The 57671-nt window shown below is 62.4% G+C and carries 52 protein-coding genes (1 of these 52 only partly in view); 42 read left to right on the top strand and 10 right to left on the bottom strand.

Annotated features, from left to right (window positions below):
* Positions 1-349 precede the first annotated feature (349 nt).
* Together CWS72_RS13245 and CWS72_RS13250 are read right to left on the bottom strand one after the other, a co-directional pair.
* Entirely contained in the window at positions 350-937 is a 588-nt protein-coding gene (locus tag CWS72_RS13245) for a cysteine hydrolase family protein (protein WP_101251092.1), read from the bottom strand.
* Between the two features lie 11 nt (positions 938-948).
* Complete coding sequence (locus CWS72_RS13250; RefSeq protein WP_101251093.1) at positions 949-1917, bottom strand: quinone oxidoreductase family protein; 969 nt, start codon at positions 1915-1917, stop codon at positions 949-951.
* 89 nt (positions 1918-2006) lie between these two features.
* Here CWS72_RS13250 and CWS72_RS13255 point away from each other — a divergent pair, with 89 nt between their 5' ends.
* Positions 2007-2864 carry a LysR family transcriptional regulator gene (locus CWS72_RS13255; RefSeq protein ID WP_101251094.1) on the top strand — a complete coding sequence of 286 codons (858 nt, stop codon included), beginning with the start codon at positions 2007-2009 and terminating at the stop codon, positions 2862-2864.
* 58 nt (positions 2865-2922) lie between these two features.
* On the opposite strand, the gene CWS72_RS13260 is transcribed toward CWS72_RS13255, so the two are convergent.
* Together CWS72_RS13260 and CWS72_RS13265 are read right to left on the bottom strand one after the other, a co-directional pair.
* The gene (locus tag CWS72_RS13260; protein WP_101251095.1) at positions 2923-3537 is read right to left on the bottom strand and encodes a hypothetical protein; all 615 of its coding nucleotides are present in this window, start codon (positions 3535-3537) and stop codon (positions 2923-2925) included.
* Positions 3538-3782: 245 nt separating this feature from the next.
* Positions 3783-4676: a LysR family transcriptional regulator gene (locus CWS72_RS13265; RefSeq protein WP_101251096.1), complete on the bottom strand. Its 894-nt coding sequence runs from the start codon at positions 4674-4676 to the stop codon at positions 3783-3785.
* Positions 4677-4772: 96 nt separating this feature from the next.
* On the opposite strand from CWS72_RS13265, the gene CWS72_RS13270 reads away from it, so the two are divergent.
* The 4 genes from CWS72_RS13270 (at position 4773) to CWS72_RS13285 (ending at position 8283) form a co-directional block, all read left to right on the top strand.
* Positions 4773-5789, top strand: a complete 1017-nt coding sequence (locus CWS72_RS13270; RefSeq protein WP_101251157.1) for an NAD-dependent epimerase/dehydratase family protein — start codon at positions 4773-4775, stop codon at positions 5787-5789.
* 231 nt (positions 5790-6020) lie between these two features.
* The gene (locus tag CWS72_RS13275) at positions 6021-6227 is read left to right on the top strand and encodes a cold-shock protein (RefSeq protein WP_101251097.1); all 207 of its coding nucleotides are present in this window, start codon (positions 6021-6023) and stop codon (positions 6225-6227) included.
* 313 nt (positions 6228-6540) lie between these two features.
* The gene (locus CWS72_RS13280) at positions 6541-7863 is read left to right on the top strand and encodes a DEAD/DEAH box helicase (protein ID WP_101251098.1); all 1323 of its coding nucleotides are present in this window, start codon (positions 6541-6543) and stop codon (positions 7861-7863) included.
* A 171-nt stretch (positions 7864-8034) separates the two neighbouring features.
* On the top strand, positions 8035-8283 hold the full coding sequence (locus CWS72_RS13285; RefSeq protein ID WP_101251099.1) for a hypothetical protein: 249 nt from the start codon (positions 8035-8037) through the stop codon (positions 8281-8283).
* A gap of 75 nt (positions 8284-8358) precedes the next feature.
* On the opposite strand, the gene CWS72_RS13290 is transcribed toward CWS72_RS13285, so the two are convergent.
* Positions 8359-10059: a methyl-accepting chemotaxis protein gene (locus CWS72_RS13290; protein WP_101251158.1), complete on the bottom strand. Its 1701-nt coding sequence runs from the start codon at positions 10057-10059 to the stop codon at positions 8359-8361.
* A gap of 260 nt (positions 10060-10319) precedes the next feature.
* Here CWS72_RS13290 and CWS72_RS13295 point away from each other — a divergent pair, with 260 nt between their 5' ends.
* From CWS72_RS13295 to CWS72_RS13435, 29 genes are all read left to right on the top strand, one after another.
* Positions 10320-11126, top strand: coding sequence for a hypothetical protein (locus tag CWS72_RS13295; RefSeq protein WP_101251100.1), 807 nt, complete (start codon positions 10320-10322; stop codon positions 11124-11126).
* Between the two features lie 878 nt (positions 11127-12004).
* A complete protein-coding gene (locus CWS72_RS13300; RefSeq protein WP_158240644.1) occupies positions 12005-14101 on the top strand; it encodes a sigma 54-interacting transcriptional regulator in 2097 nt (698 codons plus the stop codon).
* A gap of 423 nt (positions 14102-14524) precedes the next feature.
* Positions 14525-14803 (top strand): ethanolamine utilization microcompartment protein EutM, encoded by a 279-nt coding sequence (eutM, locus tag CWS72_RS13305; protein WP_101251102.1) that lies wholly within the window; start codon positions 14525-14527, stop codon positions 14801-14803.
* Positions 14804-14866: 63 nt separating this feature from the next.
* Entirely contained in the window at positions 14867-15670 is an 804-nt protein-coding gene (pduB, locus tag CWS72_RS13310) for a propanediol utilization microcompartment protein PduB (protein WP_101251103.1), read from the top strand.
* Between the two features lie 12 nt (positions 15671-15682).
* A complete protein-coding gene (locus CWS72_RS13315) occupies positions 15683-17350 on the top strand; it encodes a propanediol/glycerol family dehydratase large subunit (protein ID WP_101251104.1) in 1668 nt (555 codons plus the stop codon).
* 13 nt (positions 17351-17363) lie between these two features.
* Positions 17364-18011 carry a propanediol/glycerol family dehydratase medium subunit gene (locus tag CWS72_RS13320; protein WP_274540599.1) on the top strand — a complete coding sequence of 216 codons (648 nt, stop codon included), beginning with the start codon at positions 17364-17366 and terminating at the stop codon, positions 18009-18011.
* Positions 18012-18038: 27 nt separating this feature from the next.
* Positions 18039-18584, top strand: a complete 546-nt coding sequence (locus CWS72_RS13325) for a diol dehydratase small subunit (RefSeq protein WP_101251105.1) — start codon at positions 18039-18041, stop codon at positions 18582-18584.
* A gap of 108 nt (positions 18585-18692) precedes the next feature.
* Positions 18693-20522 carry a diol dehydratase reactivase subunit alpha gene (locus CWS72_RS13330; RefSeq protein ID WP_101251106.1) on the top strand — a complete coding sequence of 610 codons (1830 nt, stop codon included), beginning with the start codon at positions 18693-18695 and terminating at the stop codon, positions 20520-20522.
* Positions 20519-20986, top strand: coding sequence for a glycerol dehydratase reactivase beta/small subunit family protein (locus CWS72_RS13335; RefSeq protein WP_101251107.1), 468 nt, complete (start codon positions 20519-20521; stop codon positions 20984-20986). Before CWS72_RS13330 ends, CWS72_RS13335 begins: the two co-directional genes overlap by 4 nt.
* A 10-nt stretch (positions 20987-20996) precedes the next feature.
* Complete coding sequence (locus CWS72_RS28725; protein WP_101251108.1) at positions 20997-21611, top strand: BMC domain-containing protein; 615 nt, start codon at positions 20997-20999, stop codon at positions 21609-21611.
* A 115-nt stretch (positions 21612-21726) separates the two neighbouring features.
* A complete protein-coding gene (locus CWS72_RS13345) occupies positions 21727-22344 on the top strand; it encodes a BMC domain-containing protein (protein ID WP_101251109.1) in 618 nt (205 codons plus the stop codon).
* Between the two features lie 58 nt (positions 22345-22402).
* The gene (eutJ, locus tag CWS72_RS13350) at positions 22403-23356 is read left to right on the top strand and encodes an ethanolamine utilization protein EutJ (protein WP_101251110.1); all 954 of its coding nucleotides are present in this window, start codon (positions 22403-22405) and stop codon (positions 23354-23356) included.
* Positions 23353-24192, top strand: a complete 840-nt coding sequence (locus CWS72_RS13355; RefSeq protein WP_101251111.1) for an HFCD family protein — start codon at positions 23353-23355, stop codon at positions 24190-24192. Before eutJ ends, CWS72_RS13355 begins: the two co-directional genes overlap by 4 nt.
* Complete coding sequence (locus CWS72_RS13360; protein WP_101251112.1) at positions 24186-24458, top strand: EutN/CcmL family microcompartment protein; 273 nt, start codon at positions 24186-24188, stop codon at positions 24456-24458. Before CWS72_RS13355 ends, CWS72_RS13360 begins: the two co-directional genes overlap by 7 nt.
* The gene (locus CWS72_RS13365; RefSeq protein WP_101251113.1) at positions 24455-25063 is read left to right on the top strand and encodes a cob(I)yrinic acid a,c-diamide adenosyltransferase; all 609 of its coding nucleotides are present in this window, start codon (positions 24455-24457) and stop codon (positions 25061-25063) included. The genes CWS72_RS13360 and CWS72_RS13365 overlap by 4 nt, the downstream gene beginning before the upstream one ends.
* Positions 25060-25641: a GlcG/HbpS family heme-binding protein gene (locus CWS72_RS13370; protein ID WP_101251114.1), complete on the top strand. Its 582-nt coding sequence runs from the start codon at positions 25060-25062 to the stop codon at positions 25639-25641. Before CWS72_RS13365 ends, CWS72_RS13370 begins: the two co-directional genes overlap by 4 nt.
* Positions 25638-27068, top strand: a complete 1431-nt coding sequence (locus tag CWS72_RS13375) for an aldehyde dehydrogenase family protein (protein WP_199175679.1) — start codon at positions 25638-25640, stop codon at positions 27066-27068. Before CWS72_RS13370 ends, CWS72_RS13375 begins: the two co-directional genes overlap by 4 nt.
* A 31-nt stretch (positions 27069-27099) precedes the next feature.
* Complete coding sequence (locus tag CWS72_RS13380; RefSeq protein WP_146002740.1) at positions 27100-27750, top strand: manganese efflux pump; 651 nt, start codon at positions 27100-27102, stop codon at positions 27748-27750.
* Between the two features lie 113 nt (positions 27751-27863).
* Positions 27864-29201 carry a carbohydrate porin gene (locus tag CWS72_RS13385; protein WP_158240645.1) on the top strand — a complete coding sequence of 446 codons (1338 nt, stop codon included), beginning with the start codon at positions 27864-27866 and terminating at the stop codon, positions 29199-29201.
* Between the two features lie 108 nt (positions 29202-29309).
* Entirely contained in the window at positions 29310-30038 is a 729-nt protein-coding gene (locus tag CWS72_RS13390) for an MIP/aquaporin family protein (RefSeq protein ID WP_101251117.1), read from the top strand.
* Positions 30039-30138: 100 nt separating this feature from the next.
* Positions 30139-31287 carry an iron-containing alcohol dehydrogenase gene (locus tag CWS72_RS13395; protein ID WP_101251118.1) on the top strand — a complete coding sequence of 383 codons (1149 nt, stop codon included), beginning with the start codon at positions 30139-30141 and terminating at the stop codon, positions 31285-31287.
* Positions 31288-31312: 25 nt separating this feature from the next.
* The gene (locus tag CWS72_RS13400) at positions 31313-31627 is read left to right on the top strand and encodes a BMC domain-containing protein (RefSeq protein WP_101251119.1); all 315 of its coding nucleotides are present in this window, start codon (positions 31313-31315) and stop codon (positions 31625-31627) included.
* Positions 31628-31713: 86 nt separating this feature from the next.
* The gene (locus CWS72_RS13405; RefSeq protein WP_101251120.1) at positions 31714-31992 is read left to right on the top strand and encodes a BMC domain-containing protein; all 279 of its coding nucleotides are present in this window, start codon (positions 31714-31716) and stop codon (positions 31990-31992) included.
* A gap of 86 nt (positions 31993-32078) precedes the next feature.
* Entirely contained in the window at positions 32079-32771 is a 693-nt protein-coding gene (gene pduL / locus CWS72_RS13410) for a phosphate propanoyltransferase (RefSeq protein WP_101251121.1), read from the top strand.
* A gap of 98 nt (positions 32772-32869) precedes the next feature.
* Positions 32870-34291, top strand: coding sequence for an aldehyde dehydrogenase family protein (locus CWS72_RS13415; protein WP_274540600.1), 1422 nt, complete (start codon positions 32870-32872; stop codon positions 34289-34291).
* A 258-nt stretch (positions 34292-34549) separates the two neighbouring features.
* Positions 34550-35887, top strand: coding sequence for a 4Fe-4S dicluster domain-containing protein (locus tag CWS72_RS13420; RefSeq protein ID WP_101251123.1), 1338 nt, complete (start codon positions 34550-34552; stop codon positions 35885-35887).
* An 82-nt stretch (positions 35888-35969) separates the two neighbouring features.
* Positions 35970-36527 carry a BMC domain-containing protein gene (locus tag CWS72_RS13425; protein WP_101251161.1) on the top strand — a complete coding sequence of 186 codons (558 nt, stop codon included), beginning with the start codon at positions 35970-35972 and terminating at the stop codon, positions 36525-36527.
* Positions 36528-36831: 304 nt separating this feature from the next.
* Positions 36832-37734 carry a 2Fe-2S iron-sulfur cluster-binding protein gene (locus tag CWS72_RS28615; RefSeq protein ID WP_101251124.1) on the top strand — a complete coding sequence of 301 codons (903 nt, stop codon included), beginning with the start codon at positions 36832-36834 and terminating at the stop codon, positions 37732-37734.
* A 154-nt stretch (positions 37735-37888) separates the two neighbouring features.
* A complete protein-coding gene (locus tag CWS72_RS13435) occupies positions 37889-39082 on the top strand; it encodes a winged helix-turn-helix domain-containing protein (RefSeq protein WP_101251125.1) in 1194 nt (397 codons plus the stop codon).
* A 66-nt stretch (positions 39083-39148) separates the two neighbouring features.
* Here CWS72_RS13435 and CWS72_RS13440 read toward each other — a convergent pair whose 3' ends face one another.
* The 4 genes from CWS72_RS13440 to msrB all read right to left on the bottom strand — a co-directional run bounded on the left by CWS72_RS13440 (position 39149) and on the right by msrB (position 42149).
* Positions 39149-40090 (bottom strand): alpha/beta fold hydrolase, encoded by a 942-nt coding sequence (locus CWS72_RS13440; RefSeq protein WP_101251126.1) that lies wholly within the window; start codon positions 40088-40090, stop codon positions 39149-39151.
* 66 nt (positions 40091-40156) lie between these two features.
* The gene (locus CWS72_RS13445) at positions 40157-40714 is read right to left on the bottom strand and encodes a TetR/AcrR family transcriptional regulator (RefSeq protein WP_101251127.1); all 558 of its coding nucleotides are present in this window, start codon (positions 40712-40714) and stop codon (positions 40157-40159) included.
* 167 nt (positions 40715-40881) lie between these two features.
* Positions 40882-41649 carry a peptide-methionine (S)-S-oxide reductase MsrA gene (msrA, locus tag CWS72_RS13450; RefSeq protein ID WP_101251128.1) on the bottom strand — a complete coding sequence of 256 codons (768 nt, stop codon included), beginning with the start codon at positions 41647-41649 and terminating at the stop codon, positions 40882-40884.
* Positions 41646-42149: a peptide-methionine (R)-S-oxide reductase MsrB gene (msrB, locus tag CWS72_RS13455; protein ID WP_101251129.1), complete on the bottom strand. Its 504-nt coding sequence runs from the start codon at positions 42147-42149 to the stop codon at positions 41646-41648. Before msrB ends, msrA begins: the two co-directional genes overlap by 4 nt.
* Before the next feature lie 189 nt (positions 42150-42338).
* Between msrB and CWS72_RS13460 the strand changes: the two genes are divergently transcribed.
* Positions 42339-42650, top strand: a complete 312-nt coding sequence (locus tag CWS72_RS13460; RefSeq protein ID WP_101251130.1) for a hypothetical protein — start codon at positions 42339-42341, stop codon at positions 42648-42650.
* Here CWS72_RS13460 and CWS72_RS13465 read toward each other — a convergent pair.
* The gene (locus CWS72_RS13465) at positions 42622-44907 is read right to left on the bottom strand and encodes a penicillin acylase family protein (RefSeq protein WP_158240646.1); all 2286 of its coding nucleotides are present in this window, start codon (positions 44905-44907) and stop codon (positions 42622-42624) included. The two genes, CWS72_RS13460 and CWS72_RS13465, sit on opposite strands and share 29 nt — an antisense overlap.
* A 558-nt stretch (positions 44908-45465) precedes the next feature.
* On the opposite strand from CWS72_RS13465, the gene CWS72_RS13470 reads away from it, so the two are divergent.
* From CWS72_RS13470 to CWS72_RS13500, 7 genes are all read left to right on the top strand, one after another.
* A complete protein-coding gene (locus CWS72_RS13470) occupies positions 45466-49455 on the top strand; it encodes a non-ribosomal peptide synthetase (RefSeq protein ID WP_158240647.1) in 3990 nt (1329 codons plus the stop codon).
* A gap of 5 nt (positions 49456-49460) precedes the next feature.
* Positions 49461-50807: a glycosyltransferase gene (locus tag CWS72_RS13475; RefSeq protein ID WP_101251133.1), complete on the top strand. Its 1347-nt coding sequence runs from the start codon at positions 49461-49463 to the stop codon at positions 50805-50807.
* 4 nt (positions 50808-50811) lie between these two features.
* On the top strand, positions 50812-52095 hold the full coding sequence (locus CWS72_RS13480) for a glycosyltransferase (protein ID WP_101251134.1): 1284 nt from the start codon (positions 50812-50814) through the stop codon (positions 52093-52095).
* Between the two features lie 41 nt (positions 52096-52136).
* Positions 52137-53393 (top strand): MFS transporter, encoded by a 1257-nt coding sequence (locus tag CWS72_RS13485; protein ID WP_206747700.1) that lies wholly within the window; start codon positions 52137-52139, stop codon positions 53391-53393.
* Position 53394: 1 nt separating this feature from the next.
* The gene (locus CWS72_RS13490) at positions 53395-53613 is read left to right on the top strand and encodes an MbtH family protein (RefSeq protein ID WP_101251135.1); all 219 of its coding nucleotides are present in this window, start codon (positions 53395-53397) and stop codon (positions 53611-53613) included.
* 82 nt (positions 53614-53695) lie between these two features.
* Positions 53696-54922 (top strand): efflux RND transporter periplasmic adaptor subunit, encoded by a 1227-nt coding sequence (locus tag CWS72_RS13495; protein ID WP_101251136.1) that lies wholly within the window; start codon positions 53696-53698, stop codon positions 54920-54922.
* Between the two features lie 19 nt (positions 54923-54941).
* Positions 54942-57671, top strand: the 5' portion of a protein-coding gene (locus CWS72_RS13500) for an MdtB/MuxB family multidrug efflux RND transporter permease subunit (RefSeq protein ID WP_101251137.1). It continues 381 nt past the right edge of the window; the window shows 2730 of its 3111 coding nt (coding positions 1-2730); the start codon lies at positions 54942-54944; its stop codon lies off the right edge, out of view.

Below are 57671 nucleotides of genomic sequence, written 5' to 3' on the forward strand. Positions count from 1 at the left end.
GCGGGAGCGTGGAAAAAGTGTGCAGAAACAAACAGGTCTTTATGTCGCGCGGACGCGCGTACCCCTCACCCGGCCGCTAAAGCGGCCACCCTCTCCCGCAAGGGGCGGGGGTAAGTTAGCGCCTATGGGCGTCCCTGCCGGTGTTCCGGCGAGAGCCGGAAAGGGTCCGTCTGTCGGCGGATCACCGGCGCGGAGGCCGGTGCCACTGTTTTATCCAAGGCTGGCAACGCACTGATAAAAATACGAAATTTGAGATGTGTGAATGCGGTAGCCCGCCAGAGGCGGGAGAGGATAGTGTTCTATATGACGCTTCCGCTCCGCTGCGGCGGGCCGGAGGCGAAACGAACGGTCATCCGATCACCTCATCGACATCGACCACGCAGGCATGCCGGTCGGCCAGCGCCGCGAGTTCGGCCGCCTGAATATCGGCCGCCCGGATGACACCGTGGCGTGACGGCAGATCGCGCGTGGCGCAGGCGTCGGCGGCGATGGTGATGTCGTAGCCGAGATCGAGCGCCGCCCGGGTGGTCGAGGAGACGCAGTTATGCGTCATGAAACCGGCAATCACCAGTTTCGCGCCCGCCGTGCCGACCCGAAGGGCGAGTCCGGTGTCCGAAAAGCCGTTGGGCCGTGTCTTTTCAACGACGGCTTCGCTCTCCAGGGGGGCCAGCCGCTCGATGAAGGCTCCGCGCGCATGGTCTCGGTCGAACAGGCCTCCCGGCTGGCCGCGATGGGCGACATGAATAATCCTCGATCCCGCCCGCCGCGCGGCGGTGAGAAGTCGCTCCGCCCGTGCAACGGCCTCTTCCCAGCCGGATAATTTTAACGGCCCGTCGAGATATTCGTTCTGATAGTCGATGAGAATGAGGACGGCATCCGCCAGACGGGGCGGAGAGACCTCTTTTCCGGCGAGTTGGAACAGGGTTTTGGGCGTCATGGGAACTCCTCTCAGGGAATAAGGATCGCGGCGCCGAAAATGCGGCCAGCTTCCAGGTCGGCGTGGGCCTGGGCCGCCTGGTCCAGCCGGTATTCCCGTCCGATCCCGGTGAAAACGCCCCGTTCGCTCATGGCGAGCACGTCTCGCACGGCGGCCGGATAGGTTTCCCGTTCCGTCGTATAGGCCATGACGCTCGGACGAACGAGGGACAGGGACCTCGACGGCCCCAGGTCTTCGACCCTTATCGGGGGGATCGGGCCTGCCGCCTGTCCGATGCTGGCCACCGTGCCGAAGCGGCGGACGCAGGCCAGCGTTTTCGCCAGCATCGTTCCCCCGATGCCGTCGATGGCGAAATCGACGCCGCGGCCGCTCGTCAGCCGCCCGACTTCGGCGACGATGTCGGCATCACGGCCGACAATCACGTGGTCGGCGCCGTTTTCTCCCGCCGCTTCGGCTTTCTCGGGCGAGCCGGCGGTGCCGATCACGGTGGCGCCCAGATGTTTGGACCAGCGCGTCAGCATGGCGCCGAGTCCGCCCGCCGCCGCATGAACGAGGACGAGGCTGCCCATCGAGACGGGATGGACACGGGTAAGGAGCATGTGGGTGGTGAGGCCGCGCAGCAGTGAGGCCGCCGCCAGATTCGCGGAAATCGTTCCGGGGAGGGGGACGGCGCGCCAGGACGGCAGAAGCCGTGTCGTGGCATAGGCGCCGGGCAGCCCGGCATAGACGACCCGCTGTCCCACGGCGAGCTCGCCTGCTTCGGCACCGACCGCCTCGACGGTTCCGGCACCTTCCACGCCGAGAATGAAGGGGGCCGGCAGCGGATAGAGACCCGTGCGGTGATAGGTATCGAGAAAATTGACGCCGATCGCCTCGTGGCGGATGCGGATTTCCCCCGGTCCCGGCTCTTGCGGCGGCCAGGCCTCCACCTTCATGCGGTCAACCCCGCCCGGGCTCAGTAATTTTACGGCTCTGTCCATGGTGCACCTCGCTTTCGCACCCTTGTACAAGCTTGCCGGATGGCTGAAAATTATCTATGAACGACCATTATATGGGAAATTTTTAACATATGGATTGGGAAGATCTTCGTCATTTCGCCGCCTTCGTCGTCGGGGGAAGCCTTTCCGGCGCTGCCCGGCGGCTTTCCGTCGAGCATGCGACGGTGGCCCGGCGCATCGCGACGCTGGAGGAGGGGCTTGGGATAAAACTCGTCGACCGGCGGGGGCGGCGTCTCATGCTTACCCCCGACGGCGAGCGGGTGGCGGCGATCGCCGAACGGATGGCGCGGGAGACGGAGGGGCTATCCCGCCTGGCCCAGGGCGCGCGCTCGGAACTGAAGGGGGAGGTGGTCATCAGCGCGCCGTCGGCATATGCGGCGGCCCTTTTGGCCCGGCCGCTGGTGGCGTTGCAGCGCCGCCATCCCGATCTCCGTATCCGCCTGCTCGGCGAGGCGCGCCTGGTGTCGCTGGAGCATCGCGAGGCCGACATCGCAATCCGTCTCAGCCGGCCGGAGGCGGGGGACCTTACGGCGGTGAAGCTCGGCGAAATGCCGTTCCATCTTTATGCGGATGCGGCCTATTTGAAAGAAACGGCCGCGGCGGACTGGCGCTTCGTCGGCGCCGACGGCGCCATGGCGGGATCGCCTCAGCAGGTTCTGGCCGAAAAAATCGCGGCGGGCCGCAATTTCGGGCTGGCCTCGGATCATGCCGAGATCCAGCTCGCCTTCGTGCGGGCGGGAGGCGGCGTCGCCATGCTGCCGGACTTTATGGCGCTCTCCGAGCCGGGGCTTGTCCGGGCGTCTCCCGGCGAACCGGCGCTCCGGCGCGAGGTGTGGCTCGTGGTGCATTCCGACGTGAAGGCGGCGGCACCGATCCGTGCCACCGTCGATTGCCTGAAATCCCACATCGGGAAGCATCTGGAACCATGAGCGGGATCAATGTTCCGACGTGATGGGGGCCTTTCCCGTTCATCCGGAAACGAAATTCTCAACCGAACAGCGCGTCGATGTCGGCCTGGCCTATCTCCTTGGCGGGAGGCGAGTCCGTCTTCTCGGAGAAAACCTGGTCGACATGCGCCTGGTTAACCTTGTCGTCCGGTGGAGCGTCGGCGATTTTTCGGCCCAGCACCGATTCTTCGATGGATCGCAGCGTCTTGAGCGCGCGCTGGATGCGCTGGCCCGTCAGATCCTGAAATCCGCAGGCCTCGAAGATGGCCGTGACGTGATTGAGGACGGCGAATCTGATCTCGCTGGGAACGCCGTCGGTATCGATGAGTTCGGAGACATGTTCGGCGGCGTCCATGATCCGGTTGGCCGCCTCGGCGTTGAGGCGGATGACAGCCTCGATCTCCTGGCCGGGACCGCCGACGTCTTCAATGTTCGGACGGGCCGTCACCTGGCTCAACAGATCGCCGATCTTGTCCAGCACCTCGCTGGAACTCATGTCGTTCAGCTCGACGCTGCCGGCGACATCGGCACGCACCTCCTTGATGCGTTCGATGGTGAAGGTGTGCATCGCCTCCAGCCGCGCGGCCAGGGCCGCCAATTGAGCGGCGGTGACGGGCTGCCGGTTGTCCTCGGGGTGAATGTCTGTGTCCTGCATCTTAGGGCGCGGTCCTACCGAAAGAGATAACATATGATACCATCCTCCTCCTCCCTGAGGAAATGCGACGCAGCCGAGGGCTGATTCGATGAGGAGGCGGGGCCGAAATCCATCCTGCAAGTCAGGGTGGAGTTTAGCCGGCTGGAAGGCATTGGAATGTCCCCGAATTGGGACGTTTGAGTATTAAATGTCCGAGACATTTTGTCCCAGGCATGCAATGCCGGTCTTCCGCCCATGGCCGCCAATCATGGTGGGTCGGTATGGAACCGCAGCCCCTCCGCCAGCGCATCGAAAGTGATCCGGCAACAGGGGCTGTTTCGCAGATCTTCATGCATGCTTACCCAGATTTCCATCTTCAGGGAAAATTGATCCGGAAACAGGCGGACGAGCGCGGCGTCGCGTTTGGCCAATCCGACTTGACAAATCCCGATGCCGGCGCCGGCCCTTATCAACGCCAATTGCGCAAGATCGCTATCGGTGCTGATGGCGAAAGCGTCGCGTTGAAAATCCGGAAAGGATTTGGCCGCCTCGCGAACGAAGGCCGTGCCTTCGTCGAAGCCGATCAAGGCGTGACGGGCCAGATCCCCGGTCTGCCGCGGCGTACCCTGGCGTTCCAGATATCGTCTCGTGGCGTGTAATCCCAATTCGATTGTCCCGACCCGCCGCGCGACGAGCGACACCTGCCGGGGGCGGGTCATGCGGACCGCGATGTCGGCTTCCCGGCGCAGAAGGTCCTGTATCTTATTGGTGAGGGCCAGTTCCACCCGCAGATCGGGATGCTGTTCGCGGAGGCCGGCGATGATGGCCGGCAGTACTTCGACGCCGATCACGTCGCTCGCCGTTACGCGAACGGTGCCTCGCATGCCGGGGCCTTGGCTCGACGCCACCCGTTCCAATGCGGCGGCGGCGGCCTCCATCGATTCGGCATAATGCACGAGCCTTGACGCCGCGTCGGTCGGCAGGAGACCGCTTTGCGATCGCGTGAACAAGGCGACGCCCAGCGCCTCCTCAAGCGCCGCGATATGCCGGCCGATGGTCGGCTGCGCGACGCCCAGCCGGCGGGCCGCTCCTGAAAGAGAGCCCTCCCTGAGGACGCCCAGGAAGGAACGGTAAAGATCCCAGCCGATATCGTAGGTCATGCAAAAATGTATGAATACTGCACATATTTTGTCAATTACGTATAGTCAGGCATTGGCCGAGATTGATCTCTTCATCCCCTCCTTGTGGAGATCGTCATGGAAGACAACGACACTGTACTGGTCCTCGGTGCCTCGGGCGGCATCGGCGGAGAGCTTTCGCGTCAGCTTCGCGATATCGGGTGGGCGGTCCGCGCCTTGCGCAGAACTCCGCGAGCCGCGTCCGTCTCCGAAAACGGGATGACCTGGTTGACCGGTGACGCCCTCAACAGGCGGGATGTCGCGGCGGCGGCCGATGGCTGCTCGGTCATCGTGCATGCCGTGAACCCGCCGGGTTATCGGCATTGGTCGGAACTGGTGCTGCCGATGTTGGACAATACGATCGCCGCCGCGACACGGTCGGGGGCGACCATCCTGTTGCCCGGCACGATTTATAACTATGGTCCGGACGCGTTCCCGATGGTGACCGAGGAGTCTCCTCAGCACCCGGTTACGCGCAAGGGCGCCATTCGGGTCGAAATGGAAAGGCGGCTGCGGGAATACGCGCGGAACGGTGGTCGCGTGTTGATCGTTCGCACCGGGGATTTCTTTGGGCCGAAGGCGAGAAGCAACTGGTTTTCGCAAGGCTTGGTCAGGCCTGGGCGCGTGGTCCGAAAGGTCCTTTCGCCCGGGGTTCCCGGCGTCGGTCATCAATGGGCCTATCTGCCGGATGTGGCGCGCACGATGGCGCGGCTCCTGGTTCGGCGCGAGGAGCTCGCGTCCTTTTCCACCTTTCAGATGGCCGGCCACTGGGATCCCGACGGATCCCTGATGACCGGGGCGATCCGTCGGGTCGTGGCCCGCCGGACGGGTGTCGAGCCCCGCGTCTCGGATTTTCCATGGTGGCTTCTGACCCTGGCATCGCCTTTCGTCGCGACATTTCGCGAGATGCAGGAGATGCGTTATCTGTGGCGGGTGCCGATTCGCATGGATAATGCGCGTCTGGAAGCCGTCCTCGGCGACGAACCGCATACTCCGCTGGACGAGGCGGTGGAGGCTACGCTTCGGGAACTGGGCTGCCTCGATGCGCGGGCTTCGGCCGGGTGGCGGCCTTCCGGTCCCGTATCGCTCGAGTAATGGTTGAGGCCGTCCTGCGCCATCCCTATCGCATCGGTGCGATTGCCCTGGGATTTCTGCAATTTTTCGGTTGCAAAATACTTTGCCAAACGTCATTTCACGAGAGTCGAAGAGTTTGGGTTTCTTCCCCTCGCGGCATCACGTCCGGTGCCATATGTGGATCTTCCCTATAACTGATTTGATGTCCCCCGCGATGGCGCGCGGGGATAACGCCGGCTTTGGAGGATACGCATGCCCACAGGCACCGTGAAATGGTTCAACAACACAAAGGGCTTCGGCTTCATTCAGCCCGATGACGGTTCGGCCGACGTCTTCGTTCACATCTCGTCGGTCGAGCGTGCCGGGCTCATCAATCTGGGTGAAGGCAAGAAGCTCAGTTTCGATGTCGAACGCGGACGGACCGGGAAGCTGGCGGCGGTCAATCTCGTCGCGCTCTGAACCCTGCCCGGCGACTGAGGGGCAAGAATTTAAACCAGGGCAAGCGGGGTTACCCGATTGCCCTGTTGCCCCGGGCGGAATTTCTTGACTTCTCCGGCCTGAGCCTCGATAGTCCATTGCCCGTGACACAGTTGCGGATGTTGGCGAACCGGCCGCGTGATCGGACAGATGTTGTCCGCTCCTCCGTTAAAAGCCTTCCATAGAGTTTTCGGTCCGGCTTCCGTCACGCGGAGCCCCCGATCAGCGCCCGTATCAGACCCCGGCCGTAGCGGTCGCGGGGAATGGGCGTTATCCACTGAAAGATAATATAGTTTTGAATAGTTTTACCGATTTTGGCCTTGCCGCGCCGATTCTTCGCGCGCTGGCGGCAACCGGTTATTCGTCTCCCACCCCCATCCAGGCCCAAGCCATTCCCCCCATCCTCGCCGGCCGTGACGTGCTTGGCATCGCCCAGACGGGCACGGGCAAAACCGCCGCTTTTGCGCTGCCCATTCTTCATCATTTGGCGCAGCGGCCCCTGCGGGCCCCCCGGGGCGGTTGTCGGGCGCTAATTCTCAGCCCCACCCGTGAATTGGCCAGTCAGATCGCCGAGAACTTCCGGACCTATGGGGCCGGCCTCGGTCTTACCGTGGGGGTCGTTTTCGGCGGCGTGGCGCATGGGCCGCAGCTCAAGGCCCTTGCCCAGGGTCTCGATGTCCTGATCGCCACGCCGGGCCGTCTGCTTGACCACATTCAGGCTCGCGCCGCCATCCTGGGAACGGTTGAATTTCTGGTGCTGGATGAAGTGGACCGGATGCTCGATCTGGGCTTCATCAGACCGATCCGCCGTATCGTCGCCGAACTGCCCAGGCGTCGGCAGAATTTATTCTTTTCGGCCACCATGCCGGACGACATTCGCAAACTGGTGGGCGAATTGCTCTCCGATCCGGTCGAGGTCGCGGTTACTCCGGTGGCGGCGACGGCCGAGCGGGTTCACCAGCAGGTGTTTCTCGTCGAGAGTCCCCGCAAACGGGATTTCCTGGTTGAATTGCTGGCCGATAAGGCGATGGCCAGGACCATCGTTTTCACCCGGACCAAACGCGGCGCCGACAAGGTCGCCCAGCATCTCGAGCAGGCCGGCGTCTCGGCCTGCGCCATCCATGGCAACAAGAGCCAGAGCCAGCGGGAGCGATCGATCTCGACATTTCGCTCGGGCGCGGTGCGGGCCTTGGTGGCCACCGATATCGCGGCACGCGGTATCGATGTCGACGGCGTCACCCATGTGGTGAATTTCGAACTTCCGGACGTCGCCGAGAGCTATGTGCACCGCATCGGGCGGACCGCCCGCGCGGGAGCGGAGGGGACGGCCATCTCGCTGTGCGGCAACGAAGAGAGCGATCTGCTGCGCGCCATCGAAAAACTGACGCGGCTGCACTTGCCCGTCGTCGATCGGCGTTCGGGGCATGTCCGGGTTCAGCCGTCGGTCGTCCAGACCGTCGCGAGGGGGGCGGCCGTAGTACCGTCCGCCAAGCCGAAGACCCGGCGCATGCCGGCGCCCTCGCGCAATCCGATCGATCGCGTCGAGGCGGCGCGGCACGATCGTTCCGACCTGTCCGAATTGTCCAAACTGTCGTTCCTGCGGCCCAGGATGACGTGATCGATCGATGGACGGGGACGTTCATTCAGGAAATGAGCCCGGCTTTTTGTCGGTGGGAGGCAGAGAGCCGGGTGTGTTTCGACGCATTCGGCTCTAAAGTGCTTCAATGTGACGCTGGAGCCGTCCAGCGTAGCGAGCCGAAGGCTGGCTGATCATTCGGGAGAAAGAACCATGCCGGAGATGTCTCAATTCGAGCTGAGCCGCGTCTATGCCAAGGGGTGGTCGGCCGGCCGGGCCAGCCCTCTCGATCCGGGCGGAGACGCCCTGGACGCCGAGATCGACGCTCTCAATCCCTACAAAATCACCGAGGAGCGGAATCGGTGGATGGCGGGATATAAGGATGGCCTGCGTCGTGCCGAAGAACTCGACGGGCGTGCTCAACGGCCGAGCCGGAGCGCGGGGACGAACGGTACGCCCTGAAGACGGGGGCTTCCGTCGGGTCGGTGGGGCGGGTCCCAAAGCCTGAGGCCTGGGACCCGCCGAGCGGACATCATGTCATGCCCGCACGGTGGCCAGAAAGTGGTCCACCTGACCGCGCAGTAGATCTGCCTGCCCGGTCAGTTCCGACGAGGCCGCCAGAACCTGGGTCGAGGCTGCTCCGGTCTGCGTGGCGGCCTGCCGGACGGTGGCGATGGAGGCGGAAACCTGCGCGGTGCCTTGCGCTGCCTCATGAACATTGCGGCTGATTTCCTGGGTGGCGGCGTTCTGTTGCTCGACGGCGGCGGCGATGGCGCCGGCGATATCGTTGACCTCCCTGATGGTGTTGGCGATGCCCTGGATGGCGGCCACCGCTTCGCCGGTTGCCGTCTGGATGTCGCCGATCTGCTGGGCGATGGCGCCCGTTGCCCGGGCCGTCTGATTGGCCAGGGATTTGACCTCGCCGGCGACCACGGCAAATCCCTTGCCGGCGTCGCCGGCCCTGGCCGCTTCGATGGTGGCGTTCAAGGCCAGGAGATTGGTCTGGCTGGCGATGTCGGTGATCAGGGCGATCACGTCGCCGATCTGGTTGGCCTTGGCCGACAGTCCATCGACGATGGCGTTGGTTTCATCGGCCTGGGACGCCGCATGGCGAGCCTTGTCGGCGCTTTCACCGATGCGCCGACCGATTTCGCCGATCGAGGCGCTCAATTCCTCGGCCGCCGCGGCAACGGTCTCGACATTGTTCGAAGCCCGTTCCGAAGCGCCGGCGACCAGACTGACCTTCTGTTCGGTCTCGTCGGCGCTGAGGTTGAGCGCCTTGGCCGAAGCGCTGAGTTGGGAGGCCGAGGAGGAAACGGTGCTGACGACGCCCCGCACCCGGTCTTCGAAAGACTGTGCCAAGGCGGTCATTTCCCGCTTCTTGTCGATCTCGGCCTGCCGGGCGATTTCCGCCTGCCGGGCGCGGAAGGCGTCGGCTTCGATGGCGTTGGCCTTGAACACGCCGACCGCGCTGGTGATCTGGCCGATTTCATCCCGGCTGACCGAGGGCGGCACTAAGACGGTCAAATCGCCGCCGGCCAGCGCCAGCATGGCGTCGGTCAGGCGCCGCAACGGGCGCAGCGACATGACCGTCCATGCGGCGAACCCCAAGCCCAGCAGCAAGGCGCCGGCGCACAGGTTGATCATCAGATGCTGGAAACCTTGCGCCGTCTGGCGGGCGGCCGCGGCCTCGCCCTGGCTGCGCCGTTCCTCCAGATCGATGAACTGGTTGATGCGCGCCAGCCATTCGACGAAGGCCGGGCGAGCCTGTTCCAGAAGGATCTCCTGGGCCTTTTCCACCTCGCCGTTCCGGCGGTTGGCGATCACCGTTTCGATGGCCGGGACCGTGCGTGCCTCGGCGGCCTTGATGGCGGCCAGAATGGTCCGCTCCTCATCGGTGACGTCGCGCCCCTCGGCGAACATGCCGTCGAGGGCCGTCGCCGACGTCTGATACAGACCCGCCAGCCGGCGGATGTCGGCTTGGATCGTCTCCTGGATGTCGGGTCGCGATACCAGAACCACGTCGCGGAGCGCGATGGAGCGGTCATGCACGCTGCCCCGGAAATTGATGGCGTAGCGCTGTTTGACGGCGTTGACGTCGTTGATACGGGTCAGCGCCTTGTCGATGGCGTTGACCTCGTGGATACCGACGGCGGTCAGGATGGCGAGCAGCAGCAAGACCGCGCCGAAGCCCAGGAACAGGCGCAGTCTTATGGTGGCGTTGACGATTCGGTTCATGACGACCCTCAAGAAATAAGCGATCCGGTTGGAGGTCACCTTAATCAACCCTTCTACATTTATAAAAACGATATTTTCATTGCGATAAATGGTGTTTATCGATTAGTAATCTGTGGTTGGGTCCTGTTCCGCCTCCTTCGGGCAGGGCAATCGAGGGAACCCGATTACCATGCCCCGTCGGTTCGTTGGTTCGTCGGCGTTTTCAGTCGGCGCCGGTCATGGTAGACTACCTCCCAAACAGGCTGTTTCCGGAGACGACCATGACCTCCACCAATCAGGTATCGGCATCGATGGGTGTGAATGCCCTGCTCAATAAGCAGCAGGCGAAGCACACAGCCTTGTTGAAGGAAATGGCCAGCGGATCCCTTCAGTCGTCCATGGCCACCGCCCTGGCGACGCCCTTGCAGACCGAGATCAGCACCATCGGCGTGGTGCAGCAAAACGTGAATATCGCCAGTAGCGCTCTGTCGACGTCGCAACAGGCGCTCAGCAGCGTCAGCAACAATCTGACCAAGATGCTGAGCACCGCGTCCGAAGCCTTGAGCGCCAACTCCTCGGTCAGGGAAACATTGTCGCAGCAGTTCGACACGCTGCTGCAGCAGACCAGCAACTATGTGAGCAATGCCTCGGTCAACGGGATCAATCTGGTCTCGTCCAATTCCAATTCGATGACGGTCGACACCACCACCCACGGCGGGCAGATCACCGTTGACAGCCAGGCCTCCGACGCCGCGTCCCTGGGCGTGAGCAGCACCGCTTCATCGGGGTGGGCCACGTCCTCGTCGATCCAGACCTCGATCAGCCAGGTGCAGTCCGCCCTGAACGAAGTGTCCAACACCCAGGCCCGCCTGGCTGCGGCGCAAAGCGCGCTGAGCTTCGCCAGCCAGGTCAATCAGTCGAGCCTGCTTGCCGTCACGCAATCGGCATCCGCCGTTTCCGATGCCGATATAGCCTCGGTGGCGGCCGATTCGAAAAGCAGCCAGGCCCAGACCGTACTGGCCACCGCCGCCGCGCAGCAGGAAAACATGCTTGCCGAAACGGTGCTTCAGTTGTTCAAGAACCGCTGATCCGCCGAGACGGATAGTTTCCTCAACCGAGGATGGGCTCTCGTCCAGAGGGCCTTCACGTCGCCGGCTCCTCGGTTCGTCGGGTTTCCGCTTCTCCCCCCGCAATTATCCCCGCGATTTTCCCATCTCTGCCATTTTGTCGATTCTCCATGCGCCGGAGATGGGGCTAAGGCTGTGTCGAAACCGTCGAAAGGTCGACGGCGGCGTGTCGATGGGTGTCGAACCTTCGACGCGCGGAAGATGCTTCCCGGTTTGCAGTTGAATGCGATGAATGGCGAAAACATGCGGATCTGACGCCTGTGGGCGCTATCGCCATGGATTATAAAATGGCGTGGCATGAAGCCGGCGCGAGTCTTGCTACGCGAGGGGGAAAACTCGGAATGCCTATAAATCCGAAACGGGGGGTGTCATGGAGTCACATATCGGATCGATTGGCCTGCGGACGGACTGTCCGTGGTTCGTCCTGGTGGGCCGGCCGGCCGGATCGGCAATGTCGCTTGGCGGGGGCATGATCCCCGACCGGTGCGACGAAAGCTCGACCGCATCCTGATCTCCGTTCAGCCGTCGCTGGTGTTGCTGGCGACAGGTCGCATCCGATCTGTTTCCCGTCATGGTTTATCGATATGTCTTTTTCTCTCAGCTTGGCGGTAGAATTCCGGATCTGTTTCCTATGATCTTTGGGGGGTGGTTTCCTGTGGAGGGGGCGTCGTAAGAGTAGGGTGGGGATAACAAGAAGATCTTAATAAGATTAAGTCCAAGAAAGCAGTGATCATGGAGGCGAAATGACCCAGTGTTCACAACTTAAAACTTCCAATGAGAAACTTCGGGATTCACTTAGCGAGATCGAGAATACGCATTTTGTGGCACCGGATAGACTGTTGGATACCACCAATGTCACGTTGACGGACCTGTTCGAGGTCGAGCAGCTTCAGAAAATCCAGGATGCTTTCGCCAAGGCGACAAAGGTTGCCTCCATCATTACCCACCCCAACGGCGTGCCGGTGACGAAGCCCAGCAATTTCTGCCGTTTATGTAACGATATTATTCGCAAGACCGATAAGGGGTTGGCCAACTGCATCTGTTCCGATGCCGAAATCGGTAAGCGCAATCCCGATGGTCCGACCATTCGTGTCTGTTTGAGCGCCGGGATCTGGGATGCCGGTGCCTGCATCAGCGTTGGCGGCAAGCATATCGGCAACTGGCTGATGGGGCAGGTGAAGAACGAATTGGTTCCGGACGAGCAATTGCTCCACTACGCCGGTGGGATCGGTGCCGACGAGGGTGATTTCCGCAGAGCCCTGCAGGAAGTGCAGATCATGTCGATGGAGCAGTTTCGCGACATCGCCGATCTTTGCTATATCCTTGCCAACGAACTTTCGCTGAAGGCGTTTCAGAATCTTCAGCAGGCCCGCCACATCGCCGAACGGAAGATGACCGAGGTGGCGTTGAGGGAAAGTTCCGAGCGGTTGAAGCTGTTGCTCGACGTCAACAACGCGGTGGTCTCGAAGCTGGGGCTTCCCCAACTGGAACGACTGATTCCGACACGGATACGCCAAGCGATGCAATGCGATTCCGTCTATTTGTCGATGCCTGGCGCCGAAGGGCAGTATTTTTCCGTTAAAGGTTTGGATTTTCCGACCAGCCGGGGCTACCTGCGCGAAGGGATGATCCTCGATATGCATCCCGTCGGCGATCCGTCGGCGAAACCGCCGCCGCGTGGAACCATCACCCGTCTCAAGGGGCAAGTGACCAGCGTTCGGCGGATCAACGAAATGGAAGGGTTCAAGTCCGAGTGTCTTATCCCGGTGGTCGCGGCGGGTGAGAAACTGGCGGTTTTGCACCTGAACGATCGTTCCGTGGACCATTTCTCCTCCCAGGATGCGGCATTTCTCACTCAGGTCGCCAACCAGATCGCCATCGCGGTCAAGAACGCCTTGCAATATCAGCGTTTGAGCAGGTCATGCGAGCGTCTGGTCGAGGAAAATCTCTATCTCGCCAAGGAAATTCAGGCCGAGCATCCATTCGACGAGATCGTCGGCGGCAGTCTGGCCCTGCGCAAGGTATTGGGGCATGTGATGACCGTCGCCGGAACCGATTCGACTGTTTTGATCAGCAGTGAGACCGGAACCGGCAAGGAACTGGTGGCGCGCGCCATTCATAACCGCAGTGATCGCCGTGACCGAATGTTTGTCCGGCTGAACTGTGCCGCCATTCCCGCCGGTTTGTTGGAAAGCGAGTTGTTCGGGCACGAAAAAGGTGCGTTCACCGGCGCCGTCGAGCGGAAGATCGGCCGCTTCGAGGTCGCCAACGGCGGGACTTTGTTCCTCGATGAGATTGGCGACATTCCGCTGGAACTGCAGCCGAAACTGCTGCGCGTCCTCCAGGAGCAGGAATTCGAAAGATTGGGGTGCACGCGGTCGATCCGCGTCAATGTCCGGGTGGTCGCGGCGACGAACCATGATCTTCGACAGATGATGCGGGAGGGACGGTTCCGCGCCGACTTGTATTACCGCCTGAATGTCTTTCCGATCTATCTGCCGCCGTTGCGTGAACGCAAGGGAGACATCCCTGATCTGGTCAAATACTTCGTGACCAAATACGGGCGAAAGATGGGGCGGCAGATCGACGAGGTTCCGGGAAGCGTGATGGACGCCTTGATGACTTACGACTGGCCCGGCAATGTGCGGGAACTCCAGAATCTCATTCAGCGCGCCGTCATCCTGTCTCCGGACAATGTGCTGATTTCGCCGTTCGCCGAACTCAACGAAACCAATTCGGGCAGGCAGGAAATCCAGGTGAAATCGTCGCAGACGACGCTTGTCGAACGGGAGCGCGACTACATCCAGCGAATTCTTGAAGAGACCGGCTGGGTGTTGGGGGGGAGCGATGGCGCCGCGGCCAGACTGGGCGTTCCCCGGACGACGCTGATCTACAAAATGCGGCGGCTCGGGATTCCCCGTCAGCCGTACAACTGAGCGGCCGTCGAGTCCCGATGGCGCGTTTCTGATCCTTCTCGTCCCTCGTGGACTGGCGGATTGAACGCATTTCGGCGGCCAATTCCTTCCAATGAAAGACCTCCTCTTCCCTGGCGGGAGAGGAGGCGACCAGTCCCCCCAGAGTGCGGATTCCGGACAGGCCGTCGGCATGTCAACGGCGTGCCGGCATTCCTTCCCCCGATCTTTCTTGAAGTCGCGTCGAAGTGTCGAACGATCGTCGATCGATCGACACTTAAGAGTCGAATTCCGTCCGTCCATCGACGGGAAACGGGGTGGGCATATGCGGCAAATTCCCCCGTAATTCATTGTAAAATAAGTAATTTATCTCCCTGTCGAGGGGCTTACCCCAAGTGGCATACGCCTTGCGATGCCTATGGCACGAGCTGTCATGGAGGATGTCATATGACCAAAGAGGCGCTGGGAATGATCGAGACGCGAGGCTTGATCGCAAATATCGAGGCGGCCGACGCGATGGTGAAAGCCGCGAATGTGGTTTTGGTCGGTCAGGAAAAAATCGGGTCCGGCCTGGTTACCGCAATGGTTCGTGGGGATGTCGGCGCGGTCAAGGCCGCTACCGACGCGGGAGCCGCCGCGGCCGGCAAAGTCGGCGAAGTGGTTTCCGTCCACGTCATTCCGCGGCCACACGCGGACGTCGAAAAAATCATCCCTTCCGGTCTGTAGAGGCGGGCGGACGTTCGCAACCAATAAACCGAGCCATTCGGATAGCACGTGGAGGAATAGTCGATGTCGGAAGAGATGGTTGACAAGGTCTTGCAGGAAGTCATGAAGAGAGTGGGGGCGTCACCCGCCGTTGCGGCAACTGCCCCCGCGCTCGAAATCCCTTCCGTGCCGGCCGATCTGACGCACCTGACCGAGTATGTCGGTTGCGGTATGGGTGATACGCAGGGAATTGTGATCGCCAACCTGGATCCGCAGATCCATTCGATCCTTGGTTTCGATCCGAAATATCGTTCGATCGGGGTGATCGGCGGACGCACCGGAGCCGGCCCCCAACTGATGGCGGCGGATGAGGCGATCAAGGCGACCAATACGGAAGTCATCCTCATCGAAATGCCGAGGGACACCAAGGGCGGTGCCGGTCACGGCAATTTGATCGTTTTCGGGGCCGAGGACGTCTCGGACGCCAGGCGAGCGGTGGAAGTGACGTTGCAGGTTCTGCCGAAATATTTCGGCGACGTCTACGGCAACGATCAGGGTTATACGGAAAACCAATATACCGCGCGTGCCAGCAAGGTCCTCAACGTCGCCTTCGGCGTGCCGGAAGGCAAGGCGTTCGGCTTGATTCTCGGCGCTCCGGCGGTAATCGGCATGCTGATGATCGACGCCGCGGTGAAAGCCGCCGACGTGCAGGTCCTGGGCGTCGGAACGCCGAAGAGAAACACCAGCTTCTCCAACGAAGCCTTCATCTGGGTTACCGGTGACTCGGGTGCCGTCCGGCAGGCCGTCATTGCCGGCCGCGAGGTTGGCAACAAACTGCTTTGCGCTTGGGGACAGACGCCGAAATCCTCCGGCACTCCATACATTTAAGGGGGCCCCGAGATGGCAAAAAGACAGAAGCGATTCCTGGTTCTCGCCGATCGCCCGGTCAACAAGGACGGTTTCATCAAGGAATGGGTCGATGTGGGGCTTGTCGCAATGGACAGCCCCAACGATCCGAAGCCTTCGATCCGCATCGAAAACGGCGTCGTCACCGAACTGGATGGAAAGCGCCGCAATGAGTTCGACATGCTCGACTACTTCATTGCGGATCATTGCGTCGACAAGAGTGTGGCCGAAGAGGCGATGGCCATCGAGTCGTTGAAATTCGCCCGCATGCTGGTCGACATCAACGTCCCCCGCGCCGAGCTGGTTCGCCTGTCGGTCGGTTTCACGCCGGCCAAGGTCGTCAGCATTCTCAGGGAGCTGAACGTCGTCGAGCTGATGATGGCGATGCAGAAGATGCGCTCGCGCAAGCCGCCGATGAATCAGGCCCACATCACCAACCTGAAGGATGCGGCTCCCTTGCTGGCCGCGGATGCCGCCGAAGCCGCCTATCGCGGTTTCGCCGAGATCGAAACCACGGTCGGTGTCGGCCGCTACGCGCCGATGAACGCGCTTGCCCTGCTGGTCGGCGGGCAGACCGGTCGTCCGGGCGTGCTGTCGCAATGCGCGGTGGAAGAGGCGCTCGAGCTCAGCATGGGAATGCGCGGCCTGACCTCCTACGCGGAAACCGTGTCGGTCTACGGAACCGAGCAGGTGTTCATCGACGGCGACGATACGCCCTGGTCGAAGTCGTTCCTGGCCTCGGCCTATGCCTCGCGCGGACTCAAGATGCGCTACACCTCGGGTACCGGATCCGAAGTCCAGATGGGCTATGCCGAGGGCAAATCGATGCTCTATCTGGAAGTCCGCTGCATCATGGTGACCAAGGGGGCGGGCGTCCAGGGACTGCAAAACGGCTCGATCAGCTGTATCGGCGTGCCGGGTGCGGTTCCGGCCGGGATCAAGACGGTTCTCGCCGAGAACGTCGCCACCGTGCTGATGGACCTCGAAGTGGCGTCGGGCAACGACCAGACCTTCACCCACTCGATCGAACGCAACACGGCGCGGATGTTGATGCAGTTCCTGCCCGGGACCGACTTCATCTTCTCCGGTTACGCGGGCGAGCCGAACTACGACAACATGTTCGCCGGCTCCACCCACGATGTCGACGACTACGACGACTATCTGGTGCTGCAACGCGATCTGCAGGTCGACGGCGGCCTCAATCCGGTGACGGAGGAAGGTGTGATCGCCGTGCGAAATCGGGCCGTTCGCGCCTTGCAGGCGGTGTTCGAGGAGGTCGGTCTTCCCGCGATCACCGACGACGAGGTCGAACGCGCGACCTACGCTCATGGCTCCAGAGACATGGGTGATCGCGATGTTCCAGAGGATCTGCGCGCCATCGACGACTTCATGAAACGCGGATCGACCGGCCTGGACATTGTTCGCGCCCTGGCCAAACGGGGATTCCCCGATATCGCCGCCGCCGTGCTCGAGATGCAGAAGGGCAAGGTCGCCGGCGACTATCTTCAGACCTCCGCCGTCTATACGGACAAGTTTGAAGTGGTGAGCTCGGTCAACCACCCGAACGATTACCAGGGACCAGGCACCGGCTATCGCCTAGAGGGCGAACGCTGGGAATTCCTGAAGAACATCCCTCAGGCAATCGATCCTGAGAGCATTTAGGGCGGGAGATCGAATGATGCAGATATCCGAAGAGATGGTGCGGCAGATCATCCTGGAAGTTTTACAGCAAACTCCCACGACGACGACCGCCACCAAGAATCCGGGAGTCACCGTCCCACCCCTTTCCTTCAGGGAAATTGGGACGGCCAAGGCGGGAACCGACCGTAACGAAGTGGTCATCGGCGTGCCGCCGGCTTTCGGCACGGCGATGACCAAGACGATCATCGATATTCCCCACAGCGACGTGTTGAAGGAACTGTTCGCGGGTATCGAGGAGGAGGGGCTGAAAGCCCGTCTGGTCCGCGTGGGGCGTACCGCCGACGTCGGGGCGATCGCCCATGACGCCGCCATGCTCAGCGGCTCGGGCATCGGTATCGGCATTCTGTGCCGAGGAACCGCGGTCATCCATCAGCGGGATCTCGAGATTCTCCAGAACCTCGAGCTGTTTCCCCAGTGCCCGCTGGTCGACAGGGACGTGCTTCGCGCGATCGGCCGTAATGCGGCCAAATACGCGAAGGGCGAACATCCGACCCCGGTTCCGACGCGCAGCGACCCGATGGCCCGGCCGAAATATCAGGGCCTCGCCGCTCTGCTCCATAACAAGGAAACGCAGCATGTGAAGCTCGGCGCGCCCAGCGTCGAACTCGCCGTGCAGCGCTGAGGCGGACCCCCAGGGAGAAACACACTCATGGCTCAACAGAAAGACGAAATCAGTCCCGACATGATCGTCGCCGCCGTTCAGCGCGTTCTGGCGACGCTGAACCAGACGGCGACCAATCCCGGCGGGACATGCGGCGCGGCAAGTGCCGGCGGTGCCGGCAAGCTTGACGCGAAGAAGGATTATCCTCTCAGCGGCAAACGGCCAGATCTGGTGAAATCGGTCACCGGCCTGGGATTGTCGGACATCACCTTGGACAAGGTGGTGGAGGGCAAGCTCAGTTTCGACGACATCAAGATCCATCCGGACACGTTGGAATATCAGGCGCAGATCGCCGAGAGCGCCGGACGGCCCCATTTGGCCGGAAATCTTCGTCGCGCCGCCGAACTGACGCGCATTCCGGATGCCCGTGTGCTGGAGATCTACAGCGCGCTTCGCCCCTATCGGTCGACCAAGGCGGAGCTGCTGGCGATCGCCGACGAACTCGACAGCAAATACCAGGCGAAAGTTTGCGCGTCTTTCGTTCGCGAGGCGGCGGAAGTCTACGAAAAGCGAGGAAGAAACAAGGTCGTCTAATGCCAAGACCCGATGAGGATGACTCATCGGGTCTTGGGCTGGCCCATTGAGGGTCAGGTGATCGGTTCTGATCACCTGGAGCAGGTATAAACGATCGGTGTTCGATAAATGATCTATATAGCTGGTGTCGATATCGGAAATAACACGACGGAAGTTGCCGTAGCGCAAGTATTCGGCAAGGAAGACGTGCGGTTTCTATCCAGCTCCATGGTCAGAACCGTTGGCATCAAGGGTACTCTACGCAATGTCATGGGGGTGATCGATGCCTTGGACCAGGCTCTTGAACCCCTTGGCATTGCGCGTAAGCAATTGGACGTCGTCCTGCTTAACGAGGCCACCCCGGTCATCGGCGATATCGCGATGGAGACCATCACCGAAACGGTGATCACCGAATCGGCGATGATCGGCCACAACCCCGCGACGCCGGGCGGCTGGGGCCTGGCGCAAGGGCGGACCATTCGGCTGGAGGATCTGAAGACGGCATCCGCCGGCGGTGACTCCTGGGTGGTCGTCGTCCCCGGCACGGTGGAATTCGAAGCCGTCGCAAGGCAGCTCAACGAGGCGACGGCGAGAGGGTGCAAAATCACCGCCGCCATCGTTCAGAAGGACGATGGGGTCCTCATCAACAACCGGCTGTCATCGCCTATTCCCATCGTGGACGAGGTCAAGTTCATCGATCGCGTTCCGGTGGGGATGCCGGCCGCCGTCGAGGTCGCGCAAGTCGGCAGAACCATCGAAAAGCTGTCGAATCCTTATGACATCGCCACTCTTTTCCAACTGGACCCCGACGAGACGAGACAGGTGGTTCCGATCGCCCGGGCCTTGATGGGAACGCGCAGCGCCGTGGTGATCAAGACTCCGAAAGGCGATATCGAGGAACGCCGGATTCCCGCCGGAAAAATCATTCTGATCGGACACCGCCAGCGGGTCGAAGTTCCGGTGGACGAGGGGGCCGACGCGATCATGGCGAAGGCCGCCACCGTCTATCCCCTGGAAGAGGTTCAGGCGGAAACGGGCACCAATGTCGGCGGCATGTTCGAACAGGTCCGCCAGGTAATGGCCGATCTCACCGATATGCCGGTCAGTGCGGTGCGGGTGCAGGACATCCTTGCCGTCGACACCTTCAAGCCGCAACAAATTCTGGGCAGTCTGGCCGGCGAATATGCCATGGGCAACGCGGTCGGCCTTGCCGCCATGGTGAGCACGCAGAAGCTGCCGATGCAGCGTCTGGCCAGGAAGCTGGAGGAGGAGATCGGCGTTCGGGTCGTCGTCGGCGGGGTCGAGGCCGACATGGCCATCAGGGGTGCCCTGACCACGCCCGGGACGCGCGCGCCTTTGGCGATCGTCGACGTCGGCGGCGGCTCCACCGATGCCTCGCTGATCACCGAGGGCCGCGAGATCCACAGCACCCACCACGCGGGGGCCGGCGACATGGTGACGCTGCTCATCAACACCGAGCTTGGCCTGGAAAACTTCGATCTGGCGGAGAACATCAAGCGGTATCCCTTGGCCAGGGTCGAATCCCTGTTCCATATGCGTCACGAGAACGGATCTGTGGAGTTTTTCCGTGAACCGCTGGATCCACGCCTGTTCGGGCGCACCGTCGTCCTCACCGACAGTGGGGCGGTGCCGGTGGAAAGCAAGGAGTTGCTGGCCAAGATCGTCGCCGTCCGCCAGCAGGCGAAGAGGAAGGTGTTCGTCCGCAACACGCTGCGCGCCCTGGAGCGGGTGGCGCCGGCCGGCAATATCCGTCTGGTCAGCTTCGTGGCACTCGTCGGCGGTTCGGGTCTCGATTTCGAAATCCCCAAGATGATTTCCGACGCGCTGCTGGAGTATGGCGTCGTCACCGGACGGGCCAATGTTCGCGGCACCGAAGGTCCCCGCAACGCCGTGGCGACCGGGCTCGTGCTGGCCTTCGCGCAGGAGTACCAGGGATGAGCGGCATGGACGACATCTCCCTCGTCGCCGCCAGACGGCCCGCGGTGCAAATCGTCACCTGCCGGGCGGACGCCCTGCAGATGCAGCCGATCCTGTGGGGGATCGAGGAGGAGGAGATACCGGCCGAATTGACCGAGATGCCGGCCGGGACCGCCGTCGCCCTCGCTCATCAGGCGGCGCACATGTCCTCGCTCAACGTCGGAATCGGGATCAACGGCATCGACGATGTGGTGGTGCTTCATCATCGCGACCTGCCGGCTGAAAAGCCGTTGTTCGTCGTGGAACGCCAGTCGATGAGAGTTCGGGAACTTCGCAACATTGGGAAGAACGCGGCCCGGTTGGTCAAGGGAGACCCAATGGTTTTCGATGAAGAAAATATGGAAGAAGAAACATCTCCGAAAATGTCCCCCGATGAGCTGGAAAGTATTGTCAGCGCCATCGTGAGACGTCTCGCGAATAAATAGGGAACGTGACATGGACGTGCGCAGCTTGGGACTGATCGAAACCTGGGGGCTTACCGCGGCGATCGAGGCGGCCGATGCCGGCGCCAAGGCCGCCAATGTCAGCCTGCTTGGCCTTGAATTGGCCCGCGGTGGCCTGGTCACGGTGAAGTTCTCCGGTGACGTGGCGGCGGTCCATGCGGCGGTCAGCGCCGCATCCGTGGCGGCGGGAAGGGTGGGCAAAGTGGTTTCCACCCATGTCATCGCCCGTCCGAACGAACAGCTTCATCGCGTCGGGCTCGATGGCGCCGCGTCGCGGGACAGGCGCCCTCCGGCGGTCGCGGCACCCGTCGGGATCGAGGTCGTGCCGGTTCAGTCCGACGCCGTGGCGCCTGATGTCGAGACACCTGACGGGTCTGCCGATCCGGCACCGGTGGAGCCTCCGGCGATCGAGCCATCCCCCATACCCGAGATCACGCCGGACCCGCAGGAGCCCGTGTCCCCTCGGGAGTCCGCGGTTCCTTCGACGGTGGTCGCCCCGCGCGCCGTCGAAGCCGTCACCCCGCCGCCGGTGCCGCCGGCGTCCAAGGGGTCCGCCGGTCAGCCTGGAAAGAGAACAAGGAGGCCAAAACCGAAAAATAGATCATAAAAAAACGAATAATTCTGGGAACTTCATGTTTAATACGAAGGTTATTTAAATATAAGAACGAACTTCTCTTAATATTGTGATGAAAAATTAGAATCACAAAAGTAAGGAGTGGCCCGTGGTTGAGCTTCGTACCTTCGCATATATCGACAGATTGCAGCCGCAGTTCGCCGGATATTTGGGAACGAACATGAGGGGTTATCTTCCCGTTGTGGGGATGGCCGCGACATTCATCGAAATCGCTCCCGGCATGATGATCAATCAGGTTGCCGACGCCGCCTGCAAGGCGGCCTTCGTTCAGCCCGGTTTCATGATTGTCGAACGCAGCTTCGGAATTCTCGAGTTCCATTCGAAGGCGCAGGCCGACGTGCAATATGCCGGCGAGGCCGCGCTGAAGCGTCTGGGAACGGCGTTCGAGGAGAAGATCAGACCCAAGGTCCTGGCCTCGGACATCATCCATAAGGTCAATGATTACCACGCCCAGGTGATCAATGTGAATCGTCTGGCCTCGCTGCTGATCGCCGGCCAGGACCTGTACATCATGGAAGTGGTCCCGGCGGCCTACATCGTCCTTGCCGCCAACGAAGCCGAGAAAAGCGCGCAGATCACGCTGGTCGACGTGCGCGTGTTCGGCGCGGTCGGGCGCTTGTATCTGAGCGGCAGGGAATCGGATGTCGAGCGGGCGGCGAAAGCGGCGGAGACGGCGATCGCCAATGTCGTCGGACGGGAGGAGTGACTCCCGTCCGGAGAAGAAGTCGTGTGCGGTTTCACAGAGAAGATTGTGGTTATCGAAGATGAATACAGACCGAAACAGTGACGTGACGTCTTCATCGAGCGAGCCCGGACAGGCCACGGCGGGAATCCGTCCGGCGGCCAACCAGCTTCTCATGGATTTCGATGCCGCCCTGGGGCTGGAGGATGTCCCGCCGATCGGCGAACCGCTCTATGCCGGCGTCGACCTTGGAACGGCCTACATCGTCACCGCCGTGGTTGACGGGGCGGGACGGCCCGTCGCCGGCGCCCTGACGCGCAGCCAGTCCAGCGTGCGTGACGGGCTGGTTCTCGATTACATGGGGGCGATCTCGCTCTTGCGGAACCAGGTCAACGCGATCCGGCGGGCGGGTTTCGAGATTTCCGACGCGATGGCCGCCTATCCTCCCGGTACGATGGGGGGCAATGCCAAGGCCTTCGCCAATGTTCTCGAAGCGGCCGATCTGCACGCGGTCGGCCTGATCGACGAACCGAGCGCCGCCGCCGAGGTACTCGACATCGATGACGGCGCGGTGGTCGATATCGGTGGCGGGACCACCGGGATATCGGTGATCAAGGGCGGCAAGGTGATCTACACCGCCGACGAGGCGACGGGCGGTACCCATGTCGATCTGGTGCTGGCCGGCAATTTCAAGATCGAGATCGCCGAAGCGGAAAGAATGAAGACCGATCCGCGGCGGCAGAAAGACCTCTTTCCGCTGGTTCGTCCGGTGTTTCAGAAAATGGCGTCGATCGTCAGGACCCATCTGGCGGAACATCCGGTTGAAACCCTGTATCTGGTGGGGGGGACCAGCGCCTTTCCCGGCATCGTCGAGGTGATGGCGCAGGAAACCGGACTTCAGGTGATGCTGCCGGTCAATCCGCTGCTGGTGACCCCCTTGGGGATCGCGCTCCGCTGCGCGCGGAACAGCCGGGATGCCCAGAAGCCCGCGATCGGCCGCGCCGTGGGTGCCGTTGCCGGGCGGAAGGCATCATGAGCACGGGTGATCAGGTGACGGATCTCGTCACGGCGGTGTTGAGCCGGCTGTTGCCGCGTCTGGGCGCGGACGGCAGACGCGGATCGCTGATCGTCGTCTTCACCGGGGCGACGGTCGGATACGATGGCGCGCTCGACCAGCTGCGCTCGCTGATCCTTCGCGGTTTCCACCTTCGCCTGGGATTTTCGGAAATGGCCGATCATCTCTACGGCGAACCATTGCGCGAGCAATTGGCCGGGTTTCCGCAATGGTCGTCATTGCCGCCGTTCACCTGGCTGCGCGACCTGCGCGAGGCGAAAGGCGTCGTTGTTCCCATGCTCAGCGTCAATTCGTTGTCCAAGGTCGCCGGATTGATCGGCGACAACCAGGCCAGCAATCTCATCTTGCATGGATTGTTCACCGGAAAACCGGTGGTGGTGGCGAAAAACGGCGTCGAGCGGAACCGGGGGCGGGTCGAACTCGGCTTCCATCACGGGGGGCCGTCCCTCTGGCGGGCGGTCGACGATCGCCTTCGTCTGGCGGCCGAATACGGATGCACGCTCACCGATATCACCCAACTGGCGGCGGTGGCCGACGGGTTGGCGGGCGGCTCCGACGCGATTGTCGCTGCGGCGGGCGATGTCCCGACCGGCCGTTCTTCCGTCAGCCGGGTCGTCACCAACAAGGTCATCACCCAGGGAGACGTCGTGGAGGCTCATCGCGCCGGAGCCGACATGCGCTGCATGCCGCAGGCGGTCATCACGCCTCTTGCCCGCGAGACGGCGGCGAGGTTGGGGGTTCATCTGGTCCGCGACGCAGCTACCGACGGACCGCGGGGAGGATTGCAGGGATGTTGATTGGATTGGTCATTGGAACGGTCGTCGCCTCCCGGAAACATGAACGGTTGGTCGGGAGCAAGATTCAGATCGTCCAGCCGCTGGATCCGCGAAGTTCGGCGCCGCAGGGATCTCCATTCGTTGCCGTCGACGCGGTCGGCGCCGGCGTCGGTGAACAAGTCCTCGTCGTTCAGGGAAGTGCGGCCCGCACGGCGGTGGATATCGAGAACTCTCCGGTCGACGCGACCATCGTCGGAATCATCGACCAGTTCGAAATCGGGGCATGAGCGGTCTGGCGGGTGGATCGGGAAGCAGGATGGCGAGCGCGATGAAAAGCAAGATCTATACGCGCAAGGGTGACGGCGGCGAGACCAGGCTGTTCAGCGGTGAGACGGTCTCGAAAGCCGACCTCAGGGTGGACGCCTATGGAACGCTCGACGAGCTGCAGGCGCATCTGGGAATGGTGCGGGCGCTGGTCGATCTGGCGCCGGTACGCGACACTATTTTTCGCATCCAGCAGGATCTTTCCGCCGCCTGCGCGCAATTGGCGTCGTCTCCCGAGGCGCTGTCCCGGTTGAGCCGGCGGATCGGTCGCGACGACGTGGCGAGATTGGAGGAAGCCATCGATAAGCTGGTCGCGGCTTACGGCCTGCCCAGCGGATTCATCGTTCCCGGACGCTCGCCCGACAGCGCGGCGGCGCATATCGCGCGCACCGTCTGCCGGCGCGGCGAGCGTCTGGTCGTTTTGCTCAATCGCGAACTGCATGGCTTCGACGACATCTCGATGTATCTGAACCGGCTATCGGATTTCCTTTTCGCCCTGGCCTGGTCGCTGGAAGTCGTCTGCGTCGTCCGGCAGGTCGCAACGGAGATGGCGGAGGACCGATCATGAAAACCCTGCCCTGTGTGATCGCCCAGAGGCTGGCCGAGACTTGCCGGACGGAAGCCGTGGTCATCAATGTTCCGATGGCGGTCGCGCTGGTCGACGCCGAGGGGGGACTCCTGTCGTTCTCCCGCATGGACGGAACCTTGCCGGTGAGTACGGAGCTGGCCGTTTCCAAGGCCTACACCGCGGCGGTTCTGCGCATGGCCACCCATGAGCTCGGGCCACTGGCGCAGCCGGGCGCGGCCCTCTACGGGATTCAGAACGGTCACGACGGAAAGATCGTCCTCTTCGGGGGCGGCTATCCGCTGGTCACGCAAGGCCGGGTGATCGGTGCGCTGGGGGTCAGCGGCGGAACGGTCGAGGAGGATATGCGGGTTGCGCAATCGGCCATGAAAATATTCGAGAAAATGGAAGTGGCGTCACAAAAAATAAGTACCTGCATAGACGCCGGAAGCGCCGGATCACTGCCCATGGAAGTCATCGAGAAGACATTGAAAAAAGAGATCTGTGATCAATTCTCCGATTTCATTCCGCTCGATGTTCTCGAGGCCTTGGTCGGCGGCGTCATTCTGGCGCTGGCATGACGAAGAAGACGCGGATGGAGGATCTTGGAATGAATGCCGACGGACAGCAGATCGCTACCCTGGTCAGAAAAGTCCTGGATCAACTGGTCGCCGAAGGCCCGCTCTCCCCGGTGGCGGGGTGTGACGGGATTTTCGCGACGATCGATGATGCCGTCGAAGCCGCCGTCGCCGCGCAGCGGAAACTGCTCCCGATGACGCTTCTGAAGCGCAAGGAGATCATCGCCAATATTCGCGGCCATGTCCTTGAGAACAATGAGAGAATTGCCAGGCTGGCGGTCGAGGAGACCCATCTCGGGCGGGTCGAGGACAAGATCCGCGAAAACATCCTGTGTGCCGAGAAGACCCCCGGTGTCGAGGACATCCAGCCGGTCGCGATCAGCGGCGATCACGGGTTGATGCTGCTTGAATATGCGCCCGTCGGAATAATCGGCGCGCTGACGCCGATCACCAATCCGACGGGAACCATCATCAACAATGCCATCAGCATGATTTCCGCCGGCAATTCGGTGGTGTTCAACTGCCATCCCAGCGCCAGGGAAACCAGTCGGCAGGTGGTCCGCCTGATTCACCGGGCGATCGTCGCGGCCGGTGGTCCGGCGGGGCTGGTCGGCATGGTCGAGGAACCCACCCTCGACACCGCCAGGGATCTGGTGGCGCACCCGAAGATCAATCTGCTGGTGGCGACCGGCGGAAGGGCCGTCGTCGATGTCGTGCTCCGTTCCGGCAAGAAGGCGATCGGCGCCGGGGCCGGCAATCCTCCCTGCCTGGTCGACGAGACCGCCAACATCCGCCGCGCGGCCGAATGCATCGTCAATGGCGCCAGCATCAACAACAACATTTTTTGTATCTGTGAAAAAGAAGTGATCGTGGTGCGGGAAGTGGAAAACGCCCTGGTCAAGTTCATTCAAGAAACCGGGCGGGCCTATCTGCTTTCAGACGAGGAGAGTGCAAGGGTAACTAAACTCGTCGTCAATGATGGAGCTATCAACGCCAAATATATTGGGAAAGACGTACAAATTATTCTGCGTGACGTGGGAATTAACGTGGATGAGGCATGCCGGTTAGCCATTTTTAGGGCGCCGCCGGATCACCCCTTGGTGTGGAAGGAACAGATGATGCCGGTTTTGCCGATCGTCTGTGTCGAGGGCGTTCAGGAGGGTATAGAGCTCGCCGTAAAAGTCGAAAAAGGAAACAGGCATACCGCAATCATGCACTCGACAAACGTCGAGAATATGACGGCGTTCGCACGTGCAATACAAACGACGATTTTCGTAAAAAATGCACCGTGCTATGCGGGAATAGGACTGGGTGGTGAGGGGCACACATCTTTTACTATTGCTGGACCAACGGGAGAGGGGTTGACCTCTGCGCGCACCTTTACAAGGCAGCGGCGATGCGTTCTTTCTGAATCATTCAGGATTATCTGACCTGGTTCTGGATGGGGAATATTTTAAATAAATGACCTATTTTCCAGTAATATCCTCTGTTCTTGTTTCGCTTTCTAGCAATATAGATAATATTTTTGTTGGTGTTTCGTATGGAATAAGGGGTATTAAGATACCTGTATATTCAAATATATTTATAGCAATGGTTACTGGCGCGGGGACGATGGCATCAATGATTTTTGGAAGGCGTATCGGTGAATTTGTTGGTGCGGGGTATGCCTCTATCATTTCGGGAGTGTTGTTTATATTTCTTGGTGTCGTGGCTTTTTCTCAGAAAAATGAAGTGATCTACTGTAAAAAAATTGTGGAGTGGATTTCTTCAATTAATTTTGTGAAAGAATTTCTCATTTTTAAAAAAGTTTCGAATGTTATTCGCGATCCCGTGTTGGCGGACGATGATGAGTCTGGGCACATTGATTTATTCGAATCAATCATTTTATCTGTGACGCTTGTTTTTAACAATATTGCAAATGGTGTCGCTGCTGGCATGGCTGGGCTTGATGTTTTTATCACTACTCTATTTGTTATCTTATTGAGTGTTGTTGCTATTTGGATGGGGGTTGGCGCGGGAGTTCAGTTCAGGGCGTTCTGGTTCAGTAAGAATGCAGCAAAAATATCGGGAGTTATTCTTGTCTGCATGGGTTTGTTCGAGATCTTTTCGTAACAATAAAAACATCAATAAACATGATGGAGGATACGATGGGGTTATCTCGCGGTATTATTCATTTTCCTGTAAATAAAAGGGCGATCGGAGTTCTTTCCGGGGTGCTTTTCGGGGTGGCGTCGTTTTCCGGTCCGGCTCTTGCCGCGTCCGACGATCAGGCCGATGCGGCCAAGCCCATTGTCATGGCCCAAAACAGCGATGCGTCGGCACCGGCGCGCGCGGCGGACACGCAGGGCGGTTCGTCCTGGTCGACCAGTTTCCTGACCCAGAAATACCTGCTGAACTGGGGGCCGGGGCGCGACAACCTGGAGAAGAACGGCGTCAAGTTCGATGCGTTCTACATCATGGATGCGCTGGGTGATCCGGTCCATCCGAAGGCGGCCAAGAGCAAGTTCGATACCTGGAGCCGCGTCCGCGCCACCGTCGACATCGATTTCAGCAAGTTCACCTCGCTGGACGGCCTGACCTATCACGCCACCGGCCTGTGGCAAACCGGTCAGGATATGGGCGGCAAGATCGGCAGCATCGCCAATCCGAGCGGCCTGGTCAGCATTCACACCACCCGTCTCGATTCGATGTGGCTGCAGCAGGCGATGTTCGACGGCGTGCTCACCGTGACCGCCGGGCAGATGGCATCGCAGGACTTCTTCGGCCTCCAGGAGATGGGCAACAACTTCGTGATGGAGCCCCTGGATTACGCGTTCGGCAATTTGGGCAACGTCCGCGCTTCCGCCGATCCCCTTACCGGTCCTGGGGCGAGAATCAAGGTTGCTCCGACCGACAACATCTTCATCGCCGGCGGCTATTTCATGCCGCGCAACTACGACGATGACGGCTTCGGCTACAAAAAGCAGAGTGGGGGGCTCGACCGCACGGGAACCTGGAATGTCGAGGTCGGCTACAATACCGATCCCAAGGCGCCGGCAACGCGGAAAAGCTATCCCGGTATCGTCAAGGTCGGGTTGATCTACAACTCCGGCAAATTCGTCGATTACCAGAAGCCGCTGGTCAGTGGCGCCTTGCAGACCTCGTCCGCTAACTACACTGCCTATCTGCTGGCCAATCAGGCGGTCTTCCGCCTCGCCCCGGGCAGCAATCGCGGTATCGATCTGACCTTCGGCGTCAACAGCGGCCCGGACAAGAAGAGCCAGGTTCCGACCGAGTTCACCTTCGGCGCCTCCTACAACGGTCCGGCGGCCAGCCGGCCGCTCGATATCCTGTCCGTCGGTCTCGTCTATTCGATGATCGGCGACAAGTACAACGATTATCTGAAGCGGACCAACGTCGCCACGCTTTCCGACGAGAAGGCCTTTGAAATCAACTATCTGGCTCAACTGACGCCGTGGCTCTACGTGCAGCCGGTCGCCCAGTACTACTTCAACGTCGGAGGGCTCAACAACGGAAGCGACGACGCGCTCGTCGCCGGCTTCCGCTTCAAGGTCGCTTTCTGAAACTTACCAAGGCCCTAAGGAATGCTCCGCGGGCCGCGTTTTCCATGTCACCGGATGAGGCGGCCCGACAGCGAAGCTTCCGAATATGTGTAGAGAGGGGACTGGACTATGAATGCGCAGATCTTTGGTGAATTTTTCGGAACCATGGTGCTGATCGGCCTCGGCGATTCGACGGTGGCCAACGTTCTTCTCGCCAAATCGAAAGCCGAAAACAGCGGCTGGATCGTCATTACCACAGGATGGGGAATGGCCGTGCTTTTCGGCGTCCTCACCAGCCTGGCCGTCGGCGGTGTCGCCCACCTCAATCCGGCGGTGACCCTGGCCCTGGCGATCGGCAGCGGCGACTATTCCAACGTCGTGCCCTTCATCGCCGCGCAAATGGTCGGCGCCTTCTGCGGCGCCGTCCTGGTCTGGCTGATCTTTCTGTCACACTGGGGTGAAACGGCGGATCAGGGGCTGAAACTGGCCGTCTTCTGCACCGGGCCGGCGATCCGCAACATTCCGCGCAATGCCCTGACCGAGGTGATCGGCACGATGTTCCTGATCATCGCCGGCTTCGCCATCGGATCCAAGGGCGTGGCGGCCAGCGGTCTGCCGGCGGGCTTCGGTCCCTATCTGTGGGGCATGCTGGTCTGGGCGCTCGGCCTGGCGCTTGGCGGGCCGACGGGTTATGCGATCAACCCCGCCCGAGACCTTGGGCCGCGCATCGCCCATCAACTTCTTCCTATCGCGGGCAAGGGCGATTCCGACTGGGGCTATGCCGCAGTACCGGTGGTGGCGCCGCTGATCGGCGGCGTCCTGGGCGCCATCGTCTGCAAAGCGACGGGAATTTTTTAAGCGAGGGTTGCGGCGTCCCCGCGAAGGGACGCCGCAATTCCTGGGAGAGCGTTTGACCCGTCCCAATCGAATACCGGATCAAGCCTGAAGGACAAGGATCATGACATTTCGCCTTTGCTTTCCGAAAATCAATCTGAGCGGCGCCGGCTGTCTTGCCGAGGTGCCGGCGGAACTGGTCTCGCGCGGCTACAAAAGGCCTTTGGTGGTGACCGATGCCGTCCTCGTCAAGGCCGGGCTGGTCCAACCGCTTCTTGAAGGAATGGCCGCCCGGGGGTTGCATCCGACGCTGTTCGATGGCGTCGAGCCCAATCCGACGGTCGGCATCGTCGATCAGGCCTTCGAGGCCTTCGGGGACGGCGATTGCGACGCGATCGTCGGCGTCGGTGGCGGCAGTCCGATCGATACCGCCAAGGCGGTGCGGATCCTGTCGGCCAATCCGAAACCGATCACGCTCTACAACGGGGTCGGCAAGGTCAGCCGCGAGGGCGCCTTTCTGATCGCCGTCAACACCACTGCGGGAACCGCCGCCGAAGTCACCTCGAACGCGGTGATCACCGATACCGACAACATGGTGAAGATGGTGATCATCGACGCCAACATCATTCCCGATATCTCGGTCAACGATCCGGAGATGATGCTCAAGCTGCCCGCGCCGACCACAGCGGCGACGGGCATGGACGCGCTTACCCATGCCGTCGAGGCCTATGTCTCGAAAGGCGCCCATGTCCTGACCGACCATTCGGCGCTTGAGGCGATTCGTTTGATCTCGACCTATCTGCCGCGCGCCGTCGCCGACGGCAGCGATCTCGAAGCCCGCGAAATGATGGCCTATGGACAGTTCATCGCGGGGCTGGCCTTCAACAGCGCCGGACTGGGAATGGTGCATGCGATGGCGCATCAACCGGGCGCCGTCAAAAATCTGCCGCATGGCGTCTGCAACGCCATCCTGATGCCGCTGGTGGAAAGCTTCAATCGTCCTCATGCGGTCAAGCGTTTCGCCAGGATCGCCCGGGCGATGGGGGTCGAAACCACGGGGATGAGCGACGAACAGGCTTCGGTCGCGGCGATCGACGCGATCCGCGCCCTGTCGGTGACGGTGGGAATTCCCAAGGGATTCAGCGAGCTGGGCGTGACCAGGGACGATCTGCCGCTTTTCGTCAAGAAAGCGCAGCAGGATCCGTGCGCTCCCGGCAATCCAGTGGCGATGACCGACCGGCAGGTGATGGATCTGTTTCTGGAAGCGCTCTGACGGATAACGGGGATAAGGAGAGGTCATGGGGCATCTTAGTCTTGGCTTGATCGAGACGATCGGCTTGGTCGCCGCCATCGAAGCGGCGGATGCGGCGGTCAAGTCCGCCAATGTCACGCTGGTCGGTTACGAACTGACCAAGGGCGGTGGCATGACGGTCGTCAAGATCCAGGGCGACGTGGGGGCCGTCAGTGCCGCGGTCGCCGCCGCGGCGACTGCTGCCGGCAAGGTCAATCGCGTGGTTTCGACCAAGGTCATCGCCCGGCCGGCGGCGGGGATCGAAGGCATGGTGGTCAACAAGGATACGGTCGGCGCGGTGCGCAAGACGGCCGAGTCCTAAAGGACGGCATTTCATTGATCCGGCCGTCGGCGGGATCTCAGGTGTTTCACAAGCCAGGCGGGAAAGCCTGAATGAGGAGAGCGGTAATGAGCAGTGAAGCTTTGGGAATGGTGGAGACCAAGGGACTCGTCGGCTCGATCGAGGCGGCGGATGCGATGACCAAGTCGGCGAACGTGACCTTGATCGGCTACGAAAAAATCGGCTCCGGCCTGGTCACGACGATGGTTCGCGGCGATGTCGGCGCCGTCAAGGCCGCCGTCGACGCCGGGGCCGCCGCCGCGGAAAAGGTCGGTGCGGTGGTGTCCAGTCATATCATTCCGCGTCCCCACGCGGATGTGGAAAAGATCCTGCCGCATCTGGACTAGGGATCTTTATCCGATGACGAGCGAGGACGAATCCCGGGACCTGTCGGCGGCTCCCGGGAGAGGTGTTGAGATGAAGGCGGCGACCAATGGAAGTTACGCAAGAAATAATTGAACGGATCGTTCGTGACGTTCTGGCCCAAGGATTTGGCCGGAAATCCTGTCAGGCCGGATTGCCGCCACCATCCGTTTCGCCGTCCCCGCGCGATCCTTTTCAGACGTCGGTCGGCGTTTCCAACCGTCATGTCCATCTGTCGCGGGCGGATATGGACAGCTTGTTCGGGCCGGGGTCCGAGCTGCACCGGAAGAAGGCCATGAAGCAGCCCGGACAGTTCGCCGCCGAGGAAACGGTGACGATCCGGGGGCCGAAAGGCGAATTGCGCAAGGTCCGGGTGCTGGGGCCGTTGCGTCGCGACACGCAGGTCGAGGTCTCGGTGGCCGACGGTTACACCCTGGGCATCGCGCCGCCGTTGCGGATGTCCGGACAACTCGACGGGTCGCCGGGCATCGAGATCGTCGGGCCGCATGGCAGCGTGCAGCGGGGCTATGGGACGATCGTCGCCCTGCGCCACATCCATATGCTGCCGGAAACCGCCGCGCAACTCGGCCTCAGGAATGGCGAGGCGGTCGACGTCGAGATCGGTGGCGCCCGTGGCGGCGTCATGGGTGGCGTGGTGGTCCGGGTGGCGGATGCGTCCGCTTACGAGATGCATGTCGATGTGGAGGAGGCCAACGCGTTCGGTCTGAAGAACGACGACCTGGTCCGCATCCGCAAACGCTGAGTTGGAAATCCGAGGGCGCGCGAAGGTCTCGGAAGGCTTTCGCGGCCGGCATGGCAAGAGTTCAAGGGGCCTCGAAACCCCGAGGGAGGATAAACGTGATGGATGACGGATTGATCGCCGAGGTGGTGGCCCAGGTGCTGAAGGATTTCGCCAGCGGCGCGGGCGTGCCCGCGGCCTGCTCGACCGGGGCGGCGCCGGCCGCGGGCGAGGGGATCTTCGATAACATGGACGACGCCGTCGAGGCGGCCGTTGTCGCGCAACGGGACTATCTGCTGTGCACGATGGCCGATCGCCGGCGTTTCGTCGAAGGCATCCGCGAGGTGATCCTGCAGCAGGACAATCTGGAGCGGATTTCCCGGCTGTCGGTCGACGAGACCGGTATGGGCTTTTATGAACACAAGCTGATCAAGAACCGCCTTGCCGCCGAGAAAACGCCCGGGACCGAGGATCTGGTCACCGAGGCGCTGAGTGGCGACGCCGGGTTGACGCTGGTCGAATTTTCCCCCTTCGGGGTCATTGGCGCCATCACGCCGACGACCAATCCGACGGAAACCATCATCTGCAATTCCATCGGCATGCTGGCCGCCGGCAACAGCGTGGTGTTCAGTCCCCATCCCCGCGCCACCGAGGTGTCGCTGCTGACCGTGCGGCTGATCAACCGCAAGCTGGCTTGCCTGGGGGCTCCGGCAAATCTGGTGGTCACGGTGAGCAAGCCTTCGATCGACAACACCAATGTCCTGATGGCGCATCCGAAGATCCGCATGCTGGTCGCCACCGGTGGTCCCGCCATCGTCAAGGCGGTGATGTCGACCGGCAAGAAGGCCATCGGCGCCGGCGCCGGCAATCCGCCGGTCGTCGTCGACGAGACGGCGGATATCGGAAAGGCCGCCTGCGACATCGTCAACGGTTGCAGTTTCGACAACAATCTTCCCTGCATCGCCGAAAAGGAGATCGTCGCGGTGGCGGGGATCGCCGATCGGCTGATTGCCGAGATGAAGAAGAACGGCGCCTATGAACTGACCGATCAGGCGGTGATTCGCAAACTGGAAAAGCTGGTTCTCACCGACAAGGGCGGACCGCAGACGTCGTGCGTCGGCAAAAGCGCCAAATGGCTGTTGGGCCAGATCGGCATCACCGCCCCCGATTGCGCCAAGGTGATCCTGATGGAACTGCCGAAGGAACATCCCTTCGTGCAGGAGGAACTGATGATGCCGATCCTGCCGCTGGTCAGGGTGGCCGACGTCGACGAGGCGATCGCCGTGGCCATCGAGGTCGAACACGGCAACCGTCACACGGCGATCATGCATTCGACCAATGTCTGCAAACTGACCAAGATGGCCAAGCTGATCCAGACGACGATCTTCGTCAAAAACGGACCGTCCTATGCCGGCATCGGCGCCGGCGGGGAAGGCTATGCCACCTTCACCATCGCCGGTCCCACCGGCGAGGGGCTGACTTCGGCCAGGACGTTCGCCCGCCGAAGAAAATGCGTGATGGTCGAAGCGCTCGATGTCCGCTGACCGGAAATGACGGTTGCGGGCGGATAAGAAAAATCACCCCCCTTCACTCAAGGGGCCACGGCATTCACGCATCTTTGTTTTTCGGTGGAGAAAAGTGTGTCATTCGCGAGCCAAAGACGAAGCAATCCTTCAGTGGCACCGGCGTCCCTGCCGGTGATCCGCCGACAGGCGGACCTTTTCCGGCTCCTGCCGGAACACCGGCAGGGACGCCGGTGCCACTGTTTCATCTAGAGGGGACGGGGACAGCGAGGCCAAGTCATGGATAAACAGGCGTTTCTGGCGGCGGTTAAGGCCGCCGGCATCGTTGGCGAGGGGGGCGCGGGGTTTCCCGCCCATGTCAAATATGCCGCCGAGGCCGAAACGGTCATTGCCAACGGTTGCGAGTGCGAGCCGTTGCTGCACACCGATCAGCACCATATGCTGCATCACGCCGAGCGGATCGTGCGGGCCCTGGACTGGCTGAAGGAGGCGGCCGGGGCCAAACGGGGCGTCATCGCCCTGAAGCGGAAATATGTCGAGGCGACCGGGATCCTGACGGCGGCCATCGGCTCGCGCCCTCTGGAAGTGGCCCTGCTGGACAATTTCTATCCGGCCGGCGACGAGCAGGTTCTGGTGCGCGAGGTGACGGGACGCTCGGTCCCGCCCTTGGGATTGCCGCTGCAGGTGGGGGCCGTCGTCGCCAATGTCGGAACCCTGGTTTCCGTCTCCCATGCGATGGATGGTCAGCCGCTGATGGACAAGATCCTGACCGTGACCGGCGAGGTGGGCAATCCCGGTATCGTCCGCGCGCCGATCGGCACGCCGCTTGCCGCCTGTCTGGCGGCGGCGGGAGGGGCGCGGATCGCCGATCCGATTTATGTGATCGGCGGACCGATGATGGGCCGCGTGGTCGATGATGCGGCGGCTTTCGAGCGGGAAGTCGTCACCAAGACCTCGGGCGGATTGATCGTCCTGCCGCGCGGCCATTATCTGCATGTCAACGCGACGCAATCGTCCGATCATTTGCGCATTCGCGCCGCCGCCGCCTGCATCCAATGCCGGATGTGCAGTGATCTCTGTCCCCGCCAGTTGCTCGGTCATCCGTTCGACACCCATCGGGTCATGCGGGCGTTCGGCACCGGCGCCGAATTGTCGTCCGAGACCGGTAAACTCGCCCTGATGTGCTGCGATTGCGGCGTCTGCGAACATTATTCCTGTCCGATGGGACTTTCGCCCCGGCGGATCAATCAGGCGGTCAAGACCGCGCTCAGGGCCAAAAAGATCTCCTATGACGGCAGTCGCGAGATCGACGAGGCGCGGACCGATTGGCGGACCTACCGGCGGGTTCCGGTGCCGCGTCTGGCGTCGAGGATCGGGATCGCCTCCTATGTCGATCTGGCCATGGCCGATCTGGGAGAAATCACCCCGTCCGAGGTCCGCATTCCGCTGCGCCAACATATCGGGGCGCCGGCCAAACCGGTGGTCGGCCCCGGCGAGACCGTTCATCGCGGCGATCTGCTGGGCGAAATTCCCCCCGATGCGCTCGGTGCCCGCGTGCACGCGACCATCGACGGTACGGTCAGGAGCGTCGGCGAGGCGGTCATCATCGCCCGATGATCGGGCTGCCGGTGTTCGCCGATTGAAGATGGACGATCGGGCGGCGTCATCGCCGTCCTGCCAGAGTTAAGGAGTGGTTCCCGTGATTAAATCCCATGCAGCGGTCGGAATGGTGGAATACAGCAGCATTGCCGCCGGCATCGACGGATCGGACCAGATGATGAAAGCCGCGCGGGTCGATCCGCTGTTCTTCAAGACCATCTGCCCGGGCAAGTTCGTCGCCGCCGTTACCGGGGATGTCGCCGCCGTCGTCTCGTCGATCACCGCCGGTCGCAATGCACATCCGGATACCCTGGTGGATTGGTTCGTCATTTCCAACATTCATCAGGACGTGGTGCGCGCCCTGACCGGCACCTGCGAGGCCGTCAAGCGCCGGTCGCTGGGCATCCTGGAGACATTCTCCGCCGTTTCGATCGTCGCCGCCGCCGATGCCGCGGTGAAGGCCGCCAATGTCCAACTGATGGATATCAGGATCGCCCTCGGGCTGGGCGGCAAGGGCTATGCCCTGCTGACCGGCGATGTCGCCGCCTGCGAAGCGGCGGTGGCCGCCGGCGGGCAGATCGCCGCCGAACAGGGACTGCTGGTCCGCAAGATCGTCATCGCCAGCCCGTCGGAGAGCGTTTTTTCCAGGATCGCCTGACGCAAGGTGGGCGTTATGGCCGGAAGGCGACAGTCTGTCTGAAAGACTTCATTCCCGCAGGCGAAATGGGATCGATGCGGGGGCGTTGGCGGCCGTTTCGGCTGTTTTCCGCTTCTGGCATGGACCTTGCTGAATGGGGGAATGGGCAAATTGATTGTTTGCTCTGCCGTTACCGGTGGTCGGACCTAGGGGGAGATTTAGACTTTTGACGGTGCCGTTTGTGTGATTCCGTCAAAAATCATCCGGTTCCAGGCCCGATTTTCCGTTGGCGGCTCGATCAATCTCTCAATGACCGGAGTGAACAATGGCCAATGTGACCTTTTCTTCACCCGTAATGGCAAAGGATGTCACCGTCTATGCCGTTGCAGGTGATCGCGGGACAATTCTCGCGCTCGCCAAAGAACACAAGATTCCCATTCCTTTCGATTGTCAGGACGGCGAATGCGGGTCGTGCCTGGTGGAGGTCATCCATCTATCCCCCATGACCAAATACGCCGTCGCCCTGACTGAAAAAGAAAAGGAATCCCTGCGGCAGTTGGGCAAGATCACCCCTGAGGAAATTCGTAACGCCGAGGTCAATGACATGCCGCCGCGTCATCGGCTGGCGTGCCAATGCTTCGTGCGCAATGAAGATATCATGGTCACTTTCGAGGGCGATCGGACCTTGCCCGCACAGGGGCCGCATCTGACCCCCGCCGCCAAGACGTTCAAGGGCCGTCTCAAGATGGAAAGCGTGGAGCAATTCCTCGCCTTTGCCCTCAGCGTCGAGGAGGAGGCGGCCAATCATTTCGCGGAACTGGGGTCGGCGATGGAGAAACACGGCAATCTCGATGTCGCCAAGTTGTTCCGGCAACTTTCCGGTTATTCCCGTTTGCATTACGAAGAGGTCAAGAAACGCATCGGAACGCGCGACGTCACCCATCTCATGCCGTCCGACCTTGTTTGGCCCGATCATGTCACTCCCGAACGCACCGAACTGTGGGCGGGCGATCCGTCCCTCACTCATCTGGACGCGCTGAAGGCGGCGCTTCAGGGCGAACGGCGCGGCTATGAATTTTATTATACCGTGGCCGGTACCGCTTCCGACCCGGAGGTGGCCGCCATGGCGAAGCTGTTCGTCAGGGAAGAGGCGGAACATGTGAAGATTCTCGAAGCGTGGATCGCCCGTGAGGAATGGCTGCTGAAGACACATGACGAGCTGAACTGACCGCGGGGGCTTGAGCGTAAGGCGCGACGGAGGTGGCTGAAAGGGGGATGGGGTCATCCTCGCCACCGACGTCGCGCCTTCGCAACGTGCCATCCGCGTGGCGCGGCACCGATGGACGGAGTAGGTTCGGGAGGGGGGGATAAAACGGAATGCGATGACGGTGCCAACCTCTTATCCGATCGTTCCCGCAAAGGCCCGGAGCATATGGCTGCGGGCCCAGCGGCTGGATGTTTTCGCGCCGTTCGGGGACGGGCCGGAGGCCGTGTCGCGGGCTGTCGAACATCTTGGCTATGTGCAGATCGACACCATCAACGTGATCGAACGCAGCCATCATCATATCCTCTATACGCGCGTTCCCGGCTATGTGCGGGGCGATCTGCAACGCGCCCAGTCCGTCGACAGGTCGGTCTTTGAATATTGGACCCACGCCCTGGCCTATGTGCCGACGCCGGATTACCGGTTTTTCGTGCCGGCCATGGATCGTTTCCGGGCCAATCCCCTGGCATGGTTCGCCGGGGTCGACGCCGGGGCCTACGCCGCGTTGCTGCGGCGCATCCGCGAGGAGGGGGCGCTGTCCATCCGCGACATCGACGATGACGTGCTGGTCGAGAAGACCCATCCCTGGGAAAGCCGCAAGCCGTCGAAGAAGGCGTTGCGGAAGGGGTTTTTCGTCGGCGATCTGGCGATCAGCGGGCGATCGGGCATGCTGAAGACCTATGAGCTGTCGGCCCGCCATTTCGGCTGGCGTCGCCGTCCACGGCCGGCGACCGACGCCCAATGCGCCGACTATCTGCTGCGCCGGGCGATCCGGTCGCAAGGCATCGTCAGCCTGGAGTCGATCTGCTACGGCAATAGCAGGGCGAAGGCCCAGGTCATGGCGTCGATCGAGGCGGCGGTCCGCCGCCGGCGGCTGATACCGGTCCATCTCGCCGGGCGGGAGAGAGCCGCGCATTGGGCCGAACCCGCCCTGCTGGAGGAGGGGGGCTTCGAGACGCCGCCGCTCGTCCATATCCTGTCGCCCTTCGATCCCCTGGTCATTCAGCGTAAACGCCTGGAGCTGTTCTTCAATTACCAGCACCGTTTTGAAGCCTATGTTCCGGCCGCCAGGCGCCTGTTCGGTTATTTCGCGCTGCCGGTCCTGGCCGGCGACGAGATCGTCGCCGTCGTCGATCTCAAGATGGATCGCCGGGCGGGACGGCTGTTGATACAAAAATGGACCTGGACCGGAGAGGATCGCGCCGGATTGCGGCCGGCGATCGACGAGGCGCTGGACCGCTTCGAGCGGTTCCAGGCCTCAGGCGCCCGCGACACGGAGGATGTCATCCCGGCGCCCGGCGGGCGGCAATGACGGTTTTGGGTTGTGCTCACCAATCAAATAGAGGCGACGCACGATCCGTGCCGGACAGCCGTGGTATCAGACGAAGAATGCCGTCAATTCTCCGGCCACCGCCGCGGGTTGTTCTTCCGGCAGGAAATGTCCGCATGATTTGATCGTGGCGCCGCGCACCTCTTCGGCGAAGCGTTGCAGCGGTGTTGCCATGTCCGGAATGGATCCCTGATCGGATCCCAGGGCCAATACGGGAACCTTCAGCTTTCCCCTGGCGCGGAGGTCGCGGTTTTGCCGGGCCGACAGGGCGGCGGCGCGATAATAGGCGAGTCCGGCGCGCAGGCCGCCGTCCTTCTTGAAGACGCGCAGATATTCATCGAGGTCGGTCTCCGAGAATGTCCCCGGATCGGCGGCCTTCCGGCGAAGGAACCAGTCCAGATAGTCGCGTTCCCGTCCCGCGATCAACATTTCCGGAAGGTCGGGGATCGAATGGAAGGCGAAGTGCCAGGTCCGCCAGGCGCGATCCGGCGCGGACGGCAGGGCGTCCGGCAGGGTGATGCCCGGAATGCCCGCATCCAGCAGGGCCAGGCGGCGGACCGCCCCCTCGAACAGCACCGCCTGGGGATAGGCGACCCAGGCTCCCACATCGTGGGCGGCCAGGAAGTAGCGTTCGATGCCGAGACGGCCGAGCAGGCCATGCACCAGGACGGCGAGGGTTCGGGTGTCATATCCGTCGGCGGGACGATCGGAATCGCCCTGTCCGGGCAAATCGGGGGCGATGACACGGTAGGTCGGGGCGAGCAGGGGAAGGACCTTGCGCCAGGCGAACCAGCTTTCCGGAAAGCCGGCAAGCAGAACCACCACCTCGCCATCGGCCTTTCCACCGGTGACGTAATGCAGCCTTACGCCGTCGACGGTTTCGAAGCGATGCTCGAAGCCGGATAGACACGGGTCGGGCCGGGAGGCCGGCGAAGCTTCGATCGATCTGATGACGGCCTGGGCCGACGGTTCCCTTTGTTCTTGCGTCATGGGGCGTTCCTTGATCGAGAGGCAGACGATAGTTAGGAAGCAATTGTTTCCTAATTAGGCAAAAAATCAGGTCAGCAGCCGCAGCGCCTGCTCTGCGGCGGCCATCATCTCGGCCTGGGTCCGTCCGGTCTTGCCGACGATCCTGAAACCCTGCAGCAGGCATAGCAGCGCGCGGGCGGTGGCGTCGGCGTCGAGCGACCGGGAAAGGGTGCCGTCGGATTGCCCGAGATTGAGGAGCTCTCGCAGCAATGCCTCGGCGCGGTCGAGGGCGGTCGTCACCCGGTCGGCCATTTCCCTGTCGAAGGTGGCGAGTTCGGCTGCCGCACCGGCGACCAGACAGCCCCGCCGGCCTTCGTCGCCATGCGAGGAATCTCCATAGAAAACCAGCATGGCACGCAGCTTTTCATGGCCCGTCCGTTCCGCATCGAGCAGTTTCCGCAGCCTGGTGGTACGCAGATCCGTGTAGCGGTCGAAGGCGGCCATGAAAATCGCCCGCTTGTCCGGGAATGCCTTGTAGATGCTGCCCGCCGTCAGCTTCATCGCCGTTCCCAGTTCGCCCAGCGACGCGCCATGGAAGCCGCGCTCGCGGAACACCAGCAGCGCCTGGTCGAGAGCGGTGTCCATGTCGAATTCCCGTGGCCGGCCCGGGGCACGCGGTGAGGCTGTTTGCGAGGATGTCTTCATGGATGGGATAATAGGAAGCAATCGTTTCCTAATCAATCCCCTTGATGCCGATTTGAATGTGCGATACCGGCCGGCGCCGATTTTCGCGCCGGCCGGTATCGTTCTCCTCAATGCGCCGGGGCGGCGGCCGCTGCTTCCACCAGAACCGGTTGCTCCCGGTAACGGTCCGGAAACAGGCGTTTCAACTGCGCGATCTTGGGCAGGTCGTTGACCACGATGTAAGGATGGTCGGGGTGGCGAGTGAGGAAATCCTGGTGATAGTCCTCGGCCGGATAGAAGCCGGCGCCGGGTTCGATCCGCGTGGCGATGGGGGCCGGGAAGGCGTGGGCGGCGTCCAGTTGCGCGATATAGCCTTGCGCGACGCGGGCTTGCGTCTCCGTCGCCGGGAAGATCGCCGAGCGGTATTGCGGGCCGCTGTCCGGCCCCTGGCGGTTCACCTCCGTCGGGTCGTGCGCCACCGAGAAGAAGATCCGCAGCAAGGTGCCATAGGTGACTCGCGCCGGATCGAAGGTGATTTCCACCGATTCGGCATGGTCGCTGCGCCCGCCGCCGACCGTCTGGTAATGCGCCGTCTCCGCCCTGCCGCCGGCATAGCCGGAAATGACCCGCCGCACGCCTTCGACATGTTCGAAGACGCCCTGGACGCCCCAGAAGCAGCCGCCGGCCAGGACGGCCTTTTCCAGCCGGGGCGAACCGGCAATTGTCGGCACCACCATCGCCATCGGGGTTTCGTCCTGGGCGGGAGGAGCGACGGCCGCGTCCGGGGACCCGAAGGCATGGGCGGCCGGCGCCCACAGCGGCAGAGCGGCGATAATGCCGCCGATCAGCAGATGCCGCAGAAACTGTCGGCGCGGGGCGGGGGTATCGACCGTCATGACGCGTGCTCCCTCATCGTGAAATTCAAAGCCAGGCCGTTCATGCAATAGCGCAGTCCGGTCGGGCGCGGGCCGTCGTCGAAGACATGTCCCAGATGACCGCCGCAGCGCCGGCAATGCACCTCGGTCCGCGCCATGCCGAAGCTGCTGTCGGTCCGTTCCGTCACCGCCTTTTCGAGCGGTGTCCAGAAGCTGGGCCAACCAGTGCGGCTGTCGAATTTGGCGCGCGAGGAAAACAACGGCAGGTCACAGCCGGCACAGGAAAAAACACCCTCGCGATGCTCGTCGTTCAGCGGACTGCTGAACGGGCGTTCGGTGCCCTCGCGGCGCAGAACGTCATATTGCGCCGCGCTCAGCCTGGTCCGCCATTGACCGTCGGTCAGGGTGACCTCGAAGGTCTCGGCCGCCGCCGCCGGCGAGCCCCGCCGGAACAGCAGGCCGCCGGCCAGCACGGTCATGGCCGTGGTGCCGGTCAACAGGAAACGTCGTCTGGTCGCCATCGCATCCTCGCGAAAAGGGATCGAAGTGGATGGCTTAAACATGGTGGCTCGCAGGTGCCGAAGTCCTCACGCAAAGTTAAATTAAACGTGACAAATGGGGGCGATGCCGTTCGATCATCCTTGGCAATCGGAGTGAACTTCTGCATTCCTATCGTCGATGATCTCAGGCCGCAGGGAGAGGTTCGCGCAATGCTTTTGCTGGAGGCGTCGACGCAACGGGAGTTTCATGCGGGGGTCAGCGACGCCGCCGATGCCATCGGAAAGGCGGGTGGGTGGGTCATATCGCACCAGTTTTATTCGAAAACTCTCGCGGTCATTGCCTGTCAGATCCCCGCCGAGGCTCTTTCATCCTTCGCGGAAGCGCTGGAGGTCGTCGGAATCAAGCTGCATCGATCGGTCCCGGAAACGACGGGACCGATCGATGACATTGCGGTTCAATTGTCGATAACCTTTGTCCAGGACGGTCCCGATTTCAGGCGGGAGGTTCCGGCGTTTGGGTGATCGGCGCGGAGGCGGGTTGCAGAACGGTCTTGTGCCGGAACCGTGTTCGCGCGGTTTCCGGCCGCAAGGGGACGGTTATGTAGCCGCCCCGGCGCCAGAGCTCCACCTGATCGGCGAAATTGGCGCTGCCGAGCCAGCCGTCCTGCCCTCCGAGCAGCACGAACTGATTGGCGTCGAGATCCGCGAGGTCGGAAATATGGCGCGCGCAGGATCCAAAACTGACCGTGTGGCGGCCGCTTGAAACGGAGTGCCCGGTTTTGTGAACGGTGTTGTTGCCGCCATCCGCCGGAAAATCGGCAAGCCGATAGCGTCGTCCGAGCAACGGGAGACGACCCAGAAAATGCTGCAACCGGATCCGGTGGACGCCGCCCCAACTGCCCAGGCGCGACAATCGGCGCGAGGCGGGCGCGAGGGCCTGTTCGATCGCGTGGGCCAGGATTTCCGGGTTCGTTTCGAGCAGATCCTCGGTGAGCAGGGATTGCGCCATCCAGACCGTCTGGTAGGGCTTGATCCGACTGCTTCCGCCAAGCGCCGCTACCGTTTCCGCCAGCAGGATCTCGAAGGCGAGGCTGCCGGACTGCCGATGGTCGTAGGATCCGTCCCATTGCCGGAGTGTTTCGATCAGCCGATGCTGCCCGGCTGATCGTTTGCGATGGGGCAGACGGTGCAACAGCAGGTCGCGGAGAGGCAGGACGCCAGGCGCCAGGACGTCCTGTTGCAGGCGTTTCAAGTCATCGGTGGCAAGTTTTCCCGCTCCGCCGAGCAGGACGGCGAGCCGCTGGGCGCGATCGTTGGGTGCGAAGAAGAAGCCCAAGGGAAAATCGCTGCGGGGAGGGCGCTCGTTGGCGGAGGCGACGAAGCCGTCCGGCGGGTCGATTCGGGTCGGCAGATCCCGTCCGGCGACGATGTCGTCCCAGTTTTTCACTGCTTCCGGTGACAAGACGAGGTCGGTCGGATATTCCGCCGGCCGCCTGGGGAGATGGGCCGCCATGCAATGAGCGATTCGTCCCTCGCTTCCCGCAAAGACCATGTTCAATCCCGACACGGCGAAACCGCCGAGCGCGGATCGGAACATCTCCCAGTTCTCGGCTTTGGCGACGGCCAGCATGGCGCCGATTTCGTCGCTGGGCCGATGGCCGATCCAGCGGAGTGCCGTCGGGTAAGGGTTTTTCAGCAGGGCGCCATCCGATACGACCGGCCCCAGCGGGCTTTCCCGGAGCTTGAGCGCGCGCCGGCCGGCTCCGCGCACGCGGATGATTTCGGTGCGTTCGGCAAAGTCGTCAGGCGGAAGCCGGGAAATGTCGAACAGATCGCTGCCTTGCGCGTGCAGGCTCGTTCCTCCCCAGGCAATCGTCCGGTTGCGACCGAGGGCGATGAAGGGCAGGCCCGGCATCATCAGGCCGGCGGCATGAATGGACGGAGACTTGACGGCGGCGATGAGCCAGGGATTCGGCAGGCCGAGCGGCAGATGCGGATCACTGGCGATCATCGGCGCACCGGTGATGCTGCGGTTGGCCGCAACGGCGGACGAGTTGCTGCCGCTTCGCGTGGATGCCGCCAGGGCCTGTTCGGCAATATCGCCAGTCGTCGCGGCGAAGGTGCAAGGTGAGCCGCCGGTGAGCAGGCGCGGCCACAGTTGCCTCCATTCCCGTGGAGCCATGCGTGCCCGGGTCCGCAACAGCCGGACCCAGACGAGCCAACTGATATCGGCCGAACTGAGCCGTGTCAGGGTGAACAGGTCGGTCAGCGTCCAGGGTTCGGGTTTCAGCCCCAGAAGCGAGAATTCATGCGGCAGGGCGGGGGCATGGGCGAGATGGTGATTGAGCCCCCGGACAAAGCCGTCGGCCCAGCGCCGGGTCGTCTCGGGCAGACCGGCGATGATCTCGGGCACCGCCCGGCCGAAATCCATAAGACGCAGCGAACGGTCGATCTCGATGCCGAGGGGGCCGATCATTTCGGCGACGCGTCCGAATGCGAGACGCCGCATGACCTCGATCTGGCCGAGCCTGAGATGGGCGTGGACCACGCCCAGCGCAACGGCGAGATCATCGTCGGAATCAGCCTCGATGAAGGGGATCTGATGATCGTCCCAATGAATGGTAACCGGAGCGGCCACCGGCAGTCCTATTCTCGGTAAGGTTGCAAGTCGCTGCTCCGTCGTCATGGGGTGCGGCGACCGGAAAAGCCCCCTGGCGATGATGCCGGTGGCGATGGCGAGACCGTAAGCCGTGTCGGCAAAGGTCTTTATCGTGCTCAAATTCATCATGTCTCCATTTGATAATTGATTGATAGCATCGTCGATATCATTCCCAATGGTCATATATCATGCTTATATACTAACTAATGACTGTAGGTCTTTTGTCTATTGCATCCATTACTCTCAATCCAAAAGTTGGTTTGAGATCCTATCGTCAATGAATAGTTGAAAACGATTTCATTGAATCTAAAGCAAAATCCGTAAGTTGACGGAAGCGCAAAAAATAAGCATAAAATTTTATCAAAAATAGATATCCATAATTAATGTCTTTGCCTATTTGTTGCACTTATTGATAGTCGTTGACATCATTATGTGTCTCTTGTAGAACGAATTTTGCAAGTACTAAACGTGTATTAGTTGTTATTTAGCGTTATATAGTATTTTTAAATATAGGAGAGCCGGGTGAACGCCTCTGAATTACGGAATTTCCCTGTCTCCAAGAAGCCAAATGGTTGTTTTGTGGGAAAGGCTTCCCAGGATGGTGAGGCTTTTCAGGAAGATTTCGTCGAATCAAACATCAATGAAAGTGATGTATTAAAAAGTGAGGATGATTCCGCAGTGGAATCCGTGACCATTTCCGGCCACACACTTCAAACGATACCACTATCGATTGCACAGCGCGGATTGTGGGTCGGGCAGAAGATCGGCAGCGACAAGGCGGTCTTCAACATCGCCGAGGCCATCGAAATCCATGGTCCGATCGACCCCGTTCTTTTCGTGGCGGCGCTTCATCGCCTGACCCGGGAGATGGAAACAGTCCGCGTTCGGATCGTCGAAGGGCCAAACGGTCCGCGCCAAGTGGTCATGCCGCACTATGACGGTGATTTTCCCGTCATCGACGTGAGCGCCGAGGCCGACCCCAAAGCCGCGGCCGAACGCTGGATGATGGAGGACGTGGTCCGACCGGTCGATTTCGACCACGACATTTTGTGGCGTTGCGCCCTGTTCAGGGCGGCGCCCGATCGGTTCATCTGGTACCACCGCAGTCATCACATTTGTCTGGACGGTTTTACCGGAGGGATGGTGGCCCGCCGTCTGGCGGCGCTTTACACCGCGATGGTGGCGGGGGACGAACCGGAGCCGGTGAACCATCCGCCCCTGGCCGAGCTGCTGAAAAACGAAATGGAATACCGGGCGTCCGATCGCTTCGCCCGAGACCAGGACTATTGGCGGACCCGTCTCGCCGGCCTGCCCGACGCCGTTTCTCTTGCCAAGCGTCGCGCGTCCACCTTCGGCGGGCTGTATCGCAAGACGGCGTATATTTCGCCGGAGAGCACGAAATGTCTGCACTCCATGGCGAAAAATGCCGCCGGCAGTCTTCCGCAGATCCTGATCGCCTTGGCCGCCGCCTTCTTTTTCCGGGCGACCGGCGCTGCGGATCTGGTGTTCGGCCTGCCGGTAACGGCGCGGCCGAGCGGTTTCTTGCGGCGAATTCCGGGGATGGTGGCGAATGCCGTTCCCATTCGTCTGGCCATGTCTCCCTGGCTAACGCTCGACGCCCTGATCCAGCAGGTGTCGGCGACCGTCCGGCAGGCCCTGCGTCATCAACAGTATCGCTATGAGGACCTGCGCCGGGACCTGGGGCTGGTCGGCCGGGATCAGCAGATTTCATGGTTGGGGGTCAATATCGAGCCGTTCGACTACGACTTCCGCTTCGCCGGACATCCCGGGATCCCCTTCAATCTGTCCAACGGCTCGGTCGAGGACCTGACGATCTTCATCTACGATCGTGACGACGGTCGGGGATTGCGGATCGATTTCGACGCCAATCCCTCGCTCTACACCGGGGAGGAACTGCAGGACCATATGAACCGGTTCCTCCGCCTGATCGACGCCCTGCTTGCCCAACCCGGCTTACAGATCGGCCAGATCGATCTCCTCGATCAGCCGGAACGGGCGCGGATGCTGACCGATTGGAACGCGACGAACCGGCCCGTCCCCGAACTCATGGCGTTTCAGCAGTTCGAGGAACGCGCGGCGCAGCAACCCGATGCCGTTGCCGTCAGCTTCGGCGATGTCACTCTCAGTTACCGCGATCTCAACGCGCGGGCCAATATCGTGGCGCATACCCTGATCGAGCGGGGCATCGGTCCCGGCGCCATCGTCGCCCTGGTTCTGCCGCGGACCGAATCCCTGCCGGCGGCTCTCCTCGGGACCATGAAGTCCGGTGCCGCCTATCTGCCCATCGACCCCGATTTTCCGGCGGACCGCATCGCCGCGATCATGGAGGACGCCCGGCCGGCGGTCGTCCTGACCACGAAGGGTCTGGCCGCATGCCTTCCCGTCGATGGACCGGATCGCATCTTGTTCGATCAGTTGGAGCCGGCCGAGGACGCCGACTGGTTTTCCGACTGCAATCCGACGAACGCCGACCGCACGCAACCACTGAGCCAGGCCCACACGGCTTACGTCATCTACACCTCGGGCTCGACCGGCAAACCGAAAGGCGTCGTCGTCTCCCACCGCAATCTGGTCAATTTCCTGAGGGCCATGCAGGACGAATTGGCGTTGCTCCGCCATGACCGGCTGCTGGCCGTCACCACCATCTCCTTCGACATCGCCGCCCTGGAAATGTACGCGCCCTTGCTGGCCGGCGCCCGTGTGGTGATCGCCACCCGCGAGATGGCGCGCGATCCGGTCGCGCTCGCCCGCGAGATGGAGCGCACCGGCGTGACCGTCATGCAGGCCACGCCCTCCTTGTGGCAATCCATGGTGGCCGTGCAGCCGATGGCGTTGCGCGGGTTGCGGGTCCTGGTCGGCGGCGAGGCGCTTCCCGGCCATTTGGCGCGAAGTCTGCGTCAACTCGGCGCGGCGGTGACCAATCTGTATGGGCCAACCGAAACCACGATCTGGTCGACCAGCATCGCGCTCGATGACGGCGATCTCGACAATCCGCCGATTGGCCGGCCGATCGCCAACACCCAGCTTTATGTCCTGGATGTCGGTTTGCAGCCGGTGCCGGTGGGACGGGCGGGACAGCTTTATATCGGCGGCGTCGGCGTGGCGGACGGTTATCTGAACCGCCCCTCCCTGACGGCCGAACGTTTCGTCGCCAATCCCTACGGTCAGCCGGGAAGCCGATTCTACCGGACGGGGGATCTGGCGAGCTGGCGCCGCGACGGCACGCTGGAGTTTCTCGGGCGCATCGATCATCAGGTCAAGGTTCGCGGATTCCGCATCGAGACCGGCGACGTCGAAGCGGCCCTGATGCGGACGGGAAGGGTGGAACGGGCCGTGGTGACCGCCTGGGACGAGCCGCCCGCCGGCAAACGCCTGGTCGCCTATGTCGTCCCCGCCGCGGGGGGCGTCGTCGACGAGAATGATCTTCGGGGCCGTCTCGAAGCCATTTTGCCCGACTATATGATCCCCTCTCTCTTCGTTTCGTTGTCGACGCTGCCCATGACCCCCAACGGCAAGGTCGATCGCAAGGCGTTGCCGGCGCCGTCCCGTTCCGCGCCGATCAGTTATGTCGCGCCGCGAACCGCCACCGAAGCCAAGCTCGCCGCCTTGTGGACGGCCAGGCTTGGCTTGGGACGGGTGGGAATCCACGATAATTTCTTCACCATCGGCGGCGATTCGCTGGTGGCGGCGCAATTGATCGCCGACGTCCAGAAGGCCTTCGGCCGGGAAATGTCCCTGGCGACCATGTTTCATGCCTCCACCATCGCCGAACTGGCCGAACAACTGGACCGGGACGAGGCTCATGATCCCTTGGCGAGTCTGCTGCCGTTGCGGGCCGGCGCGAAGGATCTGGCGCTGTTCTGCATCCATCCGGTGGTCGGGTTGAGTTGGGCCTACGGCGGTCTGTTGCGCCATCTCGGCGGGGAATGCGCGGTCTATGGCCTGCAGGCGCGCGGCATCGGCGGTGACAAACGGCTGCCGGAATCGCTGGAGGAAATGGCGGACGATTACCTCGCCCAGATCCGGCAGGTCCAGCCGCGCGGACCTTATCATCTGCTCGGCTGGTCTCTCGGCGGCGTGGTCGCTTTCGCCATTGCCCAGCGGCTGCGGTCGGCGGGCGAACAGGTCGCTTTTCTTACCTTGCTGGACGCCTATCCCTTCATCCGGCAGAGCGTGGATCAGGAGCCGGAGGAGGCCGTGTTGGCCAAGGCGGCCTTGCGCTTCCTGGGATATGAGCCGAACGTCTTGGGTGACGCGCCCCTCGGCATGACGGCGGTCGCCGATTTTCTTTGCCGCGAATACGACATCCTGGGCAATCCGCTGGTCAAACAGATCCGCCGCAGCAACGACGAAATCGTCGAATCGGTGCTCGCCGTGGTGCGAAACAACCTGGCGCTTCTGCGCAAATATGTCCCCGGGCGGATCGACGTCGATATGCTGTTTCTGAGGGCGTCGGCCGGAAAGGTCGCCGAACTGGACAGCTTCATCGATCAATACGCCGCCGCCTGGCAACCCTATGTCGGCGGACGGATCGACGAACATCAGATCGACTGCCATCACCAGCAGATGCTGGATCCGGGGCCGGTCGACGAGGTCGGTCGGATCGTCGCGGAGGAATTCGCCAAGCGCGCCCGGCGGATGGAGTAGAAACGGTGGCTGATCGCGTCGTTCTCCTCACCGTCGGCACCCAGGGCGACATCCGGCCGATCGTCGCCTTGGGCCAAGGTCTTCTAAGGGTCGGTTACGAGGTTCGTGTCGCCACCGATCCCGGATTCGCCGAGATGGTGCGCGAGGCCGGACTTGAGTTTGCTCCGCTCCGCTCGGATTTTCGCAATCTGATGGCGACGGAACCCGAGACCATGCGTCGCGGACTCGATCCTTTTGCGGTGGCGCGCACGGCGCGGCGCCGTCTCCGGATCATGGCCGAGGCTTGGGCCGGGGAGGGGCTGGCGGCTTGCCACGGCGCCCGGTTGATCATCGGCAGCGGCATTGCCACCTTGCTCGCCTATTCCATCGGCGAGCTGCTGGATATTCCCGTCGTACAGGCTCAGTTGATGCCGCTGACGCCTTCGCCCGATATTCCTCCGGTGATGCTGATGCCAAGGCGGCGTCCCTTCCCGGGCTGGCTCAATCTGGCGATCTATCGGCTGTTGCGGTTCGGTGTCTGGCAGGTGATGCGGCCGGCGGTAAACGGTATGGTGCGCCGGACGCTCGGACTTCGGCCCTATCCGTGGTTCGTGCCCTCTCCCTGGAGGAATGCCGAAGGCAGTCGGATTCTCTACGGCTACAGCCGGCATGTCTTGCCGCCGTCGAAACATTGGCCGGAAACGGCGCGGGTGACCGGTTATTGGTTTTTCGACCAGGGCCGGAACTGGCAGCCGCCCGAAAGCCTGACGCGGTTTCTTTCCGAAGGGGAGCCGCCGGTCTATGTCGGTTTCGGCAGCATGGTCGGAGATCGGGCGGAGGCATTGTCGAGCATCGTTTTGCAGGCGGTCCGGATGAGCGGGTGCCGCGCCATACTGGCCACCGGCTGGGGGGGCCTTTCCATCCCGGCGTCGGAGAGCGGCGGCCGCATCCTGGTCATCGATCAGGCGCCGCATGACTGGCTGTTTCCCCGGGTGGCGGTCGCCGTCCATCATGGCGGGGCCGGCACGACATCCGCCGCCGTCCGGGCCGGCATTCCCTCCGTGGTCGTGCCTTTTTTCGGCGATCAGCCTTTCTGGGCCTGGCGACTGCGTTGTCTCGGCGTCGCACCGCCGCCGCTGCCGCGCGCGAGCTTGAGCGCCTACGAGTTGGCCGAGGCCATGGTGGCGGCCGGCGACGACGGCATGCGTTTGCGGGCGGCGGCGCTGGGCGAGCGGGTCCGTGCCGAGGGGGGAATCGATACCGCCATCGAGATTCTGGCGAAGTGGCGGTTGCTGGACGGCAGCCCGGCAAACAGTCCCTCGGCCCGGATCGTTCTGGAGCCGGTGCGGAACGCGGTCGGCGGGGAGTGCTGACGCCATGCGCGTGACGATCCTGATCCCCGGCACGGAAGGGGATGTGCGGCCGCTTGTCGCGCTCGGCAGGGGAATGCAGGCGGCCGGCCATTCCGTAAGGATCGCCACGACGGGAGATTTCGTCGGGCTGATCGAAGGGGCCGGCCTTGAATTCGCGTCCTTGCCGGGTAATTCGCGGCAGGTCACCGCCGAACACCAAAGCGCATTCGAGCAGGGCCGCAGTCTGCTGTCGATGGCCAGGATGGCGCGCGACATCACCAAGGCCATGGTGGATACCTGGCCGGCGGCCGGCAAGGAGGCCTGTCACGATGCCGATCTGATCCTGGCCGGCGGTGGCGCCGTGCCCTTCGGCGTTTCCCTGGCCGAGGCGCTCGACAGACCCTTCGTGCAGGTCCATCTGCAACCCAACGGCCTGTTCGCCAGTCTTCCGTCCACCTTATTGCCGCTGCCGCCGAGGCCCTTGCCGGGGATCGCCAACCGGCTGATCCATCGCGGGGTGGCGGCCCTATCCTGGTGGGCGATGCGCCCGGCGGTTAACGACGTCATCCGCGCCCAATTGGGTCTAAGCCCTTATCCCTGGTCGGGTCCTCCCTACAAACGCCCGTCAGCCCGCTGGCCGACCCTGTTCGGCTTCAGCGAACATATGGTGCCGCGCCCGCGCCGATGGTGCGACCACGCGCGGGTCAGCGGCTATTGGTTTCTCGACCGGGACCGGATGTGGCAGCCGCCCGAGGATTTGGCGGCGTTTCTCGAAGCCGGGGAAAGACCCGTTTACATTGGTTTGGGCAGCATGTCGTCGCCACGGACCCGTCTTGCCCTGGAAACGACGCTTCGCGTCATCGAACGCAGCGGCCGCCGTGCCGTCGTGGCGGTCGGCTGGAGCGGTGCCGCCGATCTTCCGATTCCCGCCGGCGCGCAATGGTTCGTGACCAATGGCGCGCCGCACGATTGGCTGTTTCCCCGCGTGACGGCGGCCATCCACCACGGCGGCGCGGGAACCACGGCGGCGGCTGTGCGGGCCGGCATTCCATCGATCATCCTGCCGCTTTTCGGCGACCAGCATTTTTGGGCCTGGCGGTTGCAGTCCCTGGGCGCCGCGGTCTGGTGCCCGAGGGTCGACGGCGCGATTCCGGAAGAGTCCCTGTCCCGGGCCATCGCGCGCATCGGCGAACCGGCGCTTCGCCGGCGGGCCAGGCAATTGGCCGGACTGATCGGCGCCGAGCGGGGGGTGGACACCGCGCTGATGGCCTTGCACGGCTGGGGGATGATTCCTCGACCGGCCAATTAGGACGCAACGCGATGGCTTGGCCGGCAAAGACCGAAACATTCATGCTTTTCACCACGCTGCTGGATTCCATGGGATTCGGTTTGATCGGTCCCGTTCTTCCCCGGCTGGTCGAACAGATCACCGGCAATCCGCCCAGCGCCATCGGCCAGACATATGGACTGCTGAACGCGGCCTATGCCATGGCGGCGTTCCTCTGCGCGACCGGGCTGGGCCATCTGTCCGACCGCTTCGGGCGGCGACCGGTCATTCTTCTGGCCATCGGCGGCGGCCTGGTGAATTACGTGCTGTCGGCGCTTGCCGGTGATCTCGGGTTGCTTTTCCTGGCGAGGATCGCCGGTGGCGTTTGCGGCGCCAGCGCCGCGCCGGCGATCGCCTATATCGCCGACATCACCACGCCGGCCCGGCGGCCGCTGGTTTTCGGCTGGATGGGAGCGGCGTTCGGTCTTGGTTTCATTCTCGGACCGACGCTGGGCGGACTGCTCGGGGATATCGACCCGCGTCTGCCGTTCTGGACGGCGGCGGGCCTTTCGGCGGTGAATTTTCTCTACGGCTGGCTGTTCGTTCCCGAAAGCCTGCCACCGGAACGGCGAACGTCTTTCGACCTTAAGCGGGCCAATCCGTTGGCGCCGCTGTGGAGCCGATGCTACGCGCCGTTCGTCCGGAGTCTGCTCGTCGGGGTCTTTCTCTACGCGATCGGACAGGCGGCGATGCAGACGACCTGGGTGCTGTTCGTTCAGCAGCGGTTCGGCTGGACGGAGGGCGATATCGGTCTGTCCCTGGCGGCGTTCGGCGTCATTTGGATCACCGGCCAGGCCTGGGCGGCTCCGGCGATGATCCGGCGCCTCGGCGAATCGGCGGCCCTGATCGTCGGGCAAATGGCGACGGTCGTCCTCTATCTGGCCTTCGGGCTGACCGAGCACGGCTGGCAACTCTATGCGGTGATGCCCGTCGTTTCCGTCGCCGCGATGACCGGGCCGGCGGCGCGCAGTCTGCTGGCGCGCCAGGAGGGACGGGTGGGGCAGGGGGAGGTGCAAGGCGCCGTCACCGGCGTGACAAATCTCGCGGCGATTTTCGGACCAATGCTGGGGGCGTGGATCTTTCAATATTTCACCGGCGAGACGGCACCTGTGCAAATTCCCGGCGCGGCCTTCTTTCTTGGGGGGCTTTTCGCCGTTCTGTCACTGCTTTGCGCCGTCCGTGCCCTGGCGTCCGGCGGCGCATCTTCGGCGGCTTCGGAGACGGTTCATCCGATGCCGCTCTCTTCCCGTGACGACTTGTTCCAACAAGGAGAGCCCTGAAATGGCATTCGATGACGATAGCTCGCCCTTCTGCGTCATTATCAATGACGAAGAACAATATTCGCTCTGGCCGATTAGTCTCGCTTTGCCACCGGGATGGCGCGGTTGCTCCTTTTCCGGTTCGAAAGCGGAATGCCTGGCCTTCATCGATCATGTCTGGATGGACATGCGGTCCCTGAGCCTGCGCCGATCCGCCAACCTGTCCGCGCCCGCGCGCTGATTCCAAACATCGCCTCGCCCGCCCGCCGTTTTTTTGGGGAGCGGGCGAGGCCACCGTTCAGCCAAATCGGGATGGAAAGAGCATGAAGATCGAGCGTAACGAGGCGGACGGAGGGCTTCTTCCGATGACCGCCTGCCAGTCGCGGACGGGGCGTTCCGCCCTGCGCGCCCGCCTGATTTGGACATCGGTGGTTCTCCTGGCGCTGGCCGCCATGGTCTGGGGCGTCGTTCGGTCGCAAGGCGCGACGGAGGCGAAGGGGCCCGGAACCGCCGCCCCCGGGCCGGTTCCGGTGGTGGCCGCAACGGTCGGCAGGGGCGATATCGACATCGCGCTGGACGCATTGGGAACGGTGACGCCTTTGGCCACGGTGACGGTCAAGCCCCGAATAGCCGGACATCTGACCCAGGTGGCCTTCCGGGAAGGCCAGGTCGTCAAGGCGGGCGATCTCCTCGCCCAGATCGATCCCCGTCCCTACGAGCGGCAGTTGGAGCAGTATGAAGGGCAATTGAGCAAGGACAAGGCTGCCTTGAAGGCGGCGGAAGTCGATCTGGAGCGCTACCGGACCCTGGTGGCGCAGGATTCCCTCGCCCGTCAGACGCAAGACACCCAGGAGGCGACGGTGCAGCAGGATCGCGCAACCGTCGCCACCGATCAGGCGCAGGTCGACAATGCCAAACTCAATTTGATCTATTGCCGCATCGAGTCGCCGATCACCGGCCGGGCCGGCTTGCGGCAGGTCGATCCGGGCAACTACGTGCAGACCAGCGATACCGCCGGCATCGTCGTCATCACCCAGATGTCGCCGATCAGCGTGCTGTTCACCTTGGCGGAAGACGATCTGCCGGCGGTCATGGGCGAGTTGCGCAACGGCGCGAAGCTCGCCGTCACCGCCTACAACCGGAACAAGACCGCGCGCCTTGCCGTGGGCACGCTGACGACGGTCGACAATCAGGTCGACACCGGCACCGGCACCGTCAAGCTGCGGGCTCAGTTCGGCAACGAAGACGAAATGCTGTTTCCCAATCAGTTCGTCAATGTCCGGTTGCGGGTGAAGACGATGCGAGAGAGCACCCTGATACCCACCGCCGCGGTGCAGCGGGGCGCCCCCGGGACCTTCTCCTATCTGGTTGGAGCCGACAACAAGGTCAGCGTGCGTCACATCACGCTGGGTACGGCGTCGGGCGACCAGGTGGCGGTGCTGTCCGGTCTGCAGCCGGGAGACAAGGTGGTGGTGGACGGTGCCGACCGCTTGCGCGAGGGGACTTTGGTGAGCTTGGCTGCGGACGCGCAGCGTCATCAAGATCAATGACGGGGCGAAGAGACAGACCATGAGCCCATCCCGCCCCTTCATCCTGCGCCCCGTGGCCACTTCCCTGCTGATGGCGGCGATTTTCCTGGTCGGGATTGCCGCTTTCCGCTTCCTGCCCCTGTCGGCCCTGCCCGAGGTGGATTACCCGACCATCCAGGTGCAGACCTTCTATCCCGGCGCCAGTCCGGAAGTGATGACCTCGGCGGTGACCGCGCCGCTCGAACGCCAATTCGGCCAGATGTCCAGCCTGACCCAGATGTCGTCCTCCAGTTCAGCCGGCGCGTCCGTCATCACCTTGCAGTTCGCCCTCAATTTGAATTTGGACATCGCCGAACAGGAAGTGCAGGCGGCGATCAATGCCGCCGGCAACCTGCTGCCGACCGATCTGCCGGCGCCGCCCATTTATGCCAAGGTCAATCCCGCCGACGCTCCCATCATGACGCTGGCGGTAACCTCCGGGACCGTTCCGCTGACCCAGGTCGAGGACCTGACCGATACCCGGATCGCGCAGAAGATCTCGCAATTGCCCGGCGTCGGACTCGTCGGCATCAGCGGCGGCCAGCGCCCCGCCGTGCGCATCCGGGTCAATCCCCAGGCGTTGGCGGCCTATGGGCTCAATATCGATGACCTCAGGACCACCATCTCCAACGCCAACGTCAACACGCCGAAAGGCAGTTTCGACGGGCCGGCGCGGGCCTTCTCCATCAATGCCAATGATCAGTTGCGGGCGGCCGGGGACTACAACCGGATCATCGTCGCCTACAAGGACGGCGCGCCGGTATTGCTCTCCAATGTCGCATCGGCGGTGGACGGGGCGGAAAACAGCAAACTGGCCGCCTGGATGAACCGTGTTCCGGCGGTCATCGTCAACATCCAGCGTCAGCCGGGCGCCAATGTGATCCAGGTGGCGGACAGCATCAAGGCGTTGCTGCCGGATTTACGGACGGCCTTGCCGGCCGGCGTCGACGTCACCGTTCTGACCGATCGCACCAACACCATCCGCGCATCGGTCTCCGACGTCGAATTCGAGTTGGGGCTGGCGGTGGTCCTGGTGGTCATGGTGATGTTCCTGTTTTTGCGCAACATCCCGGCGACCGTCATTCCCAGCCTGTCGGTGCCGCTGTCGCTGGTCGGGACGTTCGGCGTGATGTACCTGGCCGGTTTCTCGATCAACAACTTGTCCCTGATGGCGCTGACCATCGCCACCGGCTTCGTCGTCGACGACGCCATCGTGATGATCGAGAACATCTCGCGCTATATCGAACGGGGCGATCCGCCGTTGACGGCGGCGTTGAAGGGCGCCGAACAGATCGGCTTCACCATCGTTTCGTTGACCGTCTCCCTGATCGCCGTGCTGATTCCGCTGCTGTTCATGGGCGATGTGGTGGGGCGCCTGTTTCGCGAATTCGCCATCACTCTCGCGGTGACCATCCTGATTTCGGCGGTGGTGTCGCTGACCCTGGTTCCGATGCTGTGCGCCAAATTGCTGCGCCGTCGCCGGCCCGGCGGGGAAACCGCCGTCAACCGGTGGGCGGGGCGCTGGTTCGACGATCTGATCGCCGCCTATGGGCGCGCGCTTCTCTGGGTGCTCGACCATGCCCGGCTGACCCTGGCCGTCACCGCCGGAACGCTGGTGCTGACGGTGGCGTTGTACGTGGTCATTCCCAAGGGCTTCTTCCCGATTCAGGATACCGGGCTGATCCAGGGCGTTTCACAGGCCTCCCAGTCGATCTCCTTCGCGGCCATGGCGGAACGCCAGCAGGCCTTGGCGGCGGTGGTGCTGAATGATCCCGACGTCGAAAGCCTGTCGTCCTTCATCGGCGTCGACGGCACCAACACCACGGTCAACAGCGGCCGCTTGCTGATCAATCTGAAACCCAAAAGCCGGCGTTCGCTTTCCGCCGACGCCATCGCCCGCCGTTTGAAGACGGAAACCGCCGTCGTCCCCGGTATCGAGCTTTACATGCAGCCGGTGCAGGATCTGAGCATCGATGCGACGGTCAGCCGGACCCAGTACCAATTCGATCTCGTCGACACCAACCCGGCCGAACTGTCCCGGTGGGTGCCGCGACTGGTGGAACGGCTTTCCCGATCTCTCGAACTCGCCGACGTCACCAGCAACGCGCAGGACCGGGGGCTGGCCGCCTATGTCGAGATCGACCGCGACACGGCGGGGCGTTTCGGCATCACGCCGGCGACGGTGGACAACGCCCTTTATGACGCCTTCGGACAGCGAATCGTCTCCACCATTTTCACCCAATCCAATCAATATCGGGTGATTCTGGAAAACGATCCGGCCTTGCAATCCGCCGAAGGCTCGTTGAAGCAGATCCATCTGCCGTCCTCCGCCAGCGGCCAGGTTCCACTGTCGGCCATCGCCACGGTGACGGAGCAAACCGTACCGCTGCAGATCAATCATCTGGGGCAGTTTCCCGCCACCAGCATCTCTTTCAACCTGGCCCCCAAGGCCTCGCTCGGCGCGGCGGTCTCGGCCATCCGCAAGGCCGAGACGGAGATCGGCATGCCGGCTTCGGTCATCACGCGGTTCCAGGGCGCCGCCCAGGCCTTTCAGTCGTCGCTCGACAACGAGGTCATGCTGATCCTGGCCGCCATCGTCACCATGTATATCGTTCTGGGCGTGCTCTACGAGAGCTACATCCACCCCATCACCATTCTGTCGACCCTGCCGTCGGCGGGGATCGGCGCCCTGCTGGCCCTGATCGCCTCGGGCGGCGACCTCGGCGTGATG

Source organism: Telmatospirillum siberiense (assembly GCF_002845745.1).
Classification (GTDB): Bacteria; Pseudomonadota; Alphaproteobacteria; order Rhodospirillales; family Magnetospirillaceae; genus Telmatospirillum; species Telmatospirillum siberiense.

What these genes read in the sequence shown, in the direction of transcription:
- CWS72_RS13460 (WP_101251130.1), top strand. Translation starts at nt 42,339, where the DNA reads ATGCTTTTGCTGGAGGCGTCGACGCAACGGGAGTTTCATGCGGGGGTC.
- CWS72_RS13250 (WP_101251093.1), bottom strand. Translation starts at nt 1,917, where the DNA reads ATGGACAGAGCCGTAAAATTACTGAGCCCGGGCGGGGTTGACCGCATG.
- CWS72_RS13440 (WP_101251126.1), bottom strand. Translation starts at nt 40,090, where the DNA reads ATGACGCAAGAACAAAGGGAACCGTCGGCCCAGGCCGTCATCAGATCG.
- CWS72_RS13335 (WP_101251107.1), top strand. Translation starts at nt 20,519, where the DNA reads ATGAGCGGCATGGACGACATCTCCCTCGTCGCCGCCAGACGGCCCGCG.
- CWS72_RS13495 (WP_101251136.1), top strand. Translation starts at nt 53,696, where the DNA reads ATGAAGATCGAGCGTAACGAGGCGGACGGAGGGCTTCTTCCGATGACC.
- CWS72_RS13330 (WP_101251106.1), top strand. Translation starts at nt 18,693, where the DNA reads ATGATCTATATAGCTGGTGTCGATATCGGAAATAACACGACGGAAGTT.
- CWS72_RS13485 (WP_206747700.1), top strand. Translation starts at nt 52,137, where the DNA reads ATGCTTTTCACCACGCTGCTGGATTCCATGGGATTCGGTTTGATCGGT.
- CWS72_RS13275 (WP_101251097.1), top strand. Translation starts at nt 6,021, where the DNA reads ATGCCCACAGGCACCGTGAAATGGTTCAACAACACAAAGGGCTTCGGC.
- msrB (WP_101251129.1), bottom strand. Translation starts at nt 42,149, where the DNA reads ATGGCGACCAGACGACGTTTCCTGTTGACCGGCACCACGGCCATGACC.
- CWS72_RS13355 (WP_101251111.1), top strand. Translation starts at nt 23,353, where the DNA reads ATGAGCACGGGTGATCAGGTGACGGATCTCGTCACGGCGGTGTTGAGC.
- CWS72_RS13435 (WP_101251125.1), top strand. Translation starts at nt 37,889, where the DNA reads ATGACGGTGCCAACCTCTTATCCGATCGTTCCCGCAAAGGCCCGGAGC.
- CWS72_RS13260 (WP_101251095.1), bottom strand. Translation starts at nt 3,537, where the DNA reads ATGCAGGACACAGACATTCACCCCGAGGACAACCGGCAGCCCGTCACC.
- CWS72_RS13445 (WP_101251127.1), bottom strand. Translation starts at nt 40,714, where the DNA reads ATGGACACCGCTCTCGACCAGGCGCTGCTGGTGTTCCGCGAGCGCGGC.
- CWS72_RS28615 (WP_101251124.1), top strand. Translation starts at nt 36,832, where the DNA reads ATGGCCAATGTGACCTTTTCTTCACCCGTAATGGCAAAGGATGTCACC.
- CWS72_RS13365 (WP_101251113.1), top strand. Translation starts at nt 24,455, where the DNA reads ATGAGCGGTCTGGCGGGTGGATCGGGAAGCAGGATGGCGAGCGCGATG.
- CWS72_RS13480 (WP_101251134.1), top strand. Translation starts at nt 50,812, where the DNA reads ATGCGCGTGACGATCCTGATCCCCGGCACGGAAGGGGATGTGCGGCCG.
- CWS72_RS13255 (WP_101251094.1), top strand. Translation starts at nt 2,007, where the DNA reads ATGGATTGGGAAGATCTTCGTCATTTCGCCGCCTTCGTCGTCGGGGGA.
- pduB (WP_101251103.1), top strand. Translation starts at nt 14,867, where the DNA reads ATGTCGGAAGAGATGGTTGACAAGGTCTTGCAGGAAGTCATGAAGAGA.
- CWS72_RS13295 (WP_101251100.1), top strand. Translation starts at nt 10,320, where the DNA reads ATGACCTCCACCAATCAGGTATCGGCATCGATGGGTGTGAATGCCCTG.
- CWS72_RS13420 (WP_101251123.1), top strand. Translation starts at nt 34,550, where the DNA reads ATGGATAAACAGGCGTTTCTGGCGGCGGTTAAGGCCGCCGGCATCGTT.
- CWS72_RS13360 (WP_101251112.1), top strand. Translation starts at nt 24,186, where the DNA reads ATGTTGATTGGATTGGTCATTGGAACGGTCGTCGCCTCCCGGAAACAT.
- CWS72_RS13290 (WP_101251158.1), bottom strand. Translation starts at nt 10,059, where the DNA reads ATGAACCGAATCGTCAACGCCACCATAAGACTGCGCCTGTTCCTGGGC.
- CWS72_RS13375 (WP_199175679.1), top strand. Translation starts at nt 25,638, where the DNA reads ATGACGAAGAAGACGCGGATGGAGGATCTTGGAATGAATGCCGACGGA.
- msrA (WP_101251128.1), bottom strand. Translation starts at nt 41,649, where the DNA reads ATGACGGTCGATACCCCCGCCCCGCGCCGACAGTTTCTGCGGCATCTG.
- CWS72_RS28725 (WP_101251108.1), top strand. Translation starts at nt 20,997, where the DNA reads ATGGACGTGCGCAGCTTGGGACTGATCGAAACCTGGGGGCTTACCGCG.
- CWS72_RS13315 (WP_101251104.1), top strand. Translation starts at nt 15,683, where the DNA reads ATGGCAAAAAGACAGAAGCGATTCCTGGTTCTCGCCGATCGCCCGGTC.
- CWS72_RS13380 (WP_146002740.1), top strand. Translation starts at nt 27,100, where the DNA reads ATGACCTATTTTCCAGTAATATCCTCTGTTCTTGTTTCGCTTTCTAGC.
- CWS72_RS13370 (WP_101251114.1), top strand. Translation starts at nt 25,060, where the DNA reads ATGAAAACCCTGCCCTGTGTGATCGCCCAGAGGCTGGCCGAGACTTGC.
- CWS72_RS13415 (WP_274540600.1), top strand. Translation starts at nt 32,870, where the DNA reads ATGGATGACGGATTGATCGCCGAGGTGGTGGCCCAGGTGCTGAAGGAT.
- CWS72_RS13490 (WP_101251135.1), top strand. Translation starts at nt 53,395, where the DNA reads ATGGCATTCGATGACGATAGCTCGCCCTTCTGCGTCATTATCAATGAC.
- pduL (WP_101251121.1), top strand. Translation starts at nt 32,079, where the DNA reads ATGGAAGTTACGCAAGAAATAATTGAACGGATCGTTCGTGACGTTCTG.
- CWS72_RS13405 (WP_101251120.1), top strand. Translation starts at nt 31,714, where the DNA reads ATGAGCAGTGAAGCTTTGGGAATGGTGGAGACCAAGGGACTCGTCGGC.
- eutJ (WP_101251110.1), top strand. Translation starts at nt 22,403, where the DNA reads ATGAATACAGACCGAAACAGTGACGTGACGTCTTCATCGAGCGAGCCC.
- CWS72_RS13390 (WP_101251117.1), top strand. Translation starts at nt 29,310, where the DNA reads ATGAATGCGCAGATCTTTGGTGAATTTTTCGGAACCATGGTGCTGATC.
- eutM (WP_101251102.1), top strand. Translation starts at nt 14,525, where the DNA reads ATGACCAAAGAGGCGCTGGGAATGATCGAGACGCGAGGCTTGATCGCA.
- CWS72_RS13285 (WP_101251099.1), top strand. Translation starts at nt 8,035, where the DNA reads ATGCCGGAGATGTCTCAATTCGAGCTGAGCCGCGTCTATGCCAAGGGG.
- CWS72_RS13245 (WP_101251092.1), bottom strand. Translation starts at nt 937, where the DNA reads ATGACGCCCAAAACCCTGTTCCAACTCGCCGGAAAAGAGGTCTCTCCG.
- CWS72_RS13395 (WP_101251118.1), top strand. Translation starts at nt 30,139, where the DNA reads ATGACATTTCGCCTTTGCTTTCCGAAAATCAATCTGAGCGGCGCCGGC.
- CWS72_RS13325 (WP_101251105.1), top strand. Translation starts at nt 18,039, where the DNA reads ATGGCTCAACAGAAAGACGAAATCAGTCCCGACATGATCGTCGCCGCC.
- CWS72_RS13320 (WP_274540599.1), top strand. Translation starts at nt 17,364, where the DNA reads ATGATGCAGATATCCGAAGAGATGGTGCGGCAGATCATCCTGGAAGTT.
- CWS72_RS13265 (WP_101251096.1), bottom strand. Translation starts at nt 4,676, where the DNA reads ATGACCTACGATATCGGCTGGGATCTTTACCGTTCCTTCCTGGGCGTC.
- CWS72_RS13270 (WP_101251157.1), top strand. Translation starts at nt 4,773, where the DNA reads ATGGAAGACAACGACACTGTACTGGTCCTCGGTGCCTCGGGCGGCATC.
- CWS72_RS13400 (WP_101251119.1), top strand. Translation starts at nt 31,313, where the DNA reads ATGGGGCATCTTAGTCTTGGCTTGATCGAGACGATCGGCTTGGTCGCC.